This is a genomic window from Alcaligenes sp. 13f, assembly GCF_020496585.1.
Lineage (GTDB): Bacteria > Pseudomonadota > Gammaproteobacteria > Burkholderiales > Burkholderiaceae_B > Alcaligenes > Alcaligenes phenolicus.
In genome coordinates this window covers 1-53988 of sequence record NZ_JAHKKC010000024.1, presented here as the reverse complement: position 1 = coordinate 53988, position 53988 = coordinate 1, and the positions used below count along the sequence as shown (strand labels likewise).

The window sequence follows — 53988 nt, the reverse complement described above, 5'->3', positions numbered from 1 at the left end:
TGGTGGTGGTGGTGGTGGTGGCTGCGCGTGGCAGGAAGTGCAGGGAGCAGAACCAGGCTGTTTATTGTGGCGTTTGAGGGTTCAAGCAAGTGCGTGACAAAAAAAAGACGGGCTGACTGCGCCGTCTTTTTATACCTGCTGCCAAGTAAGATCAGCCTTTTTCCAGGCCAGCCTGTACGGGGCGTGCCCCCAGCTTGTCGATCAGAACCTGGGGATTGATACCCAGCAAATAGCCGCGTCGGCCACCATTGATGTAAATGGTGTCAAACTCCAGCAGTTCTTCTTCCAGCCATACGGGCATGGCCTTGCGGGTGGCAAAGGGCGAGGTGCCGCCAACCATATAGCCCGAATGGCGTTGAGCCACATCCGGTTTACAGGGGGCGATCTTTTTCGCGCCGGTTTGGCGGGCCAGATTCTTGGTGGAGACCTCACGGTCGCCGTGCATCACGATGATCAGGGGCTTGGCGCTTTCATCTTCCATGATCAGGGTCTTGGCCACCCGGTGCAGGTCCAGACCCAGCTGGGCTGCCGCTTCCATGGCCCCGCCATGATCGACATAGTTGTAGCTATGCTCGGTAAAGGAAATGCCATTTTTACGTAGCCACTGTGTGGCCGGTGTTTCGCTAACGTGTTTTTCTTTAGCCATATCTTGGTAGTGCGCTCAGGCGCGTGGATGATGGGCTGCGTGCAAGGCTTTCAAGCGCTCACGTGCCACATGAGTATAAATCTGGGTCGTGGAAATGTCGGCGTGTCCCAATAGCATCTGCACCACGCGCAAGTCGGCGCCGTGATTGAGCAAATGGGTGGCAAAAGCATGGCGCAGAACGTGCGGGGACAAGGGGGCCAGAATACCGGCCTGAACCGCATATTTCTTGACGATCAACCAAAAAGACTGGCGGCTCATGCAAGTGCCGCGTCCTGTAATAAATACAAAGTCGCTGCGGCGCTGGCCTAGCAAGGCAGGGCGGGACTCCTGCATATAACGTTCGATCCAGTGCAGGGCCTCCTGTCCCAAAGGCACCAGCCTGTCCTTGCCCCCCTTGCCCTGGTCGATGCGCAGCACGCCATCGCTCAGGCTCAGGTTCTGCAAGGGCAGTTCAGTCAGTTCCGTGACGCGCAAACCGCTGGCATACAAGGTTTCCAGCATGCAGCGATCGCGCAGCCCCAAGGGATTATGTATGTCCGGGGCAGCCAGCAGGCGTTCTACCTGTTCTTCGGACAAGGTGTGCGGGACGCGTGGGGCCTGTCGGGCGCTGCTCAATTCCAGGCAGGGATCGTCCTGCCGCATACCTTCTTGCACTGTCCAGTTGTAAAAGCGACGTAAGGTGGCCAGCCTGCGATTGGCTGTGCTGGCCTTGCTCTGATCTGCCTGGCTGGCCATCCATTCCCGCAAATCCTTGGCTTCCAACTGTTCCAGCGCTTTGCCTTCGCGCTCTTGTTGAGCCCATTCCTCCAGGCGTTCCAGATCCTGCCGATACGCTTGTTGGGTGTTGGCAGACAGGCCGTCCTGCAACCAGAGCATGGTGATGAAATCGGAAATCAGACTGGCTTGCGTCATGAGGATGAAAAATTCGGAAAGTGTGGCTGTTGGCGTGCTTTTGGGAGCCGGGATGAGGCAGGAAAGCCCTCATGCTATCACTCCGGGATGATGAGCTTCATTCAGTAGAGGGGTAGATTTACGCTATATACCTATATATATTTCCTGATTATACTAATTCGTTACACCCGTCCCGGAGGAGAAAACAATGTTCAAACGCGTCGTATCGGTCGCTGCCTTATCCCTGTTTCTGCAAGGCACAGCACAAGCTGATGAGTTGGTTGTGGCTGCGGCTGCCAGCCTGACCAATGCTTTCAAGGAACTGGCAGGCCAGTTTGAGGCAGAGCACCCCGGCACCAAGGTGCTGACCAGCTTCGCCGCATCGGATGTATTGCTGCAGCAGATCGTCAATGGTGCTCCGGTGGATGTGTTTGCCTCGGCCGACCAGAAAGCCATGAACAAGGCGGAAGAAGCCAAGGCTGTGGATCCTGCTACCCGCAAGAATTTTGTACAGAATCAGGTTGTGCTGATTGTGCCGACAGATAACCCCGCCAAAGTGAGCAACGCTGGCGATCTGGGCAAGGCAGAAGTCAAACGTGTGGCTTTGGGTAACCCGGCTGTTGTGCCTGTAGGCCGCTACACCCAGGCTGCTCTGGAAAAGGCCGGTCAGTGGGATGCAGTCAAACAGCGTGAAATTCTGGGCCAGAACGTGCGTCAGGTGCTGGATTATGTCGCTCGTGGTGAAGTGGAAGCCGGTTTCGTGTTCGCGACTGACGCGGCCATCATGAAAGACAAGGTGGAAGTGCTGGAAGTGCTCAAGACCACGGAACCTGTCACTTACCCGATCGCCTTGGTGCAGCGCGAAGGCCGTAATGACAAGGCTCAGGCTTTCCAGGATTTCGTCATGTCTGAATCCGGACAGCAAGTGCTGGCAAAATACGGTTTTGCCAAGCCTTGATAGGATTTTGATCGTCGGATGACTTCACTTTGGATTCCCCTGTGCTTATCGCTCAAGGTCGCCGGTTGGGCGACCTTGTTTGCCTGTGTGCTGGGTATAGGAGTGGCCTATGCCTTGTCGCGCTGGCAGTCGCGCTGGTGTGATCTGCTTGATTCCATCTTGACCTTGCCCATGGTTTTGCCGCCTACCGTCATCGGCTATTACCTGCTGGTCTTGCTGGGTCGGCGCAGTGCCTTTGGGCAATGGCTCTCCAGCATGGGCATTGAGCTGGTCTTTACCTGGCAGGGGGCGGTGATTGCCGCGACTGTCGTAGCTTTTCCCATGATTTTGAAGGCCGCGCGTGCGGCTTTTGAGGATGTGGATCCCCGCCTGGAAAATGCGGCCAGCGTGCTGGGTCTGAAGCCCCTGGCCATCTTCTTTCGTGTCAGCCTGCCTTTGGCAGCGCGTGGCATCATGGCAGGCGTTTTGCTGGCCTTTGCCCGCGCTTTGGGCGAGTTCGGCGCTACGTTGATGATCGCGGGCAGCATACCGGGGCGCACCCAAACCATGTCCATCGCCATTTACGAGGCAGTCCAGGCAGGGGAGGATCAGCAGGCATTGGTGCTGGTCGCTATTATTTCGATTACTTGTGTGCTGGTCCTGTGGAGTACCAGTGCCTTGTCACCCCGTCACGTACGCCGTAAAAGAGGGATGCAATGAGCCTGACTGTACAGATTCAACGCACCGTGGTCAGCGAGGCCCGTCATTTCGACTTGAACATTCAGATTCAAACCGAAGCCCGTCATATTGCCCTGTACGGGCCTTCGGGTTCGGGCAAGTCCTTGACGGTGCAAAGCGTGGCGGGCTTGTTGCGGCCCGACCATGGCCGCATTCAAATTGGCGATCAGGTCTATTTTGATTCTGAAAAAGGCATCAACCTGAAACCACGCGAGCGTCGGGTGGCGTACTTGTTTCAGGACTACGGCCTGTTCCCGCATCTGACCGCAGCACAGAATATTTGCTTTGGTCTGAACACGGGCTTGTTCAACCGCTCCGTGCGAGACATGCCTGCGGCTGCCCAGCGTTGGGTAGAAGCGTTTCAGCTGGAGTCGGTATTAAGCAGCTATCCCGCCCAGTTGTCTGGCGGGCAAAAGCAACGTTGCGCCTTGGCGCGAGCCTTGGCTATTGAACCTCAGCTGCTTTTGCTGGATGAGCCTTTGGCGGCCCTGGATCAGGACTTGCGTGCGCGTTTGCGGGCTGAACTGGCTCAGTTGCAAAGCCAGATCGATATTCCCACTATCCTGATCACGCACGATCCTGAGGATGCCAGGGCCCTGGCCCAAGAGGTCTATCGTATTCGCGATGGACGCATTATCGAATGCTGTACCAGCGCGGATCTGGAAGTTCTTACAGCGTAGCGATCATCACGCTGGATGCCTTGAACAGTGCATAGGCGGATTGGCCTGCTTCCAGGTGCAAGCGCTGTGTGCTGTCCAGGGTGATGCTGGCGGTGATTGTCAGGCCTTGTGGCAGTTCCAGACGTACTTCTGCATTGACGGCACCGGTAATGACATCGGTAATCGTGCCGGGCAGTTGATTGCGTGCGGACAGGGAGTTACGGGTGTCGCCCGTGCCAATCATGATCGAGGACGCTTTCAGAAAGGCCAGAACTTTCTGCCCCTCACGCAGGCCCAGGTTTTCCGTGCTTTCTCGTGTGATGGACGCGACCACGATTTGGCCCTGGCCAATATCCACATGAATTTCGTCGTTGACGGCTCCCGTTTTAATCGTGGTAACGATACCGGGCAGTTGGTTGCGAGCCGAAGTTTGCATGATCATGGTTTGGAGTAACTCCATTTGTGTTGCCACGGAAGGCATTAAACGACCAATACGGCTCATGAAGCGTTGATGCAGCCGGTCGTAGGTTTGATACAGCTCCAGCAGCTCGACGGCTTTGGGCGTCAGGGTGGCACCGCCACCACGATGACCGCCCGTACTGCGCAGCACCAGAGGTTCGCCCGCCATATTGTTCATGATGTCGATGGCGTCCCAGGCCGCCTTGTAGCTGATGCCAATATGACGGGCAGCGGCAGAGATCGAACCCTGCTCGGCAATGGCGGCCAGCAAGGCCATACGGCGGGCGCTACCCCAGGTATGGTCGCCAGTGCGCAGCGACAGGCTGCCGGTTAATTCGGTATTGGGGGTGTTTGAACTAGACATGGTGATAAGTGTAAGGGCGGGAACAAACTAGGGATAGAGCGCCGGTACAATGGCCGGATCAGCGCTGCTGGCCGTTCTGTTTTCTTGCAACCTTAACTGGTTTTTTCTATGTACGACACCCCTGCTGTTTCCATGGCTCAATTGCAGGAGCTCAATAGTGCCGAGACGGTTGTCTTGACCGTGAACAAGCGCTATGCGCGCCGCCTGCTGGGACATTTGTCGGCCCGTCTGGCGGGTGCTGGCGGGACGGTTGCCGTACCGGAAATTGTGCCTTTGGGCGCGTGGCTGGCGCAGGCCAGTGATCAGCTCTGCTTTTCCGAACAGTGGCAACCAGCCGCGCACCAGATGGATCGCTTTGCCGCCTTGCAGCGTTGGGAACACAGCATCGAGCAATGCGAGGAAGAGGGCTATTTTCTGGATGTCGGTCAGGCGGCGCGTCTGGCTTGTGAAGCCGATACCTTGCTGGATGAATGGAATATCGAGCTGAAACCCGGCGAGGCCAGCGTGGATTTTGAACGCTTCATGCAATGGCGCTCTCACTACCGGCAAAGCCTGGAGCAGGCAGATCTGGATGATGCAAACCTGGCTGCGGAGCGTGTGCTCAAAGCGGTGCGGGCAGGCGCCTTGCACATGCGTCATCGCCATATGGTGCTGCATGGTTTTCATGAATATTCGCCGCGCCTGCAAAGTTTGTTGAGTGGTTTGCAGGACATGGGGGTAGAGATTCTCCAGCTGCAGCACGAAGAGGCTCCGGCGACAGAGGTGTATCGGGTGCAGGCGCAGGATGCGGATACGGAATGGCGCCTGGCGGTGCAGTGGGCGCGTCGTCAATTGGACGAGGACCCGGATCGCACAGTAGCCATTGTGGCCGCGCAGCTGGAAACGCAATTGCCGCTGGTGCATCGTCTTTTGCGACAGGCCATGCACACGGATCAAGGTGCGTTGCCCTATAACGTGGCGGCAGCCCGATCCTTGGCTGAGTGGCCAGTGGTTGAAGCGGCCATGGCCTGGTTGAAGGCCTTGTTTACCTTGGCGACCAAGGGGCAGGCTGAGCCCGCCATGCTGGGCGAAGCCTTGCGTTTGGGAGCGTGTCAGGCAGAACAGTCTGAAGCAGGTGGCCGTGCCCGCATTGACAAGGCCTGGCGCGACAACCGCATTACACAAGTTAGCCGTAAAGAATTTGCCGACATGCTCAGCTTCCACACACCCGAACTGGCTCTGGCCTGGGGCAAGGCGGTGGAACGCTTCGAGTCCGTATCGGCAGGCGCTCAAGGAGTGGATACCTGGGCGTCGGTCATGCGCCAATGCCTGGAGGCTTTGGGCTTTCCGGGCACTAACCGTCTGGATAGTGCCCAGTTTCAAACTCTGGAGGCTTTGGAAGCCTTGCTGCTGCAATTGGCGCAGCAAGCGCCGGTCTTGGGTCGCATCAGTGCCTTGAAGGCACAAAGCGCTTTGGCACGCATGGCCCGTGAAAATTTGTTCCAGCCACAACGAGACCCACGTTCCCGGCTGGACGTGCTGGGTTTTCTGGAAGCGGAAGGCGGGCGCTGGGATGCCGTATGGGTGCTGGGCCTGACCGATGATATTTTGCCTGCTGCGGTCAAACCCAATCCTTTGATTCCTGCCCAGGTGTTGCGTCGAGTCTCGGCACCTCGCAGTACGCCAGAGCGGGAGCTGGAATGGGCGCGCTGGATGCTGAGTGCCTTGCTACGCTGTGGGAATCAGGTTTTGCTAAGTGCGCCTTTGCATCAGGGCGAACAGGAGCTGAGGCCCAGTCCCTTGATTGCTCATTGGCCTGTGCTTGAAATGCCTTGGGCGGTGCAGGCAGAGCAGGCCGTCGCACAGGAAGCCTTGCTGGACGAGCAAGGCCCCAGCTTGAAACAGGAAGAGCGCATACGTGGCGGGATCAGCGTGCTGGATACGCAGGCCCGCAACCCCTTGTGGGCTTTCGTGAAGTTCCGTTTGCATGGTCAGGCCTTGCCCGATTACGCCCGTGTCGGCGATATGAATACACGTGGGATGTTCCTGCACCGCGCCGTCGAATTGTTCTGGCAGCGTGTGAACGATCAGGACAGCCTGCATGAGCTGATTGGTGAGGATTCGCTGCTGGATGTGGTGCAAGCATGTATCGAACAGGCCGCTCAGGAAGAGCTGGCCGATTATGGTCCGGTGCTGCGCAGCCTGGAAATGGAGCGGGGTCTGGCGGTCTTGAACGAGTACGCCCATCAGGAAGCCCAGCGCCCACCGTTTGCTCTGGGGGCGACGGAGCATGAATTGAGCTGGAATCGAGGCTTGTTACGTCTGAACCTGCGTCTGGATCGCTTGGATGATCTGGCTGATGGCGAGCAATTGCTGTTGGACTACAAAACCGGCATAGGCGAGCTGCGGCCCGATAAAGACTGGCTGCGGCCCAGACCCGTGAATCTGCAATTGCCGTTTTATGCTGCTGCCTTGCAGGATCAAGGCCGTAGCGTCAGTGGTTTGGCCTTTGTACGCTTGCATGCCCGACAGGTCGGTTTAAGCGGTTTGGCCGCGCCCGGCATGGATATTGAGGGTCTGACCGAATTGGAAAGCGCCCAGCAGTGGACCGCCCAAATCGCGCAGTGGAAACAGGCGGTGGAAGGCTTGGCAGATGAGTTCCTGCAAGGGCAGGCCGCCAATCAGATCTGGAACTGCAACGATCTGCTGTATTGCGATGTTTTGCCCTTTTTACGTTTGTTCCAGGAAGACCTCCAAGACAATGGAGGAGAGGTGTAATGGTGACAGTCCCTAGCGATAGCCCCGCCCGTGCACGGGCACTGGACCCCGAGTCCTCCTTTCTGGTCCAGGCCCCAGCCGGTTCCGGCAAGACAGAGCTGCTGACCGACCGGATTCTGGCCTTGCTGGCTCGCGTGCAGCGGCCAGAAGAAATAGTGGCCATTACCTTCACCCGTAAAGCTGCGGCTGAAATGCATGCGCGTGTACTGGAGAAGTTGGCCGCTGCCAATCAGGAACGGCCTGCCGAGCCCTACCGGGTACGCAGCTGGGAACTGGCGCGTGCCGCCATGCAGCGCAATCAGGAGCAGCAGTGGGATTTGCTGGCTTACCCGGCCCGTTTAAGCATCCGGACCATCGACTCCTTGTGTGCCCACCTGGTACGCGCCATGCCCTGGATTACGGGGCTGGGCGGGGTTCCGGCCATTACCGATAAGGCCCAGGAGCATTACGAAGCGGCGGCTTGGGCCACGCTGGAAATGGCGGAAAGCGTGCCCAGCGTGGCGCGTTTTCTGGAACACATGGATGTGAACCTGCTGCAGGCGCAAGCTCTGTTGGCAGGTATGTTGGCCAGCCGCGATCAGTGGCTGCCAGCCGTGGGGCAGGGCGGTGATGTGGCGCTTTTGCAAGACAGCTTGCGCGAGGTGGTGGAGCAGCAGCTGCAGCAGCTAAGCGATTCACTGCCACCCGGTTGGGCGCGAACCTTGGCCCCCCTGGCCTGCTTTGCAGCCTCGAATCTGGAAAGTGGCGATGTGCTGGCCTTGGCGGATTGGCAAGGCGATAACCTGGCCCCGGTCATGGACGATTTGCCGCGCTGGCGTGGTCTGGCAGCCTTGTTGCTGACGGATAAAGGCGATCTGCGCAAAAGCCTGACGGTGCGTAATGGCTTTCCCCCTAAAACGGCACAAAAAGAAATGCTGACTGAGTGGTTGAGCAATTGTCTGGGGGCTGAGCCCTGGATTGCTCGCCTGGCCAGTGCACGCCTTTTGCCCGAGCAATACTCCCCCCAGCAGCAAGAAGTTCTGTCCAATCTGATTCAGGTCTTGTGGCTGGCTGCGGCGCAATTGAAACTGCGCTTTGCCGAGAAAGCCGAGGTCGATTTCACCGAGATTGCCCAACGTGCCTTGCAAGCCTTGGGTGATGCCGACGAGCCGGGCGAGCTGCTCTTGCGCATGGACAGGTCCATACGCCATTTGCTGGTAGACGAGTTCCAGGACACCAGCCAATCCCAGGTGCAGTTGCTGGAACGCCTGACCAGCGGCTGGGAGCCGGGCGATGGGCGCAGTCTGTTTTTGGTGGGCGACCCCATGCAGTCCATTTACCGTTTCCGCAAGGCGGAAGTGGGTTTGTTTCTGCAAGTCTGGCAAGCTCGACGCTTGGGCGAAGTAGAGCTGGAGCCGCTGAATCTCAGTAATAACTTCCGTTCACATCCGCGCTTGGTGGAATGGGTGAACAAGGTGGGGGCGCAATTGTTTCCGGCTCGACCTGACCCGGATCTGGGCATGGTCACCTACGAACACTCCACCGCCTTCAAGCCCGATATCCCCGATTGGGCGGTGCACTTTCACCCGTCCTGGCATTTCCGAGTGGCTAGGGGAGAGGATGCTGTGCCGTCGCAGCAAGCGGCTCAAGAGCGTGCAGTGCAGGAGGCGGTTCAGTGTGCGGCCCAAGCTCTGGAACGTTATCAGGACAGCGAACATCCGGTGGCGATTCTGGTGCGAGCACGCTCGCACTTGCATGGTCTGGTGCGCAAACTGGGCGAGCAGGGCATACCGTGTCGAGCCGTAGAACTGGAGCCCTTGCAACAGCGTCCTGTGGTGGCTGATCTGGTGCAATTGGTCCGTGCCTTGGCGCACCCGGCTGATCGACTGGCTTGGCTGTCTGTCTTGCGCTCGCCATTGATCGGCCTGCGTTTGGAGAGCCTGCACCGCCTGTGTGCCTTGCACCCTACACAGACCTTGGCCGAGCTTACACACAATCAGGATTTTGAAGACTGGGATGCCAACGAGCGTGCTCGTCTGCTCTTTGCTTGCCAGATCTTGCTGGACAAAGGCAATCGTAGTGGCTTGATGCCGTTTGCTGCCTGGGTGCAAGAATGCTGGACGCGCTTGGGCGGGCCGCAAGTCTATCCAAGCTTGGCTGATCAGGCGGATGCAGAACAAGTCTTGCGTCTGTTGGAGGAGTTATGCCCTTACGGACCGCCCGACCAGCAACAATTGCAGGCCCGTGTGGAGTCGCTGTATGCCACCCCGCAAGGTACGGGCAAGGCCGTGGAGGTGATGACGATTCACAAATCCAAGGGGCTGGAGTTCGAAACCGTCATTTTGTTTGGCTTGCACAAGCAGTCAGCAGCCGACTCCGAGCCGTTGATTCGTCTGGAGCACAGCGCCGAGCGCTTGATTCTGGGGCCGATCAGTCACAAGGGCAGCGAGCAGCGCGATCCGGTGTCGCAGTTTCTGGCGGCGCGGGAGCGTATCCGGGCCGAGCAGGAAAGCCACCGTCTTTTATACGTGGCCCTGACGCGTGCCCGTCAGGAGCTGCATCTGTTTGCGGAATTGAGCATCACCCAGGATAAGGGCCTGCGCGAGCCGGATGGCCGCTCCTTGCTGAGCCGTGTCTGGCCGGTCCTGGATCAGCCACAGGCTCCTGTTTGGCAAGCCGAGCAGGGCGGACAGCAAGAGGAAGCCGGGCAAGGTTCTGCGGCATTGTTGCAGCGTGTGGTGAGCTTGCCGGCCGCGCCGCCCGAGCAGTTGCAGGCCGACAGCCCGCAGTATCAAAGCTGGCAGTGGTCCCTGGACACGACTCATGAAAAAGCCATTGGTACGGTTGCCCACGACTGGCTGGAAAAGCTGGGCCGTGAAGGGCTGGAGCAATGGCCGGTAGAACGCTTGCAGCAAGGCCGCGCCGTGATGCGTCGTCAACTGCTGCGTGCTGGTGTGCCAGCGACCTATCTGGATGAAGCCGCCCAATCCCTGTTTGAAGCGATTACTGCGACCGTACAGACGGAACGGGGCCGCTGGCTGCTGGGCGTCAGCCGAGCTTACCGGGAATGGTCCTTGCTGGACGTCAGTGGCCGTGTGTCGATTATTGACCTGGCCATTTCCCAGGAAGATCACTGGCTGGTGGTGGATTACAAGACCGGACGACCTGCCGAGCATGAAAGTCTGGACGATTTCAAGGCCCGGATGCTGGAGCGTTATGCGCCGCAATTGCAGCGGTATTGTGAGCAGGTGCAGGCTCTGGATGGCCGGCCCGCGCAGGCTGCGCTTTATTTCCCAAGAGCCGATCTTTGGCTGCCGTATTGATGCTACACTATTGGTCGGCGGGCCCCTCCGCATGGTTCGGCGGTGAATCTGGTCAGGTCGGGAACGAAGCAGCCACAGCCGTGCAGAATCAGTGCCGGAGTCAGGCTCGCCACTTCATTTGCTTATCGGGTTATGCGCGCCCGGTCTATCTGCTTCCCTTCAGCACCGAATCCGGTACACTTTTCCTTTCGCTTATTTGTATTGATGGTTCACGCCGTCCGGAATTCGCATGACCTATCTCGTTCTGGCCCGCAAGTGGCGCCCCCGTTCCTTTGACACCTTGGTTGGTCAGGACCACGTGGTGCGCGCTCTGACGCACGCCCTGGATACCCAGCGCCTGCACCATGCCTGGCTGTTTACGGGCACACGCGGCGTGGGCAAGACCACCTTGTCGCGTATTCTGGCCAAGTCGCTGAACTGTGAAACCGGCATCACTTCCAAGCCCTGTGGCGTTTGCCGCGCTTGTACCGAGATTGATGCAGGCCGCTTTATTGATTATGTAGAGCTGGACGCCGCTTCCAATCGCGGTGTGGAAGAGATGACCCAACTGCTGGAGCAGGCGGTCTACGCCCCCAGCTCGGGCCGTTACAAGGTCTACATGATTGACGAAGTTCACATGCTGACCGGGCACGCCTTTAATGCCATGCTCAAGACGCTGGAAGAGCCGCCAGCGCACGTCAAATTCATTCTGGCCACGACCGATCCGCAAAAGATTCCGGTCACGGTCTTGTCGCGCTGTCTGCAATTCAATTTGAAGCAGATGACAGTGCCCGCGATTGTGGGCCACCTGCAAGACATTCTGACCCAGGAAGAAATGCAGTTCGAGCTGCCTGCCTTGCGTTTGCTGGCACAGGCAGCCGATGGCTCCATGCGCGATGCCTTGTCGCTTAGCGACCAGGCTATTGCCTATAGCGCAGGCGATCTTAGCGCCCAGGCTGTACAAGCCATGCTGGGCACCATTGATCAACGCCACCTGGCGCAATTGCTGCAAGCGCTGGTCGCTTATGATGCGCAGGCCATTATGGGTGTGGCCGATGATCTGGCCTTGCGCGGCCTGTCTTATTCGGGCGCTCTGGCTGATCTGGCCACCTTGTTGTCCCGTATCGCCATCGAGCAGCGCATTCCCGGCACGATTTCTGATGATGATCCTCTGGCAGAGGCGGTGCGGCAACTAGCGCCCATGCTCTCGCCCGATCATGTGCAGTTGTTTTATTCGGTAGCGGTGCATAGCCGTCAGGAGCTGTCTTTGGCTCCGGATGAGTACGCCGGTTTTGTGATGGCGTGCTTGCGCATGCTGGCTTTGCTGCCCGAGCCCGTTTCGGCGTATGTGCCACCGCCAGCAGGGCCTTCGGGGTCTGATACTGCTGGTGCTGGTGCTGGTGCTGGCGCGGCTCAGGCTGCTCCCGCTCCTGCGGCAGCCCCCGCTGCCTCTGTTGATGCCGCCGCCTCTGCCGCGCCTCAGCAGGCACAGGCTTCTGCCCCTGTAGTCGTCCCGGTTGCTGATGTTGCCAGTGCACATGCAGCCCAAGCAGCGCCTGTCGCAGAATCCATCCCCGCTGACGACGATTTTGTCCCGGCCTGGGAAGATGCTCCCGAGCCTGCCGGTGCAGGGGCCAGCTATGACTCTTCAGAGTCTGCCCCAGCGGATGCAAGCTTTGAAGCCGGTTCCGCGACCAGTCAGCCTCAAGAAGCTGCGACTGCAGTTGCTGACAGCAGCGCTGTTGAAGCCGCCCAAGCGGCATCGACGCCGTCAGCCCAGCCAGCCGCAGAGCCCACCTCCGCATCCCAGGCTGATTCCTCTGCCGACCCTGTAGCGGAATCCCCCAAAGCCCAGGGCAAGAGCAGTGCTCAGCCCCTGATGTCGTCTCAGGCCCAGGCCGCTGCCCGAGTAGACCCGGTGGCAGAAGAAGCGCCGCCAGCCGTCTCCACCCAGGACGGTCCGGAAGAGCCCGCCTGGCTGTCCGAGGGCATGGACGAAGAGTTCGAGAATTATCAACCTTTGGATATGGACGCGGCTCGTGCCGAAGAAGATGGCGATGTACCGTCTGTGTCCCTGTCTGATCGCTTCATGCCCGACACTGAACTGGGCCTGCCTGTACCGCAAAGCGGTTCGGACAGCCCGCGTACCGTCCGTCTGGGCGGCATGAAACCGGAAACCTGGCCCGAAGTGGCAACCAGCCTGCCCTTAAGTGGCTGGGCCGCTGAATTGGCCCGCCAGAGCGAATGGCTGGGCGTGAAAGGCCAGGAAATCCATCTGCGTGCCAAAATCAAGGCCACTGAAGGCAGCCAGGGCAAAGCGCGCTTGCGCACCGTTTTGTCGGAATACTTTGCCCAGTCCATTCAGTTGGTGATCGAATACGGAGATACGGGCGATGCTACCGCGCATGCCGTGGAGCAGGCCAAGCTGGCCGAGCGCCAGCGGCAGGCCGAAGAGCAGGTTGCCCAGGATCCCTTTGTCTTGAGCCTGATCCAGGACTTTGACGGCAGCGTCAAAGCCGGGTCGATCAAGGCCACTCCTTTGGTTCGGGCCGCCTGAATGGCCCCTTGTCAATTTATATCAATCAGGAAAACCAAACCATGATGAAAGGTCAGATTGCCGGCTTGATGCGCCAGGCGCAGCAAATGCAGGAAAACATGAAAAAGGCTCAGGAAGCCTTGGCCGATATCGAGGTCGAGGGCGTTTCCGGCGGTGGTCTGGTCAAGGTCATCATGAACTGCCGCCACGATGTGCGCCGTGTCTCTATCGACCCCAGCCTGCTGGAAGACGAAAAAGAGATGCTGGAAGATTTGATTGCTGCTGCCTTTAACGATGCACAGCGCAAAGCCGAGGCAACGTCGCAGGAAAAAATGGCGGGTGTTACCGCTGGCCTGCCACTGCCACCCGGTATGAAGTTCCCGTTCTAATGAACGAACCGCAGATCGCTGAGCCCGAACCGCTTCGGGCTCTGATCCAGGCTCTGCGTCGGCTACCCGGTGTGGGCGAGCGTAGCGCTCGCCGCATGGCCTACCACTTGTTGCAACACGACCTGGTAGGCGCCGACCAATTGAGCCGCGCTCTTGAACATGCCACGACGGCACTGCAGCACTGTCAGCGCTGCAATGGTTTCACTGTTCAACCTATCTGTGAAACCTGTGCCAATCCCCGCCGTGATCCGGCGTTGTTGTGTGTGGTGGAGACGCCTGCCGATCAAAACATGATCGAGGCTACGCATGGCTATCGAGGCCTTTACTATGTGCTGATGGGGCGTTTGACGCCGCTGGAAGGCATAGGCCCGGATGCCTTGCAATTTGACCGCTTGCTAGAGCGAGCCGGTGATGGCCAAGTGCAGGAAGTGATTCTAGCGACCAATTTCACCGCAGAGGGCGAAACCACCGCCCATCATTTGGCGGAAATGCTCACTAGCCAAGGTTTGAAAGTGACTCGACTGGCACGCGGTGTGCCAGCCGGGAGCGAGCTGGAGTACGTAGACCCCAGCACCATTGCCTGGGCTTTGATGGAGCGTCGCGCCACGTAAACGGGTTTGACCGCTTGGCGGACAAGGGGGGGACACCCCCCTTTGTTTTTTAGTATAAGTATCAGACCTAAATAATTAATGACCAACAACAAGAAGGGGATTGCCATGAAACTGACTCGTCGTCATGCACTCAAGCTGGTTGGAGCATCGGGATTGGCACTGTCGCTGCCAACATTGGCCCGTGCACAGGAAATCGAGAAAAAAAGCATCACGATTGCCGTCGGTGGCAAAGCGCTGATCTATTACCTGCCTTTGTCCATTGCCGAGATTAACGGCTATTTTGATGATGAAGGCCTCAAGGTCAAAGTGGCCGACTTTGCCGGTGGCTCCAAGGCCCTGCAAGCGGTTGTCGGTGGCAGTGCCGATGTCGTCTCGGGCGCTTTTGAGCACACCATCAACTTGCAGGCCAAAGGGCAGATGTACCGTGCCTTTGTGCAGCAAGGACGCGCACCGGCCATCGTTTTGGCCGTGTCCAACAAGACGATGGCTGACTATAAGTCGCCTGCGGATTTGAAGGGCAAGAAAATCGGTGTGACCGCACCGGGTTCCTCGACCAATATGATGGTCAACTTCTATCTGGAACAGAACGGTCTGAAACCCTCGGACGTGGCCTTTATCGGCGTAGGCGCTGGCGCCGGTGCCGTCACCGCCATGCGTACCGGTCAGATCGATGCCATGGCTAACCTGGACCCGGTTATCGGCACCTTGCTCAAGGAAAACGAAGTACGCGTCATTGCTGACACCCGTACCGTTGCCGACACCAAGACCATTTTTGGCGGCAATATGCCTTCGGCCTGCTTGTACGCTTCTGAAGACTTCATCACCAAGAATCCGAACACGGCTCAGGCCCTGGCCAACGCCATCGTGCGCGCCGACAAATGGATTCAGGCCAATGACGCTGAAACCATTGCCAAAACCGTGCCTGCCACCTACCTGCTGGGTGATGTGGAACTGTACAAGCAATGTCTGGACGCCAATAAAGAAGCACTCTCGCCAGATGGTCTGGTCGATGCTGATGGCCCCGCTACCGCCTTGAATGCACTGGCCGCTTTTGTGCCAAATCTGGACGCATCCAAGATTGATACCAGCAAGATCTTCACCAACGAATTTGCTGAGAAAGCCAACAAGAAGTATCCCAATGTCTGAGGCAGCACTTTCTTTAGATAACATCAGCTGTGTTTTTGCCTCCCGCGATGGCAAAGGTACGTACACAGCGGTTCGTGACGCCAGCCTGAACATTGCTCCAGGCGAGTTTGTGTCGGTTGTAGGCCCAACGGGCTGCGGCAAATCCACGCTCCTGAACGTAGGGGCGGGTTTGCTGAGCCCTTCGTCGGGCGAAGTGCGTGTGTTCGGCAAACCCCTGGAAGGAGTGAACGAGCGCGCTGGCTACATGTTCCAGGGCGAAGCACTGATGCCCTGGCGCAGTGCCGAATCCAATGTGATGGCCGGTCTGGAGTTTGCCGGTGTTCCGCAGGATGAGGCCCGCGAGCGTGCCCAGGAATGGCTCAAGCGAGTCGGCCTGGGTGGTTTCGGGGATCGTTATCCGCATCAGATGTCTGGCGGTATGCGCAAACGCGTCATGCTGGCCCAGACCCTGATTCGTGATCCCGACATCATTCTGATGGATGAGCCGTTCTCGGCGCTGGACATTCAGACCCGCCAATTGATGGAAAACGAAGTGCTGGAGATCTGGATGGCGCAGCGTAAAGCCGTGCTGTTCATCACTCACGACCTGGATGAAGCCATTGCCATGAGCGACCGGGTGGTGGTCCTGTCGGCCGGGCCGGGCACTCATCCCATCGGCGAATTTCATGTCGATCTTCCACGCCCTCGTGACGTGGCCGAAGTACGCAATGATCCTCGCTTTGTCGAATTGCATGCGGCAATCTGGGCCGTCTTGCGTGATGAAGTTCTGAAGGGTTATGCCCAGCAAAAGCGTGCCTGATATGTCTAAATCTATTACTCAATCCAAGCTGGCCCTGCGCGGCTGGCAAATCTCGCTGCTCATCGTCATTCTGGCTGCCTGGCACTTTTTTACGCTGGACCCCAAAGTAGCCTTCTTCTTTGGTCAGCCACTGGAAGTGGTCAAGGTGATCTGGGCCTGGTTCGTCACCAATGGTGATATTTACCTGCACCTGGGCGTGACCTTGAGCGAAACCCTGCTGGCCTTTGCCATCGGTACGATTGCCGGTCTGGCTTGCGGTCTGTGGCTGGGCCTGTCGCCGCGTGCGGCGGCCTTGCTGGACCCGTACCTGACGGCAGCCAACTCCATGCCGCGCGTGATTCTTGCGCCTATCTTCGGCATGTGGTTTGGTCTGGGCATCTGGTCCAAAGTGGCTCTGGCCGTGACTCTGGTGTTCTTTATCGTGTTCTTCAACGTGTACCAGGGTGTGCGTGAAGTCAGCTCCACCTTGCTGGACAACGCCCGCATGCTGGGTGCCAGCCGTCGCCAGTTACTGCGCCACGTCTACATTCCCTCGGCGACCAGCTGGGTGTTCTCCAGCCTGCACACCTCGGTCGGTCTGGCCTTTGTGGGTGCTGTGGTGGGTGAATATCTGGGTTCAGCCAGTGGAGTGGGGTACCTGATCCTGCAGGCCGAAGGCACATTGGATGTGAATACAGTGTTTGCCGGTATTGTGGTGCTTACGGTATTTGCGCTGATCCTGGATGGACTGGTCAGTGTGTTTGAAGACCGCTTGTTGGCCTGGCGGCCTCAAGGTGGTGGTACAGAAAAGCTCTGATTCATGTCGCTTGCGGTCAGATAGCGATCTGACAGGGCTTGCCCCGAAAACCGGCTTCTTTTTGGAGAGGCCGGTTTTTTTGTGCCGGCATTTTTGTGGCTCGGCATTTTGGTGAGCGCTGAAAGTTCAAAAAACTGAAGCCTAGTGGCGAGCACGTCGTGCCTTGAGGAAGCCATGCACGGCTTGAGGCGTTTTTCTGCTTAGAGTCACTTTGGATAGGACTCAGCGCAAAGCAGAAAGCAGGCCTATTTAGGCTGATATATAACCCTTGATCAAGATCCGTTCATTTGTTTGGAAATGAGAATTGTTGTTATTATCAGCCTTCTCATTTCCTTGCAGGCTCTTTGCTTTCATGTCCGACCGCCGTGCCTTTCGTAAAACCTGGCTTGCTCACTACAGTGAGCTGCTGGGGGCGTGGCGTCGTCGATCTCAAGTTGATCACGATGTGGAAGATGCCATGCACGACGCCGTGCTGCGCATACTGGAAAACGGCTCGGTTTCGGCTGATAATCCGGCCGCCTATCTGCAACGCAGTACCTCCAACGGTCTGATCGACCGACACAGACGGGAGGAAAAGCTGCCCATGGTGCCTTTGCATGAACTGCATGAGTCCGAGCATCCGCTGGCAGTTGGCCCGGAGTCCCAGGTTTATTCCAGCCAGATGGTCGATGAGTTAAGAACGGTTCTGGATGAACTGCCGGACATTTGCAGGCAGGTGTATATTTACCAGCGCCTGGAGGGAAGCTCCCATGCCGAGATTGCCCGTGAACTGGGTATCTCCCGTGCCATGGTGGAAAAGCATATGAACAAAGCGCTGCGACATTTGAGTACAAGGTTACAGAAGTATGCCCCCTGATGTCCTGAACGCAGCGACCGCACAGGATCAGGCGGCCGCCTGGTTTTCTCATCTGCGCTCGGGTGATGCCTCGCCCGAGGATTGGCGTGCCTTCGAGCAATGGCGTCAGTCCGATCAGGAGCATGATCGCTGTTACCGCCATCTGGAGGCGATCTGGCAAGCGACTTTGCAGATTCCCGAATCCGAGCTGCGGGCTGCCTTGCGGGCTTCGCGCCCATCGGCTCCGGTCAACAAGCCACGTCGTCGTTTTGCCTGGGGCATGACGGCAGGACTGTGTTCGGCGGGTGTGCTTGCCGCTGTGGGCATACGGGCTAGCCTGGATACTGAGCCTTCCTATCAAGCCACATTGACGACCCCACGCGGGTTGCACGAGGAATTGCGTCTGCCCGATGGCTCTATCCTGATGGCCAATACCGGCACACACGCGCAGATTCGTTTTTACGAGAATGAGCGTGTCGTTGATCTGTATGCAGGCGAGGTGTTCTTTGATGTGCAGCCTGATCGGTCCCGACCGTTTGTGGTGCATGCCGGGCAAAGCAGGGTGGTGGTTACAGGCACACGATTCAATGTTCTGCATGAGCAGCAGCAAGTGCAGGTGACGGTAGAGTCCGGTTCGGTCAAGGTGCAGCAGGGTGCCTGGTGGGACCGGGATACACGCTTGCTGGAGCGTGGGCAATCCGTTTATGCGGCTGAGGATGCTCCTCTGGGGCAGGTACAAAAGGCGGATCTGGATACCAGCCTGGCGTGGCGTAACGGCATGATTGTGTTCGAAAACACGCCGCTGGAGCAGGCGGTAGCGCAGATCAATCGTTACTTGCCGCAAGCGGCCGTTTTCGATGCACCCCGTTTTTCCTCCTACAAGGTGGCTGGGGTTTTCAGTGTGAATGAGCCTTTGGCCCTGATCCATACCTTGCCGGATCTGGTGCCAGTGAAAGTTCAAACCTTGCCCAGCGGACAACTGCGAATCAGCGAATAGAGCACGAGTTTGCCTGGCAATCCAGGTTCTGTTTTTTATTTATCAAAAATAATTCTCATTTTTGTTCCGGTGTTTTGATTCTGGTTCGTCGATAGAGTAAGGGGAGCTGTTTTATGTCGCAGACGGCAGCGCCCATCACCTTGCCTTGAGGCCGCCTTGCGCGTGCCTTGCTACTCTTTGGACCTAGTCAGACTGTGAATACACCGACCTTTTCTGTGTGGCGCAACAAGCCCGCGATCAATACACGCTTGACGATTCTGGCAATCAGCCTGGCCTGCGCCGTCAGCGCCTTGCCGCTGGACGTACGTGCGCAGGCTCAAGCCACCTCCATCAATCTTCCTGTGCAGCCCCTTAGCAAGTCCTTGTTGCAGTTGGGGCAGCAGGCCTCGGTCCAGATTTTCTTTTCTCAGGAATTGGTGGATGGCCATCAGGCGCCGGCCTTGTCGGGCAGCTATTCCCCTGAGCAGGCCTTGCAGCAGCTCTTGGCGGGCACGGGTATCACGTACAAGCGCAAGGGCAATACCATCAGCCTGACGCCGGACCCGGTCTCCTCGGTGGCCGAGCTGTCCACCATTACCGTCAAGGGCGGGATTCTGGGCGACTTGTCGCCTGCCTATGCGGGCGGGCAAGTGGCAACAGGGGGTAGCCTGGGTTTGCTGGGTTCCGTGGATGTCATGGATAACCCCTTTAGTACCACCAACTACACCTCCGAGCTGCTCTATGACCAGCAGGCCAGAACTCTGGCCGATGTGGTGGTGAATGATGCGGCGGTGCGCACGACGACCTCGACCGGCGGTTTTGGTGAGGACTTTGTGATTCGCGGCTTTGCGGTAGGCAGTGGTGATGTCAGCGTGAACGGCTTGTATAGCCTGGTGTCTTCCAGCCGTGTGCCCGTGCAGATTCTGGAGCGTGTGGAAGTCCTGAAAGGGCCCGGCACCTTGATGCGCGGTATCCCACCCGGAGGGAGTATAGGCGGGGCGATCAATCTGGTGACCAAGCGGGCCGAGGACGAGCCGCTGACCCGCGTGACGGCCAGTTATGTCAGCCAGGCAAATGTGACGGCACAGCTGGATGTGGGTCGCCGCTTCGGTGAAAACAAGGAATGGGGCGTGCGCTTTAACGGCGTCAAGCGCGGTGGAGAAGCCACGTCACGCGACGGCAAGCAGGATCTGGGCATGGCCGCCCTGGGCGTGGATTATAGAGGCGCCCGTTTGCGCTGGTCTGCGGATGTCATCCACCAGGAAGACACGCTGGAAAATATCCGTTCGCAAATTGGCTTTCAAAGCGATCTGACCGAGCTGCCTGCACCTCCGGATGGCCGTACCAATTTCTACCCCGGCACTCGCCTGACCCAGCGCGACAACACCATCATGTCCCGTCTGGAATATGACTTCAGCGATTCGGTCACCGGACATATCGGGGTGGGCTACCGTCATGGCAAGAACCGCCAGATTTTCCCGGTGAATGTGAAACCGGGTAACCCCAATGTGCGTCAGTCTGTGGATGCGGATGGCAATTTCAGCGTGATCTCCACCTTCTATGATTCCTACTCCAAAACGCTAAGTAGCGATGCGGGTTTGAGCGTGGATTTCGACACGGGCAGCGTGGCGCACAAGCTGGCTTTCGGAGTGAGCTATATGGATCAGGAGCTGGGCAATGCCTACAGCCCTGGCACGGAAGTGGCGGACTCCAATATCTATAATCCTGTGCCTATTCCGGCAGGTCCAACAGAGCGGCTGACGCCACAAAAAGCGTCCAGTACCGGCCTGCTCAGCTTTGCCGTGGCAGATACCTTGTCCTTTGCGGATGACCGTGTCTTGCTGACGGTGGGGGCGCGTCGTCAGACCGTGGATGTCACCAGCTTCAATACGACTACAGGTGTAAAAACCTCCGATTACAAGGCCAGCTCCATCTCGCCCTTGGCGGGGATTGTGGTCAAGCCCATGGAGAATGTCTCGGTCTTCGCCAACTTCACCGAAGGCCTGACGCGCGGCACGATTGTGGGCGACACCTACGCCAACCGGGGTGAGATTCTCAAGCCTTTCAAGTCCCGTCAGTATGAGGCGGGTGTGAAAGTGGATTGGGGTGGCATCATGACCTCGGCCTCCCTGTGGCAGATTGCCCGACCTGCAGGGCAAGAGGATGGAAACAATGTTTATGGCTACTTTGGCGAACAGCGCAACCGTGGTCTGGAGCTGAGTGCCTACGGTGAATTGATGCCAGGTTTGCGCATGATGGCCAGTGCTGGCTTTACCCAAGGCAAGCTCACCAAAACCCAGAACGGTGTGAATGAAGGCAACCGGGCACCGGGTGTACCTGCCAGCACCTATAACCTGGGTCTGGATTGGGATACGCCTTGGGTACAAGGCCTGAGCCTGAATGGTCGCGTGATTCATACTTCGTCCCAGTATCTGAACAACACCAATACCTTGAAGCTGCCCGCCATGACCCGCTTTGATGTAGGTGCGCGCTACTACACCGATATCGCGGGCAAGGATGTGGTGTTCCGCGCCAATATCGAAAACCTGACCGACAAGCGCTACTGGCTGGCCTCCAGCAACTTTGCCACGAACGGGGCAGGGCGCACGTTCATGTTGTCGGCCTCCGTAAATTTCTGATTTGCTGATTGTTAACGTCAGGCAGGGCTTCGCGGCTGCTTTCGATACCGCCTGGCCCTACCTGGACCTGGAAGGGAAAAACAAAATGTTGAAACAATGTTTTCTGATGTCCGTTCTGTCGGCGGCCCTGTTGAGCGTGACCGCGTATGCTCAACCTACCCAGCCATCTGTGCAGCCCTTGAGTCCAGAGTTGGCGCAGCGCAGCTCGATCACGGCCGATGGCGCCTTGCGCAAGGAACTGGCTTACGGGATTTATCAGATGGCTTACAGCGCGTCTGAAAAGGCCCTGTATGTAGCCTCGGCAGAAATGCTTGATGGTGTACGGGGTGGGGCGCTCTACAAGCTGGACCCGCAGACTCTGGATGTGCTGGGTGTGATTCACACCGATGAAAGCAATTTTGGCTTGAGCAGCAATGCCGAGGGGAATGTGCTGTTCATGACGAACAGCCTGAACCCGGCAGTTGCGCGCGTGGAGCTGGGCGAAAAGGGAGGTCTGAAACGTACGGCCTTCAGCAATATGGGGACGGATGGTTTCAAGGTGGGGCCACGTACGGTGAAGCTGGATGAGGCCCATAAGCGTCTTTATGTAGGGGGCGTAGGCAATCCGGCGGTAATCTGGGTGCTGGACACGAGCAGCATGGAAGTGCTCAACACCATTGAGAATGCGGGCAAATGGGTGACCGGCTTGTTGTTGGACACGGATCATCGCCGTATGTACGCAGGCAATGGCGACGGTGAAGTGCTGGTGATTGATACGGACAAGAACCAGATCCAACAGCGTTGGAAACCTGCCGGGGACAAGCCGGCGATCTTGCTCAACTTTGCTCTGGACCCGAAGCGCAACCGTTTATACGCCACGGAAAACCAGCATCAGAAAACGGTTTATGTGCTGGATGCCAGCACAGGCAAGCTGCTGGAGCAACTGGACGTTGGGGACGCGCTGGATATTGTCTATAACCCCAAGCGTGACGAGCTGTATGTGTCGCACCGCCAGCAGGGCAAGGTGTCTGTGCTGGATGCGGGCAGCTATGCGAAAAAGGCGGAATACAGCTTGCTTGCTCATCCCAACAGTCTGCTGCTGGGGCCGGACGATCAACTGTATGTCACGGTGAAAGCTCCCTTCACGCCTGACCATAAGGTCAGCGCCCGCGAAAGTGTGGTGCGTATTGATCTGAGCAAGATCTGATTGCAGCCTGAAGGTTCAAAGCAAATCAGCCCGGCGCAATGCCGGGCTGATTCTTTTTGCTGCTCAAGTTGTTGATCAAGCAGCGGGCTTCTTTCAGGGCTTTGCAGGATGCAAAGCCTTTTTATATCGCAGTGCCAGTGATCAAGCCTGCTGACGCGCTTGCTGAATCAAGGAGTCCAGCTTGATGCCATCCGCGGTGAACTGACGGATGCCTTCGGCCAGCTTTTCAGTAGCCATCGCGTCCTGGTTCAAATCCGTGCGGAAAGTGATTTCATTGCTGGCACGCCATTCGGGGGCAACCGCCTTGGCGCGCGCCACATCCAGCATGGCAGGGACTTCACCCTGGGCTGCATCCAGCTGGCCCAGCAGATCCGGGCTGATGGTCAGCAGATCGCAACCGGCCAGCGCCTTGATCTGGCCGACATTGCGGAAGCTGGCACCCATGATCTCCGTGGGGATGTCATAGGTTTTGTAGTATTCGTAAATGCTGCGGACCGAGCGCACGCCGGGATCGTTCTCGCCCTGGTTGGCGCTTTCGTCCCAGTCCTGGCCAGCGGTTTTCTTGAACCAGTCGTAGATGCGACCCACAAAGGGCGAGATCAGGGTGACTTTGGCCTGGGCGCAGGCGATGGCTTGCGGCAGGCAGAACAAAAGGGTCAGGTTGCAGTTGATGCCTTCGGCTTGCAGCGTACGGGCGGCCTGAATGCCTTCCCAGGTGCTGGCCAGCTTGATCAGTACCCGTTCGCGCGGCACACCGGCCTTTTCGTAATGCTGAATGATATGGCGGGCGCGCTCGACACTGGCCAGGGTATCAAAAGACAGGCGGGCATCCACTTCGGTGGAGACGCGGCCGGGAACAATGTCCAGAATTTGTTGGCCAAAGGCAACCAGCAACAGATCGCTGGTTTCAGCCAGGCTGGCGTGAGGGTGGTCGGCGATGACACGGTCCAGCAAGGGGCGATAGGCCGCCTGCTGGACAGCCTTCAAGATCAGGGAAGGATTGGTTGTTGCATCGGTAGGGCGATACGCACGCATCGCTTCAAAATCGCCTGTGTCGGCCACTACGGTTGTGCACTGGCGCAGGGAGTCAAGCTGAGTAGTCATGTCTGTTACTAGTCCATCGCAAAGCCATCAAACCAATCAATTACTGTAGTCGATTTTCCAGGTTTTCGTGCCTGGTTTCGGTGTTATTACCGATAAACTACCGGAAAAACCCCGTTTGAGCATATAATTAGAAGGTTTGTGCGACACGTAGATGTCGCTTCTGCGTCGGTTCAACCCTTGAGAACCGAACGACCTACTCCCCCAAGGAGCAGGTTCAGGGTATTACTTCACTGCTATCAGTCAGCGCACCCCGGTGCCTGACACAAGTCAACGACCCAGCCTTGGCTGGTTTCTCAAACGACAGAAACACTTCTACGGAAGAGACTCTGCCTTACGGCGACGTTTATCAAACGCTCGTCCGTATTCTTACGCCCCCTAGACTGCCCAACAGGGTAACTAGACACTCCAAACCCGAGTAATCCATACGGCATCCTTGCGATACCGAATGGAACTCTTTGTGTGCGTAAAACTAGTTGACTTGGATAACGTGAAACCGCAGAGCGCAAGCTCTGATCTGCCTTGTTATGCCTTCTGAAAGGAAGTGCCATAACCGTGTGTACGACCACACGTAGCCTACGGTGACGTGCTCGACCAGTAATGGGCGGGTGCGAAGCTCACCAGACAACGTACCCCCGCGTAAGCGGCACTTCTGACCTGTGAGGGTCAGGGTGGACACTGCCAGCAGAAAGGCGGTTAAGGGGCCAGGCTAGTTCCGTATGGGCAATGTAATGTGAATTATCGTTGGAACCTGGGTAATGATTGAATGGCTAAATCTGCTGTTAGGCCATAACCAAAAAGGTGTGCTGCGGGCTGTAGGGGTAGACCTTCCCTACACGTCGTCACCAACGCAGTCCCAGGATAGATGAGTCCTAAACGGAGAGGCCGACTGCGATGCAAATCGTAGTTGGTCGGTAGATCAGGGAACGTGGTAAGCCCCACTATCCGCCAAGGTGTGTAAACACCTCTGGCAGGCAAACCGCAAGGTGAGCTGTTGGATGAGGGGGTATGGGAAAGTGGAAAAAGCGAATGGCCGCCTGTAATGGGTAGCATAGGGCTCTGCTCCGGTGCGAAAGCACGCCCACTTCCACTAGGTGCAACCGTCGCAAGACGACTGCAAACGTTCAAACCACCCCGAGGGGATGTACACCATCCCTTCGGGGACGTTGTGCGTCCTTTTAACGGGATAACCGGAAAGAGGAAAGCATGAGAAAGACCACTCCCCGTGGTTCTGCGTCCTCACACGAGCCGCAAGACTGGCACGCCATTGATTGGCGTCGAGTCGAGCAATTCGTGCGAACAACGCAGCAACGTATCGCGAAGGCGACACGGGATAATGATTGGCGCAGGGTCAAGGCCCTGCAACGATCTTTAACCCATTCGTTTTCCGCCAGAGCCTTGGCGGTAAGACGGGTTACTGAAAACCAAGGCAAGCGAACGGCCGGTGTCGATCGTCAGCTTTGGGAAACTCCTGCCCTGAAACGGGCGGCGATAGGCAGGTTAAGGCAGCAAAGAGGTTACAAGCCTCTTCCCTTGCGGCGGGTCTACATCCCCAAAGCGAACGGTAAAGAACGCCCCTTGGGCATTCCCACGCTGTTCGATCGGGCGATGCAGGCGTTGCATTTGCTAGGGCTTGAACCCGTGGCAGAAACCACGAGCGACCCGAACAGCTACGGCTTTCGGAAACAACGCTCAACGGCGGACGCAATGGGACAGATATTTGTCTGCACATCCAAAAGGGCTTCGGCCCAATGGGTATTGGAGGCGGATATTCAAGGCTGCTTTGACCACATTAGCCACCAATGGCTGGTTGACCACGTTCCCATGAACAAGGTTGTCCTGCGTAAGTGGTTAAAAGCCGGGGTGGTCCACAAGGGCCGCCTCTCGCCAACCGAAGAAGGGACGCCGCAAGGCGGAATCATCTCGCCCACGCTGGCGAATGTGTGTTTGAACGGGCTCGAATCAGACCTGAAAGCGTATCTTGGTACGCGATACGGAAAGACGAAAGCCGCGAAGCTGAAAGTCAATGTGGTCCGGTACGCCGACGATTTCGTGATCACCGGCAATTCGAAAGAATTGCTGGAGGCTGAAATCAGGCCGTGGGTAGAAGCCTTCCTTGCACAACGAGGACTGCGACTGTCGCCGGAAAAGACGAAGGTCACACATATAGACAAAGGCTTTGACTTTCTGGGATGGAACTTTCGCAAGTACAAAGGAAAGTTGCTCATCAAGCCTAGCAAGAAGAACGTGCAAGCGTTCTATCGCAAGGTCAGAGAGATCGTAAAAACGCACTTGATGATGAAACAGGAGGATCTCATTGCTAAGCTCAACCCCGTTATACGGGGCTGGGCGCAGTACCACCAACCGGTGGTGGCGAAAGAAACCTTCAGTCGGATGGACAATCTGATCTACTGGCGCCTCGTGCGCTGGTCGAGACGACGACATCCGAATAAGTCCCGACCCTGGTGCCATCGCCGTTATTGGCAAAGCATCGCCGGTCGGAACGAGTTTGCTGCAACGATATGGACAGAAGAAGGCTCCTTCCCGATCACCCTGTTGAAGCTCGCTGATACAGAGATCGTGAGGCACGAAAAAATCAAGGGGGAGTACAACCCGTTTGATTCATCGTGGGAGGTATATGGGGAGCAATTAAGGACAAAGCGACTGCTTAAACGCATCGCCTATCGAACCGAGACTGCAAAACTATATGTATCCCAAGCAGGGCGCTGCGCTTTGTGCGGGGAACCTCTGGACTACGAGAGCGGATGGCATGATCACCACTTGATTCGTCGGGTGGACGGTGGGTCAGACGCTCTCTCGAACCGAGTGCTTTTGCATCCGGTCTGTCACATAAGAGTGCATGCCCTTGGTTTGCAAGTAGTGAAACCGGCCCGATAAGGGCTTTGAGTCCAGACAGGAAAGGGCGATCGGATATATAATCCGAAAGTTATTTTTCTTGCTGGATATGTTGTGCTTGAGCCGGATGCGGTGAAAGTCGCAAGTCCGGTTCTTAGGGGGGAATGGTTCAGCAATGAACCGTTCCTACCCTCCAATATTAATTTCAGAATCCGGGGTTTTTAACGTGCTGCCGTCTTTATTTCCTGAGGAGTCCCGCACTATCACTAGTGCCGTCCTAGCCCTGGCGGATGGAACCCTATTCAAAGGGGTATCAATCGGTGCCGAGGGGCACTGTGTTGCTGAGATCGTTTTCAATACAGCCATGACGGGCTATCAGGAAATCCTGACAGACCCAAGCTACAGCGGTCAAATTGTTACGCTTACCTATCCGCACATCGGTAATACCGGTGTCAATCCAGAGGACTCCGAATCCACCAAAGCCCACGCTGCCGGGCTTGTCATTCGCGATTGTCCCGCCCGCCTGTCCAACTTCCGCTCCACCCAGTCTTTGCCCGACTACCTGAAAGCTCAGGGCGTTGTGGCCATCTCCGGTATCGACACCCGCAAGCTGACTCGCATTTTGCGCGAGAAAGGCTCCATGGGTGCCTGCATCCTGGTGGGTGATGATGCCGAACGTGCACTGGAACTGGCCCGCTCTTTCCCTGGCCTGAAAGGTCAGGACCTGGCCAAGGTGGTTACCACCGACAAGTCCTACAACTGGACCGAAGGTTCGTGGGAACTGGGCCAAGGTTTCTCCAAGCCCGAAGGCGACCGCTTCCACGTGGTGGCTTACGACTTTGGCGTCAAGGCCAACATCCTGCGCCTGATGGCGGACCGTGGCTGTAAGGTCACCGTCGTGCCTGCGCAAACTCCATTGGCCGATGTGCTGGCTTACGAACCTGATGGCGTGTTCCTGTCCAACGGCCCTGGCGATCCGGAGCCTTGCGATTACGCAATCGAAGCTTGCAAGGGCTTGCTGGAGCGCAAGTTGCCTGTGTTTGGTATTTGCCTGGGTCATCAGATCCTGGGTCTGACCGTAGGTGCTCAGACCTTGAAGATGAAAAATGGCCACCACGGTGCCAACCACCCTGTGCAGGAACTGGCCAGCGGCCGCGTGTTCATCACCAGCCAGAATCACGGCTTTGCGGTGGATGCCACAACCTTGCCAGCCAATGCCAAGGTCACGCACATTTCTTTGTTCGACCAGAGCCTGCAAGGCTTCGAGTTGACAGATCGCCCCGCGTTTTGCTTCCAGGGTCACCCCGAAGCCACTCCCGGCCCGCGCGATATTGCCTCGCTGTTCGACAAATTCATCAGCCTGATGGCTGCCCACCAGGCCAATAAATAAATCGCACTATGCCAAAGCGTTCAGACTTAAAAAGCATTCTTATCATTGGCGCAGGCCCGATCATCATTGGTCAGGCTTGTGAATTCGACTACTCGGGAGCCCAGGCATGTAAGGCCCTGAAGGCCGAGGGTTACCGGACTGTGCTGGTCAACAGCAACCCGGCCACCATCATGACGGACCCGGATACGGCCGACGTCACCTACATCGAGCCCATCACCTGGCAAGCTGTCGAGAAAATCATTGAAAAAGAGCGTCCCGATGCGCTCTTGCCCACCATGGGCGGCCAAACCGCGCTGAACTGCGCCCTGGATCTGGCCAAGCATGGCGTGCTGGAAAAATTCGGTGTCGAGCTGATCGGTGCCAACGCCGCTGCTATCGAAAAAGCCGAAGACCGCCTGAAATTCAAGGACGCCATGACCTCCATCGGTCTGGAGTCCGCCAAGTCCGGCGTGGCTCACAGCATGGACGAAGCCTGGGCGGTTCAAAAGCGTATCGCTGAAGAAATCGGCACCGCCGGTTTCCCCGTCGTGATTCGCCCCAGCTTCACGCTGGGCGGTACGGGCGGCGGTATTGCCTACAACCCTGAAGAATTCGAAACCATCTGCCGTCGTGGTCTGGAAGCATCGCCAACCAACGAACTGCTGATTGAAGAATCCCTGCTGGGCTGGAAAGAGTTTGAAATGGAAGTCGTGCGTGACCGCGCCGACAACTGCATTATTGTGTGCTCCATTGAAAACCTGGACCCCATGGGTGTGCACACCGGTGACTCCATCACTGTGGCCCCTGCCCAAACCCTGACCGACCGCGAATACCAGATCATGCGTAATGCATCGATCGCCGTATTGCGCGAAATCGGTGTGGATACCGGTGGTTCGAACGTTCAGTTCGCGGTGAACCCCGATAACGGCCGCATGATCGTTATCGAAATGAACCCGCGCGTGTCCCGTTCCTCGGCTCTGGCTTCCAAAGCCACGGGTTTCCCTATCGCCAAGATCGCTGCGCGTCTGGCCGTGGGTTACACCCTGGACGAGCTGCTGAACGAAATCACCGGCGGTGCGACCCCCGCTTCGTTCGAGCCCACCATCGACTACGTGGTTACCAAGGTGCCACGTTTCGCTTTCGAAAAATTCCCTCAGGCCGACTCGCGCCTGACCACCCAGATGAAGTCCGTAGGTGAAGTGATGGCTATTGGCCGCACTTTCCAGGAATCCTTCCAGAAAGCCCTGCGTGGCCTGGAAGTGGGTGTGGATGGTCTGAACCAGAAAACCACCGACCGCGAAAAACTGCAGGTCGAACTGGGCGAACCCGGCCCAGAGCGTATCTGGTACGTGGGCGATGCTTTCGCTCAAGGCCTGACCCTGGACGAAGTTCACAACCTGACCAAGATCGACCCCTGGTTCCTGGCCCAGATCAAAGAGATCGTGGACATTGAACTGGCTCTGGAGCAAAAGACGCTGGCCGATCTGGACCGCGACACCTTGTTCGGTCTGAAGCGTCGTGGTTTCTCCGACCGCCGTCTGGCTTTCCTGCTGGACACCGTGGAATCGGAAGTGCGCAAACTGCGTCACCAGTTGAACGTGCGTCCTGTCTACAAGCGTGTGGACACCTGCGCAGCTGAATTCTCCACCGATACGGCCTATATGTACTCGACCTACGAGGAAGAGTGCGAATCCAATCCTACGGACAAGAAGAAGATCATTGTTCTAGGTGGTGGTCCTAACCGTATTGGTCAGGGTATCGAGTTTGACTACTGCTGCGTGCACGCAGCTCTGGCATTGCGCGAAGATGGTTACGAAACCATCATGGTCAACTGCAACCCCGAAACCGTTTCTACCGACTACGACACCTCCGACCGTCTGTACTTCGAGCCTCTGACTCTGGAAGACGTGCTGGAAATCGTTCACATCGAAAAACCCGTGGGCACCATCGTTCAGTACGGTGGCCAGACTCCGCTGAAATTGGCACGTGCTCTGGAAGCCAACGGTGTACCTATCATCGGTACCAGCCCTGAATCCATTGACGTGGCTGAAGACCGTGAGCGCTTCCAGAAGCTGCTGACCAAGTTGGGTCTGCGTCAGCCGCCAAACCGTACGGCTCGTACCGAAGGCGAAGCCATTGCTCTGGCTGCTGAAATTGGATACCCCCTGGTGGTGCGCCCAAGCTATGTGCTGGGTGGCCGCGCCATGGAAATTGTGCACGAGCAGCAAGACCTGGAGCGCTACATGCGCGAAGCGGTCAAGGTCAGCAATGACTCGCCCGTGCTGCTGGATCACTTCCTGAACAACGCTACCGAAGTGGACGTGGACTGCCTGGCCGATGGCGAGCGCGTCTTCGTGGGCGGTGTGATGCAACACATTGAACAAGCTGGTGTTCACTCCGGTGACTCCGCTTGCAGCTTGCCTCCTTACTCGCTCAGCGACGAAACCGTAGCTGAAATCAAGCGCCAGACCGCACTCATGGCCAAGGCCTTGAACGTGAAGGGCCTGATGAACGTGCAGTTCGCCATTCAGGATGGTGATGTGTACGTGCTGGAAGTGAATCCACGTGCTTCGCGTACCGTGCCGTTCGTGTCCAAGGCTACCGGTTTGCAGCTGGCCAAGATCGCCGCTCGCGCCATGGCTGGTCAGACTCTGTCCGAGCAAGGCATTACTGAAGAAGTCACGCCGTCTTACTACAGCGTGAAAGAAGCCGTGTTCCCCTTCGTGAAGTTCCCTGGTGTGGATACCATTCTGGGACCTGAAATGAAGTCCACCGGCGAAGTCATGGGCGTGGGCACCTCGTTTGCCGAAGCCTTCGTGAAGTCGCAGATGGCTGCCAGCGTGAACCTGCCCAAGGGCGGTCTGGCCTTCATCAGCGTGCGTGCTCAGGACAAACCACAAGCGGTTGAAGTGGCTCGTGGCCTGATCTCGCTGGGCTTCAAGGTTGTGGCTACCCGCGGTACCGCCAGCGCCATCGAGCAGGCCGGTCTGGCTGTTCAAGTGGTGAACAAGGTTACCGAAGGTCGTCCGCACATTGTGGACATGATCAAGAACGGTGAAGTTTCCTTGGTCATCAATACGGTTGAAGAGCGTCGCAACGCCATCGTTGATTCGCGTACAATCCGTACACATGCGCTGGCTGCCAACCTGGCCTACTACACCACCATTGCCGGTGCTGTGGCGGCGGTTCAAGGCTTGCAGTATCTGAGCCAAGGTGAGGGCTTGAAAGTTTACGCGGTTCAAGAGCTGCACGCTCTGCTCGCGAAACACTAAGTCTTACCCGGCTGGAAAGGCGCACCTTAGTGGTGCGCCTTTTTTTGTTCTTGCATCAGACAAGACCAAGCCGTCGTATTGGGGCAGCACGCAGGCCACCGCCTGCACAGTGCAGAAGTTTTCTTCTTTGGAGATCATGTCGTGAAATGGTTCATTCTTGCCTTGTTCATCGTGTGCACGATTGTTGTGCACTTCAGGGGTCGAGTCAGGCACCGGTTTTCTCGCCAGTTGCTGGATCATTCCACCTTCACGGCTCCTCTGAACGTCTTCATGTACGGCTTTTCGGCAGTACCGAACGAGCCGTATCTGGATTTGAAACATTTTCCCGAGCTGAACAAGCTGCTGGAGCACTGCGATGAAATCCGTGCCGAGGCCGAGCAGCTATTTGGCGAAGGCCATATCAAGGCTTCGGACAAGTACAACGATGCGGGCTTTAACTCTTTCTTTAAAACCGGCTGGACGCGTTTTTACCTGAAGTGGTATGACGCCGATCATCCTTCGGCACGCGAGCTGTGCCCGGTGACGACCAATCTGCTCAAGGACATTCCGTCGATCAAGGCGGCCATGTTCACCTCTTTGCCGCCCGGTGCCCGCTTGCCGCGTCACCGCGACCCTTACGCCGGTTCCTTGCGCTTTCACATGGGGCTGATGACGCCTAATAGTCCGGATTGCTATATCGAAGTGGACGGCCAGCGTTATCACTGGCGTGACGGTGAGGCCGTGGTGTTTGATGAAACCTTTATTCACTACGCCGAGAACAAAACGGATCAGAACCGCATTATTTTGTTTGCGGACGTAGAGCGCCCCATGCGTTACCGCTGGGCTCAGGCGATCAATCACGCAGTGGGTGGTTTCTTGCTGCGCGCCGCTGCCGCTCCTAACCAGGAAGGCGACCGCACGGGTGGTATCAACCGTATTTTCGGCACGGTTTATGCTGTGCGTCGTTTCGGCAAGGCGATCAAGAAAAAGAACGAAACCCTGTACTACATCCTTAAGTGGTTGCTGGTGCTGGGCATTGCTGCCCTGATCTTCCTGTAAAAAGCAGGCAAAGATGCAAACCGTCTTTATCACGGGTGCCAGCAGCGGTCTGGGCAAAGCGCTGGCCCAGGAATACGCCGCTCAAGGTGCTTGCCTGGGTTTGCTGGGCCGGCGTCAGGAAGAACTCCAGGCGCTGGCTGAGAGCTTGCCCGGTGTGCACCGTATCTATGTGGCGGATGTACGTGACAGAGACGCCTTGCATCAAGCGGCCCAGGACTTTTTGCAGTTCACAGGGCAAAAAATTGATGTGGTCATTGCCAGTGCGGGGATCAGCGCTGGCACCTTGACGGAAGAAACCGAGGATTTTGCCGTCTTCAAAGCCATTGTGGATACAAACCTTCTGGCCATGGTGGCGACCTTCGAGCCTTTTATCGGCACCATGAAAGCGGCGGGGAAGGGAACCTTGGTGGGTATTGCCAGCGTGGCGGGTATTCGTGGTCTGCCTGGTGCAGGAGCTTATAGCAGCTCCAAGGCGGCTGTCATTGCCTACTGCGAAAGCTTGCGACTGGAGCTGTCGCTGTACGGGGTCTCTGTTGTCACCATTACGCCCGGTTATATTCGCACGGCCATGACGGCACAGAATCCTTACTCCATGCCGTTTCTGATGCCTGCTGAGGACTTTGCCCGCAAAGCCCGCAAGACCATCGAGCAGGGCGTGTCCTATCGAGTCATTCCGTGGCAGATGGGAGTTGTCTCGCGCCTGATGCGTCTTTTGCCTAATTGGCTGTATGACCGTCTGGCTCGTCAGGCGCCGCGCAAGCCACGACTGAACAAAAAAAGCTGATCATTGCCCCTGTAGCTGATTTTTGAGGCCCTTGTTGGCCTCATCGCGGTTTGAAGGGGGGGGCTGGCTATGCTTATGGCCGCAACCGCAACCGCAACCGCAACCGCAACCGCAACCGCAATAGTGCCTGTGGCTCTTCCTGGTATGGGGCCGTCGCTATCGTAAGGATAAAGCTTGCGGGCGTGGCGCTGGAGACACTGTCAGGAACTGATGAGGTGAGTCAGGCGGACAGGACTCCGCACAAGTCTCAGGCTGGTTTATCGAACGCTGCAGCTAATCCGATCTGCGGGTACCTGCCTGATCATGGCTATGTATGGCTTAGACTTGCTCGTCCAGTGCCGTATTCAGATGTGGCAACTGCCCCCACTGCGTACAGGTCCAGTTCAAGTCCGCATCAATGCTGAAGAAGTTCAGGCTGGTATTCAGAATTGCGTGAGTGCGCTTGGCATTCAGCGCCTGCTGGTTCAGCTTGCGCCAAACTATATCAATGACACCGCCATGGGCAAAGACCAGCAGGTTTTTGCCCGCATTGTCCTGCGCCAGCGCCTCAAAGCAGCTCAGAACCCGTGTTTGAAACTGACGCAGTGATTCGCCGCCCTCTACGGCGTAATCGATATCGACGGTATCGTCGGGCTGATCCGGCCCATGGCGGCCTGCCGCATCCCAGGCCTGGCCTTCCAGCTTGCCAAAGCCGCGTTCGCGCAGGCCCTGGACTTGCTGGATTTCAATATCCCAATGCTGACAGGCAATTGCCGCTGTTTCCGAGGCGCGTTGCAGATCGCTGCTGATGACGGCATCCACAGGCATGTGAAACGCCGGGGAGCTCAGGTAACTTTGCAGGGCACGGGCCTGTTCGCGGCCGGTCTCGTTCAGCTCTATATCCTGCCAGCCCTGTAAACGGCGTACGGCGTTCCAGGCGGTTTCACCATGGCGGATCAGACAAATAGACGTACTCATGCTGGCGTAATCACTCTGCTAGGGAATCGGACTGCCAAAGGCAGGCTGATTGTCTATTGTAATGGGCCAGTCAAGCACAGGCAGATAGAGGGGGTATATACCGCATATAGTGCGAGCATCGACGCCAAAAGGCAGTTTGAAACCCGTATTGGCTGGATCCATGTTGGGGTTTACCGCGTACTGCCTTATTTTCAGGTGCCTTGTTGAGTCTTTCACGTTTAAAATCATGCCTCAACGAATCAGCCAGTGCCTCAGGGAGCACTGCGCGACCGTCTGACGAATTGCGTTGTATTTCTTTATTCCTTTTCTGGAACCCTTTATGTCTCAGTCTTACTTCCCGCGTTGGCGCCGAGTGTCCGGCAGCGAACCCGGTGCGGTTGTGCAGCCCGACGAATGTCTGGCCACGCCGCAAAACATTGCCATGGGTGCGCAGCACGTGGTGGCCATGTTCGGCTCCACCATTCTGGCCCCCTTGTTGATGGGCTTTGATCCCAATCTGGCCATCTTGATGTCCGGTATTGGTACGCTGATTTTCTTTGTGTTTGTCGGTGGCCGGGTTCCCAGCTACCTGGGTTCCAGTTTTGCATTTATTGGCGGTGTGATTGCGGTTACCGGCTATGCCGGCAGCGGCCCGAATCCCAATATTGGCGTGGCCTTGGGGGCCATTATTATCTGTGGTCTGGTCTATACGCTGATCGGTGTTCTGGTCTGGGTGTTCAACGCCCGTACCCAGGGTGGGGCAGCGCGTTTGATCAACCATTGGATGCCTCCGGTTGTTACCGGCTCGATTGTGGCGGTGATTGGCCTGAACCTGGCTCCTATTGCGGCCAAGGGCGCGATGGGTAGCGGCACCTTCGATTCCATGATGGCCTTGATGACCGTGTTGTGCGTGGGTGGTATTGCGGTCTACACCCGTGGGGTGGCTCAGCGCTTGCTGATTCTGGTGGGTTTGGCTCTGGCTTGCGTGTTGTACTGGGTTTTCACCAATGTGATGGGCTACGGCACCCCAATCAACTTTGCGCCGGTTGCTGAAGCCGCCTGGCTGGGTCTGCCCAGCTTTTCTGCGCCTGTGTTCCAGGCTCATGCCATGACCGTGATTGTGCCGGTGGCCATTATTCTGGTGGCCGAGAATCTGGGTCACATCAAGGCGGTTAGCGCCATGACCGGCCAGGATCTGGACGGTTATCTGGGTCGTGCTTTCGTGGGTGATGGCGTGGCGACCATGCTGTCCGGCTCCGTAGGCGGCACTGGTGTGACGACTTACGCTGAGAATATCGGCGTGATGGCCGCTACCCGTATCTACTCGACGCTGGTGTTTGCCTTTGCTGCCGTGATCGCGATTTTCCTGGGCTTTTCGCCCAAGTTTGGTGCCGTGATCCAGTCCATTCCTGGTCCTGTACTCGGTGGCATGTCCATCGTGGTGTTTGGTTTGATCGCTATTGCCGGCGCCCGTATCTGGGTGGTGAACCAGGTGGATTTCAGCGATAACCGCAATTTGCTGGTGGCAGCCGTCACCTTGATTCTGGGGGCTGGTAACTTCTCCTTGCAGTTTGGCGTGATTCGTCTGGACGGCATTGGCTGCGCCACCTTTGGTGCCATTTTGCTGCACGCTTTGTTGCGAGGCCGTCGCCAGAATATGGTGTAGTCGGCCCAAGGCGGATCAAGACTGGCCTGGCTCTGACTAGTTTGGCCATCAGCCTGTCGCCAGTCTCGAAATAGCCTGCTCTAAACCCGTGGCCCTTGAGCTTCTGTTTTTTTACACAGGGGTTTCAGGGGCTTGCTATTTTCAGGCAGTTTGCCGACAATAGATCTCACACCCCGGTTCTTCGCGGGGTTTTTTTCTGCCGCAGAATTTCTCTGTGTCGGAAAAGCCATATTGGGGCAGCCGGCAGGTTTGGCTTGAGCAGTGTGTTTGAATGTACGCTGTAGGGTCAGCAGGACTTTCAAGTCGGCCGATTCAACCTGTTTGATTGTTTGCCCCATCATCGTTATCCCCCTATCTTCCAGGCGCTCCTGCTACGGAGCGTCTTTTACTTGTTGAGCAGGAATACTATGTCTGCGATCCCATTGACTGCGCAGGGCGCACAACGTTTGCAAGTCGAATTACACCGCCTCAAGACGGTGGAACGCCCGGATGTAATTAACGCCATCGCCGAAGCGCGAGCACAAGGCGATTTGTCCGAGAACGCCGAGTATGATGCCGCGCGCGAGCGCCAAGGCTTTATCGAGGGTCGGATTGCCGAATTGGAAGGCACTTTGTCCAATGCCCAGATTATCGAACCGGCCGCGCTGCAGGCGGATGGCCGCATCGTGTTCGGTGCTACGGTTGAAATCGAGGACCTGGAGTCCGGCAACACCGTGACTTACCAGATCGTGGGTGACGTCGAGGCCGACATCCGTGCCAACAAGATTTCCATCTCCAGCCCTGTGGCTCGTGCCCTGATTGGCAAGAGCGAAGGCGATGTGGTCGAGGTCAAGGCGCCCGCCGGTATTCGTGAATACGAAATCCTGTCGATCAGTTACGTTTGACCTTGCTTCTGACAGCAGGCTTGTCCTGCTGTTGATTCGAGCACGCAAAAGAAAGGCCCCTGCACATTGTGCGGGGGCCTTATAATTTACGGCAGTTTAGCGTTTGCCCGAACCGCCCAGTCCGCGACGAGCGCCTGCCCGCAAGGACATGGCACTGCCAGGACGGTTGGTATTGCTACGGGGCGCGGCAGCAGGTTTGACTGCCGAGAACTTTTGAACGCTGCGTGGTGCGGCCGAGGCTTTCTTCTCTTGGGTGCTGCTGCGTTCAGCTTGCATTTCAGCACGGCGAGCACGTTCCGTCTTGCGCGTACGCTGAACACCGGAAGCGGCCAGCTTTTTGGGCGTGTAAGGCTCCGAAGGCTTGCGCACCGCACGGGTAGGTTTTTCAACAGGCGCTCCCAAAACAGGGGGGCGTTCGATATTGGGTCTGTAGATAGTCAGGATTTTGCCCAGATGATGAATAGGGGCAGCATCGAGCGCATCGCAGATTTGTTCTAACATGGTCAGACGAGCCTGACGGTCATCACCGGCCACACGGATCTTGATGAGCTGGTGAGCCTGCAGGTGGACGGTGATTTCTTTGATCACGGCGTCGGTCAGGCCATTGTCTCCAATCAGGACAACTGGGCGCAGAGCGTGAGCAGCAGCACGAAGTTCGCTGCGCTCATGAGGTGTAAGGTTGAGTTTTGGCATAAAGAGATTGTACGGGAATGGCCAAGAAAAAATTCTCTAAAGAGTGGGTTCAGCAGCATATAAATGACCCCTACGTCAAATTGGCGCAACAAAAAGGGTATCGCGCGCGTGCGGCCTTCAAGCTCAGTGAAATATTGGATCTGGAGAAGATTCAGGTTCAGGGCAAGGTGGTGGTGGACCTGGGGTCTACGCCGGGCAGCTGGTCGCAATTGATACGGGAGCGCATGGTCGGCCCTGGCGGTGTGCTCAATGGTCGCATTATCGCACTGGATATATTGGAAATGGAACCAATTGCCGGGGTAGAGTTCATGCAAGGCGACTTTCGCGAGGACTCTGTACTGGAGCAATTGCAAGATTCCTTAAAAGGTGCGGCGGTAGACCTTGTGATTTCGGATATGGCCCCCAACTTGTCTGGTGTGGCATCGGCCGATTCCGCCCGCATCCAGCATTTATGCGAGCTGGCACAGGAATTTGCCCTGCAGCATCTGACCGATGAAGGGGTACTGATCGTCAAAGCCTTCCACGGCAGCGGGTTTTCCCAGATCGTGGAGTCTTTCAAGCAGAATTTTGTCAGAGTCGTCGAGCGTAAACCCAAGGCTTCGCGTGATAAATCCTCCGAAACCTTTCTCGTTGCCCGTGGCTTGAAGCGCAGGTAATTTATGACTTGCCGGGCTTTGAATCGGGTAGAATGAACTATGTATGGCGCTTGTTCAGGTATGTGTAAGCATATGGAGCAAGTTATCGCAATCGCAGGAGATTGGCTTTGAACAATTCGTTTTCCAAAGTCGCGATCTGGATGGTTATTGCGCTGGTGCTGTTTACTGTTTTCAAGCAGTTTGACGGCCGGCCACCAGCCACTGATGGCGTCACTTACACACAATTCATGAATGATGCCCGCTCCGGCCGCATCAGCAAGGTGGATATTCAGGGCGATACCCTGCATGTCACGCCGGATTCTGGCCGCAGCTACTCGCTGACGTCCCCCGGTGACCTGTGGATGGTGCCTGAACTGGTGAAATCCGGTGTGCAGGTATCGGGTAAAGCCCGTGAAGAGCCTTCCTTCCTGACCAGCCTGTTCATCTCCTGGTTCCCCATGCTGCTCCTGATTGGCGTGTGGGTGTTCTTCATGCGTCAGATGCAAGGTGGCGGCAAGGGCGGGGCATTCAGCTTCGGTAAATCCCGTGCACGTTTGCTGGACGAGAACTCCAACCCTGTTACCTTTGCGGACGTGGCCGGTTGCGACGAAGCCAAGGAAGACGTACAGGAACTGGTGGACTTTCTGCGCGACCCAAGCCGCTTCCAGCGTCTGGGTGGCCGCATTCCACGCGGTATCCTGATGGTTGGCTCGCCGGGTACAGGTAAGACCCTGTTGGCTCGTGCCATTGCTGGCGAAGCCAAAGTGCCTTTCTTCAGCATTTCCGGTTCCGACTTCGTCGAAATGTTTGTGGGTGTGGGTGCTTCCCGCGTCCGCGACATGTTCGAGACCGCCAAGAAGCAATCGCCTTGCATCATCTTTATCGACGAAATCGACGCCGTGGGCCGCCAGCGTGGCGCAGGCCTTGGCGGTGGTAACGACGAACGTGAACAGACACTGAACCAGTTGCTGGTCGAGATGGACGGTTTTGAAACCGGCCAAGGCGTACTGGTCATTGCTGCAACCAACCGTCCTGACGTACTGGACCCCGCTTTGCTGCGTCCTGGCCGTTTTGACCGTCAAGTGGTTGTTGGCCTGCCTGACATCCGTGGTCGTGAGCAGATTCTGAAAGTGCACATGCGCAAAGTGCCTTTGGCTCCCAACGTGGACGCCGTGGTGCTGGCTCGTGGTACTCCCGGTTTCTCCGGTGCTGATCTGGCTAACCTGGTCAACGAAGCCGCTTTGTTCGCCGCGCGCCGTAATGGTCGCACCGTGGATATGCAGGACTTCGAGCGCGCCAAGGACAAGATCATCATGGGTGCAGAACGTCGCACCATGATCATGCCCGAGGAAGAGCGTCGCAACACCGCTTACCACGAAGCCGGTCACGCTTTGGTAGCTTGCATGCTGCCCAAGACGGACCCGGTTCACAAAGTCACCATCATTCCTCGTGGTCGTGCGTTGGGTGTCACCATGCAATTGCCGGAAGGCGATCGCTACAGCATGGACAAAGAGCGCCTGTTGAACATGATCGCCGTGCTGTTCGGTGGCCGTATCGCTGAAGAAGTGTTCATGAATCAAATGACCACGGGCGCATCGAACGACTTTGAACGTGCCACGCAAATTGCGCGTGACATCGTGACTCGCTACGGCATGACAGACTCTCTGGGGCCTGTTGTGTACGCCGAGAACGAAGGTGAAGTGTTCCTGGGTCGCAGCGTCACCAAAACCACGCATGTGTCCGAAGCCACCATGCAGAAAGTGGACTTCGAAATCCGCAAGATTATCGACGAACAGTACGCGGTTGCCCGCAAACTGATCGAAGACAATATGGACAAGATGCATGCCATGGCCAAGGCTTTGCTGGAGTGGGAAACTATTGATGCCGACCAGATCGACGACATCATGAAAGGTTTGCCACCACGGGCTCCACACGTGCCCAACAGCAATGACAACACACCCTCCGATGGCTCCACGCCACCAGCCGCTGGTCCTCGCCCAGCCGATGACAAGGGTGCCGCGGCGACAACGCCGGTTGCTTAACTTACAACATAGGCCATGCCTATTTCATGAATTACCCTGAGTGGTCTTGTGGGCGCTTCCAGTTTGGGCTGGAGCGCCCTTTGGTTATGGGGATTGTGAATGTCACCCCAGACTCCTTTTATGACGGCAACGCACACAATGATTTGCCTCGGGCGCTGGACCACGCCCGTCAATTAATCGCCGAAGGCGCAGACATTCTGGATATTGGTGGCGAGTCGACTCGTCCCGGTGCCGAACCCGTTTCCCTGGAACAAGAGCTTGAGCGTGTCATCCCGCTGATCGAGGGCTTGCGCGACAGCGGTGTGGCCTTGTCGGTGGATACGTTCAAGCCTGAGGTCATGCGCGCCAGCCTGGCGGCCGGTGCAGACATGATCAATGACATCTATGCCTTGCGCATGCCCGGTGCCCTCGAGGCCGTCAAGGACTCCAATTGCGGTCTGTGCATCATGCACATGCAAGGTGAGCCCCGGACCATGCAAGAGCAGGTTCACTACGATGATGTGGTCGTTGATGTACGTCATTTTTTGCAACAACGATGTGACGCCATAGTGAGCGCAGGCATTCAATCCGAGCGTATCATGCTGGATCCCGGCTTTGGCTTCGGTAAAACAGCGGCACATAATTATCAGTTGCTACGGGATTTGCAGCAGGCGGCAGTGCCTGGTTACCCCTGGTTGATCGGCTTGTCGCGCAAATCCATGATTGGCCATGTCACGGGGAAACCCGCCAGTGAGCGTTTGATTGGCAGTCTATCGGCAGCCCTTGCCTGCGTGGCACGGGGCGCAAAAATTGTCCGTGTCCATGATGTAGCCGCCACGCGCGAAGCGCTGGATGTGTGGAACGCGGTTGAATGTGGAGTCTCTGAATGAGCGATCGTAAGTATTTCGGCACCGATGGTGTCCGCGGTGAAGTAGGTGGCCCAACGATTAACCCGGAGTTCGCTTTGCGCCTGGGTTACGCTGCCGGGCAGGTTCTGGCTGCCCAGTATGAAGGTACAGGCCGCCCCACCGTGGTGATTGGCAAGGACACCCGTATTTCTGGCTACATGCTGGAATCGGCGCTGGAAGCCGGTTTGTCGGCCGCCGGGATCGATGTTTTGCTGGCTGGCCCTGTGCCTACGCCCGCTGTGGCCTATTTGACGCGTACGCTGCGCCTGACGGCCGGTATCGTGATCTCTGCCTCGCACAACCCGTATTACGACAACGGGATCAAGTTCTTTTCCGCACAGGGCACCAAGCTGCCTGACGAGATCGAGCTGAAAATCGAGCAAGCCATTGACCAGCCCATGCACTGGGTGAAGTCCGAGTCCCTGGGCCGCGCCCGTCGTCTGGCTGACTCGGCTGGTCGTTATATTGAATTTTGCAAGAGTGCCTTCCCGAACGACTTGAACCTGAACGGGCTCAAGATTGTTGTGGATGCCGCTCATGGCGCGGCTTACAACATCGCTCCGCACGTGTTCCGCGAATTGGGTGCCGAAGTGGTTGCCGTGGGTGTTCAACCTGATGGGTTCAACATCAATCAGGAAGTGGGCGCGACTTATCCCGAGAAGCTGGCCGAAGAAGTACGCAAGCACGGCGCAGATTTGGGTATTGCGTTGGATAGTGACGCAGACCGTCTGCAAATGGTCGATTCCCAGGGGCGCATCTACAATGGCGACGAACTATTGTATCTAATTGTTGCTGATCATCTGCAGACCCAGCCTGTAAAAGGCGTGGTTGGCACGTTGATGACCAACCTGGGTTTCGAGAAAAAAATGCAGGAATTGGGCGTGGAGTTTGCCCGCGCCAAAGTGGGCGACCGCTACGTGCTGGAATTGATGCAGCAAAACGGCTGGGTGTTCGGTGGCGAAAGCTCCGGACACCTGCTGTGCCTGGACTGGCACACCACAGGCGATGGTATTATTGCCGCCTTGCAAGTGCTGACCGCCCTGTGCCATAGCGGCAAGAGCCTGCCAGAACTGATGGAAGGCCTGAAGATGTACCCGCAAATTATGGTTAACGTGCCATTGCAAGCGGGCCAGGACTGGAAAAACCATGCGGGTTTGCAACAGGCAACCCGTGAAGTGGAGCAAATGTTGGGTGACCGTGGGCGAGTGCTTATTCGTGCATCAGGTACAGAACCCAAGCTGCGCTTGATGGTGGAGGCAGAACAAGCCGATCTGGCTCAAGCAGGCATCGATACCTTGCTTGCAGTGGATTTAATGAAATAGTAATGTGGCTATCAAATACCTGAAACATTGTTTGTGCATGATGCACGAAAGTGTTTGGAGTCATCACGATGCTAAATCTTGAGCGCGAACGTACTGAAGTGGATTGGGCGAATACTTGGGCAGGTCATACCGTTGGAGGCTTGGCCTTGCGCCTGGCTCGTACCCAGGCTGAGCTTGAATGCCTTCAGCGCTTGCGTTTTCAGGTTTTCACCCAGGAAATGAACGCCGTCTTTCCAGACCAGCACAATGGTCTGGATATAGACCGCTTTGACCCCTGGTGCGAGCATTTCATGGTTACCGAACCCGAAGAAAACCGGGTTGTAGGAACCTACCGCTTGCTGACCCCTGAAAATGCCAATAAAGCGGGCGGCTATTACTCAGAGTCCGAATTCGATATCAGCGCCCTGGATGCGCTGCGCCCCAGCCTGGTTGAGGTTGGGCGCTCCTGCATCCATCCCGACTACCGTAATGGCTCGGCCATCATGATGCTGTGGGGTGGCATTGCTGCCCTGACGCGTGTAGGCGGTTACCGTTACCTTCTGGGTTGTGCCAGTGTCAGTTTGCGTGACGATGGCGTCACCGCCGCCGAAGTCTGGCGTGTGGCCCAAAAGTCCATGCAGGACAACAAGCATATTCCGCATGTGCAGCCCTTGAATCGCTATCCGGTTGAACGACTGAACAGCGATTTGCCAGCGCGCATTCCACCGCTGATCAAAGGCTACCTGAAGCTGGGTGCCACGATTTGTGGTGAGCCTGCCTGGGATCCGGACTTCAATACGGCAGACTTTCCTGTCCTGCTGGATCTGGAAGCCATGGACGAGCGCTATAAACGTCACTTTGGCCTGGTCTGATTGCGTATTGCTCAGGCCTGACCAAGTCGGGCCTGAATAGGGCCTGCGAATAAAAAGAACCCCCGAAAGTTGGATGGCCATCCAACTTTCGGGGGTTTTTTAGGTTCTGATGATCTGCTTGGCTTGGCTTGGCTTGGCTTGGCTTGGCTGGCTTTGGCGCTGTCAATGAGCGGCTCGGCCAGCTAGCGTCAGCCATACTCCAATCAACGGGCCTGTCAGCAAGGCTATCGGGGCTGTAAGCTGGGTGGAGTGTTTTTCAACAGGCCCACCTGGCCGCTACACGTCCAGCAGGCTTTGTCAGACCAGCTCCAGGCTCAAATCATTGATATCGCTTTGCCAAGCCTGTACTTCAGCCAGCAAGGAGGCCTGGGACAGGGGGTGGCTGGCCATCCATTCGTGATCCAGATGAATCATGACGGTTTTGCCACGCGCTTGCAGGCTCAGCGGCAAGGTTTCCCTGTCCTCGCGACGGCGCATCAGCATGACGGCCAGACGCAGGCTCAGCAATGTCAGCCACCAGGCGTTATTGGACTCAAAGCGCTTGAGCTTGCCCAGCTTGCCCTGGTGACCCAGGCTCAGGAAGCTCAACAAGGCTTGGTCGTCGTTGGAAAAACCGGGCATATCGGCATGTTCCAGCACGTAGGCCGTGTGCTTGTGGTAATCCGCATGTGCAATGCTCAGGCCCACTTCATGAAGATCGGCGGCCCAGCCCAATTGACGCTGCAGTTCCTGCACTTCAGGGGTGTCGGGCAGCTTCAGTTGTGCGAAGAACTTCATCGCCGCATCGTGCACACGATGGGCCTGGCGTGTGTCGACCTGATAGCGCTTCATCATTTGCTGAACGGTCTGGTCACGCTGATCGTGTTCCGATTCGCGCCCCAGCATGTCGTACAGAACACCCACACGCAGTGCGCCTTCACCAGGCAGCATCTGGCGAATCTTCAGCTCCTGGAAGGCGGCCATCATAATGGCCAGACCTGCCGCCAGCACGGGCGCGCGGTGAGGCTTGATACCGCTCAGATTGCGTGTGTCCACCTTGCCATCGTGTACCAGGCGTTTGCGCAGCAATTCCATGCCTTCCAGGGTGATCCCCTTTTTGGACATGCCGTTCTCTTGCAGGATGGCGATCAGACCCTTGGCGGTTCCGGAGGAGCCATACGCTTCCTGCCAGCCCGTTTTGCGGTATTGGCGCGTAATTCCTTCCAGTTCGCGACGAGCCGTCAGGATCGCATTGCTCATGCGCTCTTCGGTGATCACGCCATCGGAGAAAAACTTGTCGGTATAGCTGACACAGCCCATGTAGAGCGAAGACAGCAGCAGAGGTTTGAGGCCCTTGCCAATAATGACTTCGGTCGAACCGCCGCCGATGTCGATCATCAGACGGCGATTGGGGGAGGGGGGCAGCTCGTTGCTGATCCCCGAGAAAATCAGGCGGGCTTCCTCGTGGCCGGAGATGACCTCGATAGGAAAGCCAAAGGCCGCCTCGGCAGCCGGCAGAACCTCGCTTAAATTGCGTGCCACCCGGAAGGTATTGGTGGCCACAGCGCGAACGCGATTGGGGTGAAAACCGGCCAGACGTTCGTTGAAGCGTTTCAGAATGACTACGGCGCGTTCAATGGCATCGGGACTGATGTATTTGTCGGGACCCATGCCAGCGGCGAGTCGGACGGATTCATTCAGGCGGTCAATGGTGTAGATCTGGGCATGACCGTTGTGCTGAACCACTCGTCCAATGGATAAACGAAAGCTGTTGGAGCCCAGGTCCACAGCGGCAAGAAGTTGTTCCATGAGGCATCGCTCGGGATGATTACTGTGCGATTATAAGGACATTAATCATGGGTTTTGTTACATAAACCGGAAAATTAAGAAAAGTTAGACGAAAGCATCTTGGGAAAGGCGATGTGATATTTGCGCTCCTGCCAGGCAGAGCTGTTTTAGACTTGAATTGCTACGGGTCATAGAGCTGTAACATTCATGTAGTAAAAGTCTCACGATCCCATTTTCTTTGGCTTTTTAACGACCTCACCATGCTGCCTTCTCCAGATTCAACCTTGCTAAACCGTGAGTTGTCTTTGCTCAAGTTCAATGAGCGAGTGCTGGCCATGGCCGAAAATTCGACCACGCCTTTGCTGGAGCGCTTGCGCTACATCTGTATCGTGAGCTCTAACCTGGATGAATTCTTTGAAATTCGTATTTCCAGTCTGAAAGAACAGATCTTGCAAAATCCTCATCAAGTGGGGGATGACGGGTTTTTGCCTCAACAAGCGTTTGACAAGGTGCAGGCTGCGGCTCACCAATTGGTCGAGAAACAAAACGACTTGCTGATGGACGAGGTCTTGCCGACCTTGATGGATGAAGGCATAGGGCTGCTGTTGACCGCGCTATGGACACCTGCTCAGCGTGAGTGGGCGTATCAAACCTTTTTGCGTGACGTTATGCCTTTGCTCACGCCTATTGGCCTGGACCCGGCGCATCCCTTTCCGCGCGTCTACAACAAAAGCCTGAACTACATCGTTGAGTTGAGCGGTGAAGATGCCTTCGCCCGCACCGGCACGATTGCCATTGTGCAGGCACCCCGTGCCTTGCCACGTGTGATTCGTGTGCCAGATGATATCGCCGGCATTCCCCAGGGCTATATGCTGCTGACTTCCCTGATCAGCGTTTTTGTGGGCGAGCTTTTTCCCGGCATGGACGTAAAGGGCTGCTATCAGTGGCGCGTTACCCGCAACAGTGATCTGTTTGTGGACGAGGAAGAAGTCACCAACTTGCGCGCCGCCTTGCAGGGCGAGCTGTCGCAACGTAACTTTGGTGCGGCCGTACGTCTGGAAATTGACCGTTCCATGCCCGAGCGCCTGGAGCGCTTTTTGCAAAGCGAGTTTTCGCTGGATGTGCCAGATACTTATCGCGTCAGCGGCCCGGTCAATCTGACGCGCCTGATGCAGCTGTGTAATGTGCCAGACCGTCCGGATCTTCTGTTCCCGGATTACCGTGCGCCTATTCCGGCGCCGTTTGATTCTTCATTTGAATCCCCCGCACAGTTTTTTGAGGCGATTTCCCGCAAAGACCAACTGCTGCACCATCCGTATCAGTCCTTCCAGCCCGTCTTGAGCTTCTTGCGTGCCGCAGCGGCGGACCCGGCCGTCGTCGGTATCAAGCAGACGATTTACCGTACTGGTGAAGATTCGGAGTTGATGAATATCCTCCTGTCGGCGGCGCGTGCTGGCAAAGAGGTAACGGTGGTGGTGGAGTTGATGGCTCGTTTTGACGAACAGACCAATATCAATTGGGCCGCCAAGCTGGAAGAGGTGGGAGCACACGTCAGTTACGGGGTGGTGGGTCACAAGACCCACGCCAAGATGGCCCTGGTGCTGCGTCGTGAAGGGGGGTCGATCCGGCGTTATGGCCATTTGGGTACGGGTAACTATCACCCGCGCACTGCTCGCCTGTACACGGACTTTGGCCTGATTACCGCTAATCAGGAAATTTGCGAGGACATGGACAAGGTGTTTTCCATGCTGACCGGGCTGGGTGCCTGGAGGCCCCTGAAGCGCTTGCTGCAGTCGCCGTTCACCTTGCATGACAGCATGATGGATCGCATCCAGGCGGAAACCGAGCGCGCCCTGGCAGGCAAGAAAGCCCGCATCATGGCCAAGATGAACTCGCTGCTGGAGCCCAAGATCATTCAGGCGCTTTATGATGCAAGCCAGGCCGGAGTCAGGGTAGACCTGATCGTGCGTGGTGCTTGCGCCTTGCGTCCGGGGGTCAAGGGTTTGTCGGAGAACATCCAGGTGCGTTCAATCATCGGACGCTTTCTGGAGCACTCGCGTGTTTTCTATTTCTACAATGGCGGTCAGGAAGAGGTCTTTATTTCCTCGGCCGACTGGATGGACCGGAACTTCTTTCGTCGTGTGGAGCTGGGTGTGCCAGTGCTGGACCGCAGCCTGAAAAAGCGGGTCATTGCCGAAGCCTTCACTTATGCCTTGCGTGACAACCAGTTGTCCTGGAAGGCCAATCCGGATGGCACTTATAACCGCATCCGCAGTCGCGGTGCCCCGTTCAATCTGCATCTGAGCATGATGCAGCGCTTGGGCGGTGTGTGAAATACAGACTGTCATGAACGTGTCATATAGTCTGTTTACTATGACGACACATACAGGGTGGGCCTGTGATCTGACTATCATCAAGAGGATTTCTCGATGTTAAAACGTGTATTCAACAAGGTAAGTATTGCTCTGGCGTTCAGCGCTTTTGCGGCTACTGCCACAGCTGCAGACGTAACCGGTGCTGGTGCGTCGTTCCCTTACCCAATCTATGCCAAATGGGCGGCTGAATACGCCAAACAAACGAATAACCGCGTCAACTACCAGTCGATTGGTTCGGGTGGTGGTCAGCAGCAGATTATTGCCAAGACCGTGGATTTCGGTGCTTCGGACGACCCAATGAAGGTCGAAACACTGGAAAAAGAAAACCTGTTGCAGTTCCCCGCCGTGATCGGTGGTGTGGTGCCTGTGATCAACGTCGAAGGCATTGAGCCTGGCAAGCTGAAACTGTCCGGTAAAGTACTGGGCGATATCTACCTGGCCAAGATCACCAAGTGGGACGATGCAGCCATCAAGGAACTGAACCCCGATTTGACCTTGCCTAACAAGGACATCGTGGTGGTTCACCGCTCCGACGGTTCGGGCACCACTTTCGGTTGGACCAACTATCTGTCCAAAGTGTCCCCAGACTGGAAGTCCCAGGTTGGTGAAGGCAAGGCTGTGAAGTGGCCTACCGGTCAAGGTGGCAAGGGTAACGAAGGCGTGGCTGCTTACGTACGCCAGCTGCAGAACTCGATCGGCTACGTTGAATACGCTTACGCCAAGCAAAACAAACTGTCCTGGACCCAGTTGCAGAACAAGGACGGCCAATTCGTCCAGCCTGGTCAGGAAAGCTTTGCTGCCGCCGCTGCCAACGCAGACTGGGCCGGTACGCCTGGCATGGGTGTGATTCTGACCGAAGAGCCTGGCGCACAGTCCTGGCCTATCACTTCGGCTACCTTCATCCTGATGCACAAGGTGCAGGACAAGCCCGAGAACGGTAAAGAAGTGCTGAACTTCTTTAACTGGGCCTTCGAGAACGGTGCCAAATCTGCTGAAGAGCTGGATTACGTTGCGTTGCCTAAGGACGTAACCGACCAGATCAAGGCGGCCTGGGCATCGGAGATCAAGTCCAAAGACGGCGCTGCGGTCTGGAAGTAAGATTCGTGTTCAAATACAGGTCAGTTGTAAATTGATCCTGCGAGACGGCCCACCTCTAGGTGGTGCCGTCTTTATTATGTAAAAATTACGGTTTTGTCTTGAACGCACAGCGCGTAGCGTTATCCGGTTTGTTGGGCTGGAGCAGCCTTGGCTGTTACAGAATCTGTGAATCGGTTGCAGTGCGTTCGTCCTATTCCGGCCTGACCCTTCATCTGTCTACATGAAATCAAATCAGAACGCCTTTATGGACGGCATTTTCAAGAACATGACACGCTCGTTTGCGTTTCTCGTGTTCATATTGCTGGCTGCCATCTCTATTTCCCTGATCTATGGAAGCCGGGAATCCATTGCCGAATACGGTTTCTCTTTTCTCTGGACGAATAACTGGGATCCGGTCAATAACGAATATGGTGCATTGGTGCCCATTGCCGGTACCTTGCTGACTTCTTTCATCGCACTCTGTATTGCCGTGCCGGTCTCGTTTGGCATTGCGATGTTCCTGACAGAGCTCTCGCCAGCCTGGTTGCGTCGCCCTCTGGGTACGGCCATTGAAATGCTGGCTGCGATTCCCTCCATTATTTACGGTATGTGGGGCCTGTTTGTTTTTGTGCCCCTGTTCCAGCGCTATGTACAGCCTGGCCTGATTTCCTTTTTTGACGGGGTGCCAGTGCTGGGTCAGATCTTTGCGGGCCCCCCCTTCGGGATTGGTGTGTTCACCGCCGGTCTGATTCTGTCCATTATGGTGATCCCCTTCATTACCGCCGTGATGCGCGACGTGTTCGAGCTGGTGCCTCCTATGCTCAAAGAGTCCGCTTATGGTCTGGGCAGCACGACCTGGGAAGTGATGTGGCGTGTGGTGCTGCCTTTCACCAAGAACGGGGTGATTGGCGGGATCATGTTGGGTCTGGGACGTGCGCTGGGTGAAACCATGGCTGTCACCTTTGTGATTGGTAACTCCTTTAACTTGCCAAGCTCGCTGTTTTCGCCCTCGAACTCGATTGCGTCTGCACTGGCCAACGAGTTTAACGAAGCCGGTGGCATGCAGAAATCCGCCTTGCTGGAGCTGGGTCTGATCCTGTTCCTGATCACCACGGTTGTATTGGCGATCTCCAAGTTGCTCTTGTTGCGTCTGGCCAAGAACGAAGGCACGTCGCGCTAAGGATCACCTACCATGTTTGATAAAAAATCCGCAATTAGTCTGAGCAACCCGATTTACAAACGCAGGCAGGTGTTTAACCGCCTGATGCTGGGTGTGTCTTTTACTGCCTTGATCTTCGGCCTGTTCTGGCTGTTCTGGATCATCTGGACCCTGATCGAAAAGGGCAGCAGCGCCATGGCCTGGTCCCTGCTGCTGGAAAGCACGCCGCCTCCCGGTGGCGAGGGTGGTCTGCTGAACGCCATCGTCGGTAGCGTCATGATGGCTGGCGTGGGCACCCTGATCGGTACGCCTATCGGCATTCTGGCCGGCACCTATCTGGCCGAATACGGTCAGCGCGGCTGGCTGGCTCCGGCAACTCGCTTTTTGAACGACGTGCTGCTGTCGGCACCGTCCATCATTATTGGTCTGTTCATCTACGCCGTGTACGTGGCCCAGGTGGGGCACTATTCGGGTTGGGCCGGCTCGCTGGCCCTGGCCATTCTGGTAATTCCTGTGGTCGTGCGTTCTACCGACAATATGCTGATGCTGGTCCCCAATGGCCTGCGTGAGGCTGCGGCCGCTCTGGGCTGCCCCAAGTGGAAGATTGTGATGTCCATCTCTTACCGTGCAGCCTTGCCCGGTATTGTGACGGGCGTTCTGCTGGCTGTGGCTCGTATTGCGGGTGAAACGGCTCCCTTGTTGTTCACCGCCTTGAACAACCAGTTCATGTCCCTGAACATGAACGCACCGCTGGCCAACTTGCCTGTGGTGATTTTCCAATATGCTGCCAGCCCCTTTGAGGACTGGAACCGTCTGGCCTGGGCAGGTGCGGTGCTGATTACCTTGCTGGTCTTGGGTATCAATATCCTGGCTCGCAGCCTTTTCCGCCAAAAATAACGTTTTCACGGAGCGCCCTAGTCGGCCAACGCTATGAGTCAAATTATTACCTCCGACGAATCGACCAAGATTGAAATCCGCAACCTGAATTTCTTCTATGGCAAATTCCATGCCCTGCGCAATGTGAACATGTCTATCAAGGAAAAGAAGGTCACGGCCTTTATCGGACCCTCCGGTTGCGGTAAATCCACCTTGCTGCGCACGCTGAACCGCATGTACGAGCTGTACCCCGGCCAGCGCGCTGAAGGTGAAATCCTGCTGGACAATGAAAACCTGCTGACTTCCAAGCAGGACATTTCCCTGATCCGCGCCAAAGTGGGCATGGTGTTCCAGAAACCGACACCGTTCCCCATGAGCATTTATGACAACGTGGCCTTTGGCGTGCGTTTGTTCGAGCGCCTGAGCAAAGGCGAAATGGACGAGCGCGTGGAATGGGCCTTGTCCAAAGCTGCGCTGTGGAACGAAGTGAAAGACAAGCTGCACCAAAGCGGTAACGGCCTGTCCGGCGGTCAGCAACAGCGTCTGTGCATTGCCCGTGGTGTGGCGATCAAACCCGAAGTTCTGCTGCTGGACGAGCCTTGCTCGGCACTGGACCCGATTTCCACGGCCAAGATTGAAGAGCTGATTGCTGAACTGAAAGCGGATTACACCGTGGTTATCGTGACCCACAACATGCAGCAAGCGGCTCGTTGCTCGGATTACACCGCCTATATGTATCTGGGCGAGCTGATGGAGTTTGGTGAAACTGACCAGATCTTCGTGAAGCCCGCTCGCAAGGAAACCGAAGACTACATCACGGGTCGTTTCGGTTAATCAGACGGATGCGGGCAGAGCGGCCTTGCAGCGCTTTGCCTGGAGTTTGAATAAAGCCATACCCCCACATCGGGACAGTCGTTCCTGTGTGGCACACACCCCAATTGCTGGATTTACGTCCAAGGATTGGGGTGTGTTTTTATCCATTGGGGCGGCGATACGGTGTTGGCTCCAGTAAAGGGAGTAGCGACGGCCTTGTGTTGTGCGGGTGCCGCCTGCAGCTAGTGCCTTTACTGGCTCAATTTGCGTAAAGCATGACGTATGACTTTGCCGGTGGTTGTCATGGGCAGGGCATCGACAAACTCAATCAGCCGTGGGTACTCATGTGCAGCCACCCGGCGTTTGATGTGCTCCTGAATCTCCTTGACCAGTTCCTGGGACGGTTCGATATCCTCCTTCAGCACCACAAAAGCTTTCACGACTTCGGTGCGTTCGGGGTCGGGGACACCGATCACTGCCGCCATGGCGACAGCGGGATGCCCCATCAGGCCATCCTCAATCGGGCCGGGCCCAATGCGGTAGCCGGAGCTGGTGATGACATCATCATCGCGGCCTACGAACTGGATATAGCCATCCTCGTCCTGCATGCCTTTGTCGCCGGTCAGCAGCCAGTCGCCTACAAATTTCTCGCGAGTGGCTTCAGGCCGCTGCCAGTAACCCAGGAACATAACCGGATCGGGGGACTGCACGGCAATATGGCCTTCGATGCCGGGTTTCTGAATTTGCCCCTGATCATCCACAATCGCGACCTTGTGACCAGGCACGGCCTTGCCGATCTTGCCCGCCTGTCCTGGAAACCAGGCCGAGCAAGAGGACACGATCATATTGCACTCGGTTTGTCCGTAGAACTCGTTGATGGTGATGCCCAGTTCCTGCTTCGCCCAATCCAGCAACTGTACGCCTAGTGACTCCCCGCCACTGGCAATGGATTGCAGCTTCAAAGGCCATTGCTCGCGTGACCATTGGCTGCGACGCAGCATTTTCAGGGCAGTAGGGGGCAGGAAAGTATGCGTGACACCGTGCTCGGACATCAGTTTCCAGGTAGCCTCGGCATCGAATTTGGGGAAGCGGTAGGCCAGCACGGGTATGCCGTGATGCCAGGCCGGTAGCAGTACATCCAGCAAGCCGCCAATCCAGGCCCAGTCGGCGGGCGTCCACATCAGGCCTTCGCCTGTGGGCAGGAAGTTGTGCGACATCTCTACGCCCGGCAGATGCCCCAGCAGCACGCGGTGGGCATGTAGAGCACCTTTGGCCGAACCTGTGGTGCCGGAGGTATAGATGAGCACGGCGGGGTCGTCTGCGCGGGTGTTCAATGTGCGCGGTGCCGGTTCGGGGTGGGCGGCAATGGCTTGCCATAAGGAAAGTGCATCGCCCTGATCCTGCTGGCTGTCACTTTGGTAAAGATGTTTGAGCTGTGGCAGGTGCTCGCGCAAGGGCAACACCGTCTCCAGGCCTTGTTGATCGGTAATCAAGGTGCTGGCACCGGAATCATTCAGCCTGTAGCGCAGCGCGTCCGTGCCAAACAGGGTGAACAAGGGCATGGCAATGGCGCCAATCTTGTAGGTCGCCAAATGCGCCAGCGCCGTTTCAAGTCCTTGAGCCAGAAAGATGGCGATACGGTCGCCTGCCTGAATACCCTGGGCCTGCCAGGCAGCCGCTAAAGAATCGGACCAGGCTTTGAGCTGATCGAAGGTGTAGCGCTTGATCTGACCATCGGGCAATTGCTGGATCAGGGCCAGACGCCTGGACCCGTCAGCCCATTTGTCGCAGGTGTCGTGAGCGATGTTGTAGTGCTCGGGGATGGACCAGTGAAATTCCGAGTAGCTTTGTGAGTAAACCGAATCAGCAGACAGCATGAGAGACACTTTTCCAAAAGGTGAAACAGACTCCCATCCTAACGCCTTGAGCGGGATGACCCTATCCGGGCTAATCAGTAGAAAAGAAAAACGGCGCTGGGGGGGCGCCGTTTTTCGTCCTGCTACCGACTTCTACTGCTAAAACAACTGTGAGTTGTCACTGCTACTGCTTGCGAACATCAACTGCTTAGGGGAAAGTGATGTGATGATCAGGACTTGGTGGCCTCTTTCGTGGCGCTGTCACGTTGTTGATCGTGACCGGAGCGGTGGCCGCGACGATGCTGACCGTCGTTCTTGCGCTCTACAACCGTAAACTCGCCATTGGCACCTTCGGAACGGACACGTACAACCTTGCCGTCCTTATCGACCACCATGGCCATGATGTTGTCGCCTCGCTGGTGCAGGCTGCCCACTTTGGTGTAGCCGGCATCTTTCAGGCGCTGGTAGGCGGGACCGATATCGGTGACTTGATCAGCGGTCAGCGGTTTGTGGTCGCGGGCCTGACGGGCTTGTTTCTGCGTGCTCTGTGTTTGGGCTGCGCTTGTGGCTTCCTGTGCAATGGCAGCGGTGCCACCCAACAGACTTGCGCTCAATACCAGGGCAGAAAAGAGGGAAGTGCGTTTCATGTATAGCTCCTTCATGTAATCAAAAAGTGGTGCTGTCAGATTCCTGGGTAGCTTCCTTTTGAGGTGGGAAGGTTTGTTTGTCCTGTCAGCCTGGTGCCCATTATGGACAGGTGGCTCTGAATCTAAACTGAAGCCGCTGTTCATGTTATGTTCATCCGCAGCTTGCTATATAAGGGGGAGTGATCGTTTGATCCCTCTTTTTTTTCTGCACGTACCGATTCTTATGACGTCCATTAAACAATCCGCCTTGCTGATGAGTTTGGCCGCCGTTTTGACGGCGGTGATGCCATTGGCACTGGCCCATTCTCACGATTACCCTGACTGCGGCAGCAAAAAGCAGAAGGGTGATTCGTCGTGGGACAGGGATCAGCGTTCGGATTGGTCTGGACATGATTACCTCGGGGACGATGACTGTTTTCGGCCTTTCCCCTCTCCGC

42 protein-coding genes and 1 other RNA gene are annotated in these 53988 nt (G+C 56.7%); 34 read left to right on the top strand and 9 right to left on the bottom strand.

Going from position 1 to position 53988, the window contains the following annotated elements; genetic code table 11:
• Positions 1 to 151 precede the first annotated feature (151 nt).
• Entirely contained in the window at positions 152 to 646 is a 495-nt protein-coding gene (gene ybaK / locus KOE80_RS17045) for a Cys-tRNA(Pro) deacylase (RefSeq protein ID WP_035270993.1), read from the bottom strand.
• Positions 647 to 661: 15 nt separating this feature from the next.
• A complete protein-coding gene (xerD, locus tag KOE80_RS17040; protein WP_026485227.1) occupies positions 662 to 1558 on the bottom strand; it encodes a site-specific tyrosine recombinase XerD in 897 nt (298 codons plus the stop codon).
• A 187-nt stretch (positions 1559 to 1745) separates the two neighbouring features.
• Between xerD and modA the strand changes: the two genes are divergently transcribed.
• Genes modA through KOE80_RS17025 form a run of 3 tightly spaced genes read left to right on the top strand, consistent with a single transcriptional unit; the run spans position 1746 to position 3892 of the window.
• Entirely contained in the window at positions 1746 to 2495 is a 750-nt protein-coding gene (gene modA, locus KOE80_RS17035) for a molybdate ABC transporter substrate-binding protein (RefSeq protein ID WP_026485228.1), read from the top strand.
• Positions 2496 to 2513: 18 nt separating this feature from the next.
• Entirely contained in the window at positions 2514 to 3194 is a 681-nt protein-coding gene (gene modB / locus KOE80_RS17030; RefSeq protein WP_009461324.1) for a molybdate ABC transporter permease subunit, read from the top strand.
• Positions 3191 to 3892, top strand: a complete 702-nt coding sequence (locus KOE80_RS17025; protein WP_035270991.1) for a sulfate/molybdate ABC transporter ATP-binding protein — start codon at positions 3191 to 3193, stop codon at positions 3890 to 3892. Before modB ends, KOE80_RS17025 begins: the two co-directional genes overlap by 4 nt.
• Here the strand turns inward: KOE80_RS17025 and KOE80_RS17020 are convergent.
• On the bottom strand, positions 3882 to 4694 hold the full coding sequence (locus KOE80_RS17020; protein WP_226349568.1) for a TOBE domain-containing protein: 813 nt from the start codon (positions 4692 to 4694) through the stop codon (positions 3882 to 3884). The two genes, KOE80_RS17025 and KOE80_RS17020, sit on opposite strands and share 11 nt — an antisense overlap.
• Before the next feature lie 108 nt (positions 4695 to 4802).
• Here KOE80_RS17020 and KOE80_RS17015 point away from each other — a divergent pair, with 108 nt between their 5' ends.
• The 13 genes from KOE80_RS17015 (at position 4803) to KOE80_RS16955 (ending at position 22645) form a co-directional block, all read left to right on the top strand.
• The gene (locus tag KOE80_RS17015; protein WP_226349567.1) at positions 4803 to 7451 is read left to right on the top strand and encodes a PD-(D/E)XK nuclease family protein; all 2649 of its coding nucleotides are present in this window, start codon (positions 4803 to 4805) and stop codon (positions 7449 to 7451) included.
• Positions 7451 to 10753 (top strand): UvrD-helicase domain-containing protein, encoded by a 3303-nt coding sequence (locus KOE80_RS17010; RefSeq protein WP_226349566.1) that lies wholly within the window; start codon positions 7451 to 7453, stop codon positions 10751 to 10753. Before KOE80_RS17015 ends, KOE80_RS17010 begins: the two co-directional genes overlap by 1 nt.
• Before the next feature lie 16 nt (positions 10754 to 10769).
• Positions 10770 to 10867, top strand: an RNA gene (gene ffs / locus KOE80_RS17005) — signal recognition particle sRNA small type.
• A gap of 115 nt (positions 10868 to 10982) precedes the next feature.
• Positions 10983 to 13289, top strand: coding sequence for a DNA polymerase III subunit gamma/tau (dnaX, locus tag KOE80_RS17000; protein ID WP_226349565.1), 2307 nt, complete (start codon positions 10983 to 10985; stop codon positions 13287 to 13289).
• A gap of 41 nt (positions 13290 to 13330) precedes the next feature.
• Positions 13331 to 13657, top strand: a complete 327-nt coding sequence (locus KOE80_RS16995) for a YbaB/EbfC family nucleoid-associated protein (RefSeq protein ID WP_009463063.1) — start codon at positions 13331 to 13333, stop codon at positions 13655 to 13657.
• Positions 13657 to 14268, top strand: a complete 612-nt coding sequence (gene recR, locus KOE80_RS16990) for a recombination mediator RecR (protein WP_003803396.1) — start codon at positions 13657 to 13659, stop codon at positions 14266 to 14268. Before KOE80_RS16995 ends, recR begins: the two co-directional genes overlap by 1 nt.
• A 105-nt stretch (positions 14269 to 14373) precedes the next feature.
• Positions 14374 to 15414, top strand: coding sequence for an ABC transporter substrate-binding protein (locus KOE80_RS16985; protein ID WP_035271448.1), 1041 nt, complete (start codon positions 14374 to 14376; stop codon positions 15412 to 15414).
• Entirely contained in the window at positions 15407 to 16213 is an 807-nt protein-coding gene (locus KOE80_RS16980; RefSeq protein ID WP_115634139.1) for an ABC transporter ATP-binding protein, read from the top strand. The genes KOE80_RS16985 and KOE80_RS16980 overlap by 8 nt, the downstream gene beginning before the upstream one ends.
• Position 16214: 1 nt before the next feature.
• Positions 16215 to 17009 (top strand): ABC transporter permease, encoded by a 795-nt coding sequence (locus KOE80_RS16975; protein ID WP_009463067.1) that lies wholly within the window; start codon positions 16215 to 16217, stop codon positions 17007 to 17009.
• A 352-nt stretch (positions 17010 to 17361) separates the two neighbouring features.
• Positions 17362 to 17865 carry a sigma-70 family RNA polymerase sigma factor gene (locus tag KOE80_RS16970; RefSeq protein ID WP_226349564.1) on the top strand — a complete coding sequence of 168 codons (504 nt, stop codon included), beginning with the start codon at positions 17362 to 17364 and terminating at the stop codon, positions 17863 to 17865.
• On the top strand, positions 17855 to 18841 hold the full coding sequence (locus KOE80_RS16965) for a FecR family protein (RefSeq protein ID WP_226349563.1): 987 nt from the start codon (positions 17855 to 17857) through the stop codon (positions 18839 to 18841). Before KOE80_RS16970 ends, KOE80_RS16965 begins: the two co-directional genes overlap by 11 nt.
• Before the next feature lie 194 nt (positions 18842 to 19035).
• A complete protein-coding gene (locus KOE80_RS16960; RefSeq protein WP_226349562.1) occupies positions 19036 to 21459 on the top strand; it encodes a TonB-dependent siderophore receptor in 2424 nt (807 codons plus the stop codon).
• 85 nt (positions 21460 to 21544) lie between these two features.
• The gene (locus KOE80_RS16955) at positions 21545 to 22645 is read left to right on the top strand and encodes a YncE family protein (protein WP_226349561.1); all 1101 of its coding nucleotides are present in this window, start codon (positions 21545 to 21547) and stop codon (positions 22643 to 22645) included.
• 141 nt (positions 22646 to 22786) lie between these two features.
• Here the strand turns inward: KOE80_RS16955 and tal are convergent, their stop codons facing one another.
• Positions 22787 to 23749 (bottom strand): transaldolase, encoded by a 963-nt coding sequence (tal, locus tag KOE80_RS16950; RefSeq protein ID WP_009463071.1) that lies wholly within the window; start codon positions 23747 to 23749, stop codon positions 22787 to 22789.
• Between the two features lie 1203 nt (positions 23750 to 24952).
• On the opposite strand from tal, the gene ltrA reads away from it, so the two are divergent.
• The 5 genes from ltrA to KOE80_RS16925 all read left to right on the top strand — a co-directional run bounded on the left by ltrA (position 24953) and on the right by KOE80_RS16925 (position 33065).
• Positions 24953 to 26644, top strand: coding sequence for a group II intron reverse transcriptase/maturase (ltrA, locus tag KOE80_RS16945; RefSeq protein WP_226349560.1), 1692 nt, complete (start codon positions 24953 to 24955; stop codon positions 26642 to 26644).
• A gap of 184 nt (positions 26645 to 26828) precedes the next feature.
• On the top strand, positions 26829 to 27992 hold the full coding sequence (carA, locus tag KOE80_RS16940; RefSeq protein WP_413228944.1) for a glutamine-hydrolyzing carbamoyl-phosphate synthase small subunit: 1164 nt from the start codon (positions 26829 to 26831) through the stop codon (positions 27990 to 27992).
• Positions 27993 to 28000: 8 nt separating this feature from the next.
• Positions 28001 to 31243, top strand: a complete 3243-nt coding sequence (gene carB, locus KOE80_RS16935; protein ID WP_035270977.1) for a carbamoyl-phosphate synthase large subunit — start codon at positions 28001 to 28003, stop codon at positions 31241 to 31243.
• A gap of 141 nt (positions 31244 to 31384) precedes the next feature.
• Positions 31385 to 32281, top strand: a complete 897-nt coding sequence (gene lpxO, locus KOE80_RS16930; RefSeq protein ID WP_026485242.1) for a lipid A hydroxylase LpxO — start codon at positions 31385 to 31387, stop codon at positions 32279 to 32281.
• A gap of 13 nt (positions 32282 to 32294) precedes the next feature.
• Positions 32295 to 33065: an SDR family oxidoreductase gene (locus tag KOE80_RS16925; RefSeq protein WP_035270976.1), complete on the top strand. Its 771-nt coding sequence runs from the start codon at positions 32295 to 32297 to the stop codon at positions 33063 to 33065.
• A 318-nt stretch (positions 33066 to 33383) separates the two neighbouring features.
• Here KOE80_RS16925 and KOE80_RS16920 read toward each other — a convergent pair whose 3' ends face one another.
• Complete coding sequence (locus tag KOE80_RS16920; protein WP_226349559.1) at positions 33384 to 34022, bottom strand: histidine phosphatase family protein; 639 nt, start codon at positions 34020 to 34022, stop codon at positions 33384 to 33386.
• 319 nt (positions 34023 to 34341) lie between these two features.
• On the opposite strand from KOE80_RS16920, the gene KOE80_RS16915 reads away from it, so the two are divergent.
• Together KOE80_RS16915 and greA are read left to right on the top strand one after the other, a co-directional pair.
• A complete protein-coding gene (locus KOE80_RS16915; protein WP_035270974.1) occupies positions 34342 to 35667 on the top strand; it encodes a solute carrier family 23 protein in 1326 nt (441 codons plus the stop codon).
• 407 nt (positions 35668 to 36074) lie between these two features.
• Entirely contained in the window at positions 36075 to 36551 is a 477-nt protein-coding gene (gene greA / locus KOE80_RS16910) for a transcription elongation factor GreA (protein ID WP_022983494.1), read from the top strand.
• Positions 36552 to 36647: 96 nt separating this feature from the next.
• On the opposite strand, the gene KOE80_RS16905 is transcribed toward greA, so the two are convergent.
• Positions 36648 to 37244 carry a YhbY family RNA-binding protein gene (locus KOE80_RS16905; protein WP_026485246.1) on the bottom strand — a complete coding sequence of 199 codons (597 nt, stop codon included), beginning with the start codon at positions 37242 to 37244 and terminating at the stop codon, positions 36648 to 36650.
• A 17-nt stretch (positions 37245 to 37261) separates the two neighbouring features.
• On the opposite strand from KOE80_RS16905, the gene KOE80_RS16900 reads away from it, so the two are divergent.
• From KOE80_RS16900 to KOE80_RS16880, 5 genes are all read left to right on the top strand, one after another.
• Positions 37262 to 37900 (top strand): RlmE family RNA methyltransferase, encoded by a 639-nt coding sequence (locus tag KOE80_RS16900; RefSeq protein WP_009463090.1) that lies wholly within the window; start codon positions 37262 to 37264, stop codon positions 37898 to 37900.
• A 107-nt stretch (positions 37901 to 38007) separates the two neighbouring features.
• Entirely contained in the window at positions 38008 to 39921 is a 1914-nt protein-coding gene (gene ftsH, locus KOE80_RS16895; protein ID WP_009463092.1) for an ATP-dependent zinc metalloprotease FtsH, read from the top strand.
• A 26-nt stretch (positions 39922 to 39947) separates the two neighbouring features.
• Positions 39948 to 40790, top strand: coding sequence for a dihydropteroate synthase (folP, locus tag KOE80_RS16890; protein ID WP_060185653.1), 843 nt, complete (start codon positions 39948 to 39950; stop codon positions 40788 to 40790).
• Positions 40787 to 42130, top strand: a complete 1344-nt coding sequence (gene glmM / locus KOE80_RS16885) for a phosphoglucosamine mutase (protein WP_226349558.1) — start codon at positions 40787 to 40789, stop codon at positions 42128 to 42130. The genes folP and glmM overlap by 4 nt, the downstream gene beginning before the upstream one ends.
• Before the next feature lie 68 nt (positions 42131 to 42198).
• On the top strand, positions 42199 to 42981 hold the full coding sequence (locus KOE80_RS16880) for a GNAT family N-acetyltransferase (protein ID WP_009463097.1): 783 nt from the start codon (positions 42199 to 42201) through the stop codon (positions 42979 to 42981).
• 297 nt (positions 42982 to 43278) lie between these two features.
• Here the strand turns inward: KOE80_RS16880 and KOE80_RS16875 are convergent, their stop codons facing one another.
• Positions 43279 to 44769, bottom strand: a complete 1491-nt coding sequence (locus KOE80_RS16875; RefSeq protein WP_026485250.1) for a Ppx/GppA phosphatase family protein — start codon at positions 44767 to 44769, stop codon at positions 43279 to 43281.
• A gap of 239 nt (positions 44770 to 45008) precedes the next feature.
• Here KOE80_RS16875 and ppk1 point away from each other — a divergent pair, with 239 nt between their 5' ends.
• From ppk1 to pstB, 5 genes are all read left to right on the top strand, one after another.
• Entirely contained in the window at positions 45009 to 47081 is a 2073-nt protein-coding gene (ppk1, locus tag KOE80_RS16870; protein WP_009463101.1) for a polyphosphate kinase 1, read from the top strand.
• A 96-nt stretch (positions 47082 to 47177) separates the two neighbouring features.
• Entirely contained in the window at positions 47178 to 48221 is a 1044-nt protein-coding gene (gene pstS / locus KOE80_RS16865) for a phosphate ABC transporter substrate-binding protein PstS (protein WP_035270965.1), read from the top strand.
• A gap of 220 nt (positions 48222 to 48441) precedes the next feature.
• Positions 48442 to 49380 carry a phosphate ABC transporter permease subunit PstC gene (gene pstC / locus KOE80_RS16860; RefSeq protein ID WP_026485253.1) on the top strand — a complete coding sequence of 313 codons (939 nt, stop codon included), beginning with the start codon at positions 48442 to 48444 and terminating at the stop codon, positions 49378 to 49380.
• Positions 49381 to 49392: 12 nt separating this feature from the next.
• Positions 49393 to 50256 (top strand): phosphate ABC transporter permease PstA, encoded by an 864-nt coding sequence (pstA, locus tag KOE80_RS16855; protein ID WP_226349557.1) that lies wholly within the window; start codon positions 49393 to 49395, stop codon positions 50254 to 50256.
• A 33-nt stretch (positions 50257 to 50289) separates the two neighbouring features.
• Complete coding sequence (pstB, locus tag KOE80_RS16850) at positions 50290 to 51069, top strand: phosphate ABC transporter ATP-binding protein PstB (protein WP_009463840.1); 780 nt, start codon at positions 50290 to 50292, stop codon at positions 51067 to 51069.
• 230 nt (positions 51070 to 51299) lie between these two features.
• Here the strand turns inward: pstB and KOE80_RS16845 are convergent, their stop codons facing one another.
• Together KOE80_RS16845 and KOE80_RS16840 are read right to left on the bottom strand one after the other, a co-directional pair.
• The gene (locus KOE80_RS16845) at positions 51300 to 52925 is read right to left on the bottom strand and encodes an acyl-CoA synthetase (RefSeq protein WP_226349556.1); all 1626 of its coding nucleotides are present in this window, start codon (positions 52923 to 52925) and stop codon (positions 51300 to 51302) included.
• Between the two features lie 209 nt (positions 52926 to 53134).
• Positions 53135 to 53551, bottom strand: coding sequence for a hypothetical protein (locus KOE80_RS16840; protein WP_035270962.1), 417 nt, complete (start codon positions 53549 to 53551; stop codon positions 53135 to 53137).
• 187 nt (positions 53552 to 53738) lie between these two features.
• Here KOE80_RS16840 and KOE80_RS16835 point away from each other — a divergent pair.
• On the top strand, positions 53739 to 53988 hold a 250-nt coding region (locus KOE80_RS16835), incomplete at its 3' end, for a hypothetical protein (protein ID WP_226349555.1).

Excerpts from the sequence above, each read along its gene's own strand:
- ybaK (WP_035270993.1), bottom strand. The coding sequence starts at position 646 with ATGGCTAAAGAAAAACACGTTAGCGAAACACCGGCCACACAGTGGCTA.
- xerD (WP_026485227.1), bottom strand. The coding sequence starts at position 1,558 with ATGACGCAAGCCAGTCTGATTTCCGATTTCATCACCATGCTCTGGTTG.
- modA (WP_026485228.1), top strand. The coding sequence starts at position 1,746 with ATGTTCAAACGCGTCGTATCGGTCGCTGCCTTATCCCTGTTTCTGCAA.
- modB (WP_009461324.1), top strand. The coding sequence starts at position 2,514 with ATGACTTCACTTTGGATTCCCCTGTGCTTATCGCTCAAGGTCGCCGGT.
- KOE80_RS17025 (WP_035270991.1), top strand. The coding sequence starts at position 3,191 with ATGAGCCTGACTGTACAGATTCAACGCACCGTGGTCAGCGAGGCCCGT.
- KOE80_RS17020 (WP_226349568.1), bottom strand. The coding sequence starts at position 4,694 with ATGTCTAGTTCAAACACCCCCAATACCGAATTAACCGGCAGCCTGTCG.
- KOE80_RS17015 (WP_226349567.1), top strand. The coding sequence starts at position 4,803 with ATGTACGACACCCCTGCTGTTTCCATGGCTCAATTGCAGGAGCTCAAT.
- KOE80_RS17010 (WP_226349566.1), top strand. The coding sequence starts at position 7,451 with ATGGTGACAGTCCCTAGCGATAGCCCCGCCCGTGCACGGGCACTGGAC.
- dnaX (WP_226349565.1), top strand. The coding sequence starts at position 10,983 with ATGACCTATCTCGTTCTGGCCCGCAAGTGGCGCCCCCGTTCCTTTGAC.
- KOE80_RS16995 (WP_009463063.1), top strand. The coding sequence starts at position 13,331 with ATGATGAAAGGTCAGATTGCCGGCTTGATGCGCCAGGCGCAGCAAATG.
- recR (WP_003803396.1), top strand. The coding sequence starts at position 13,657 with ATGAACGAACCGCAGATCGCTGAGCCCGAACCGCTTCGGGCTCTGATC.
- KOE80_RS16985 (WP_035271448.1), top strand. The coding sequence starts at position 14,374 with ATGAAACTGACTCGTCGTCATGCACTCAAGCTGGTTGGAGCATCGGGA.
- KOE80_RS16980 (WP_115634139.1), top strand. The coding sequence starts at position 15,407 with ATGTCTGAGGCAGCACTTTCTTTAGATAACATCAGCTGTGTTTTTGCC.
- KOE80_RS16975 (WP_009463067.1), top strand. The coding sequence starts at position 16,215 with ATGTCTAAATCTATTACTCAATCCAAGCTGGCCCTGCGCGGCTGGCAA.
- KOE80_RS16970 (WP_226349564.1), top strand. The coding sequence starts at position 17,362 with ATGTCCGACCGCCGTGCCTTTCGTAAAACCTGGCTTGCTCACTACAGT.
- KOE80_RS16965 (WP_226349563.1), top strand. The coding sequence starts at position 17,855 with ATGCCCCCTGATGTCCTGAACGCAGCGACCGCACAGGATCAGGCGGCC.
- KOE80_RS16955 (WP_226349561.1), top strand. The coding sequence starts at position 21,545 with ATGTTGAAACAATGTTTTCTGATGTCCGTTCTGTCGGCGGCCCTGTTG.
- tal (WP_009463071.1), bottom strand. The coding sequence starts at position 23,749 with ATGACTACTCAGCTTGACTCCCTGCGCCAGTGCACAACCGTAGTGGCC.
- ltrA (WP_226349560.1), top strand. The coding sequence starts at position 24,953 with ATGAGAAAGACCACTCCCCGTGGTTCTGCGTCCTCACACGAGCCGCAA.
- carB (WP_035270977.1), top strand. The coding sequence starts at position 28,001 with ATGCCAAAGCGTTCAGACTTAAAAAGCATTCTTATCATTGGCGCAGGC.
- KOE80_RS16925 (WP_035270976.1), top strand. The coding sequence starts at position 32,295 with ATGCAAACCGTCTTTATCACGGGTGCCAGCAGCGGTCTGGGCAAAGCG.
- KOE80_RS16920 (WP_226349559.1), bottom strand. The coding sequence starts at position 34,022 with ATGAGTACGTCTATTTGTCTGATCCGCCATGGTGAAACCGCCTGGAAC.
- KOE80_RS16915 (WP_035270974.1), top strand. The coding sequence starts at position 34,342 with ATGTCTCAGTCTTACTTCCCGCGTTGGCGCCGAGTGTCCGGCAGCGAA.
- greA (WP_022983494.1), top strand. The coding sequence starts at position 36,075 with ATGTCTGCGATCCCATTGACTGCGCAGGGCGCACAACGTTTGCAAGTC.
- KOE80_RS16905 (WP_026485246.1), bottom strand. The coding sequence starts at position 37,244 with ATGCCAAAACTCAACCTTACACCTCATGAGCGCAGCGAACTTCGTGCT.
- KOE80_RS16900 (WP_009463090.1), top strand. The coding sequence starts at position 37,262 with ATGGCCAAGAAAAAATTCTCTAAAGAGTGGGTTCAGCAGCATATAAAT.
- folP (WP_060185653.1), top strand. The coding sequence starts at position 39,948 with ATGAATTACCCTGAGTGGTCTTGTGGGCGCTTCCAGTTTGGGCTGGAG.
- glmM (WP_226349558.1), top strand. The coding sequence starts at position 40,787 with ATGAGCGATCGTAAGTATTTCGGCACCGATGGTGTCCGCGGTGAAGTA.
- KOE80_RS16880 (WP_009463097.1), top strand. The coding sequence starts at position 42,199 with ATGCTAAATCTTGAGCGCGAACGTACTGAAGTGGATTGGGCGAATACT.
- KOE80_RS16875 (WP_026485250.1), bottom strand. The coding sequence starts at position 44,769 with ATGGAACAACTTCTTGCCGCTGTGGACCTGGGCTCCAACAGCTTTCGT.
- ppk1 (WP_009463101.1), top strand. The coding sequence starts at position 45,009 with ATGCTGCCTTCTCCAGATTCAACCTTGCTAAACCGTGAGTTGTCTTTG.
- pstS (WP_035270965.1), top strand. The coding sequence starts at position 47,178 with ATGTTAAAACGTGTATTCAACAAGGTAAGTATTGCTCTGGCGTTCAGC.
- pstC (WP_026485253.1), top strand. The coding sequence starts at position 48,442 with ATGAAATCAAATCAGAACGCCTTTATGGACGGCATTTTCAAGAACATG.
- pstA (WP_226349557.1), top strand. The coding sequence starts at position 49,393 with ATGTTTGATAAAAAATCCGCAATTAGTCTGAGCAACCCGATTTACAAA.
- pstB (WP_009463840.1), top strand. The coding sequence starts at position 50,290 with ATGAGTCAAATTATTACCTCCGACGAATCGACCAAGATTGAAATCCGC.
- KOE80_RS16845 (WP_226349556.1), bottom strand. The coding sequence starts at position 52,925 with ATGCTGTCTGCTGATTCGGTTTACTCACAAAGCTACTCGGAATTTCAC.
- KOE80_RS16840 (WP_035270962.1), bottom strand. The coding sequence starts at position 53,551 with ATGAAACGCACTTCCCTCTTTTCTGCCCTGGTATTGAGCGCAAGTCTG.